The organism is Phaeospirillum tilakii (genome assembly GCF_042683125.1).
GTDB lineage: Bacteria > Pseudomonadota > Alphaproteobacteria > Rhodospirillales > Magnetospirillaceae > Phaeospirillum > Phaeospirillum tilakii.
In genome coordinates, this window is record NZ_JBHUIY010000003.1 from 1 (window position 1) to 56,598 (window position 56,598).

A 56,598-nucleotide genomic window follows, 5' to 3' on the forward strand; every position below is an offset into this window, starting at 1 on the left:
GAGGCGGCCCAGGCCGAGGCCGACCGTGCCGACCGCGCCGCCGAGCAGGCGCTGGCCGCCGCGCGCGAGGAGCGGGTGCGGCGCGAGGCGGCGGTGTCGGCCGCCGACCAGAGCTGCCGCGCCATCGCCGCCCGCATCGCCGAGCGGCTCGACCTCAGCCCCGAGCAGGTCGGCGCCCTGGTCGCCGCCGCCGACCCCGAGCCCGAGCCGGCCGATGCCGACACGCTGCGCCGCCGGCTTGACCGGCTCGAACGCGAGCGCGACCAGATCGGCCCGGTCAATCTGTGCGCCGAGCAGGAAGCGGCCGAGCAGGAGGCGCGCATCAATGCCCTTCAGGCCGAAAAGGACGATCTGGTGGCGGCGATCGCCCGGCTGCGGCAGGCGATCGGCGAACTCAACCGCGAGGCGCGGGAAAAGTTGCTGGCCTCGTTCGAGGCGGTCGATCGCGATTTCCGCGACCTGTTCACCCGCCTGTTCGGCGGCGGGCGCGCCCACCTCGCCTTGACCGAGTCACCGGACCCGCTCGATGCCGGGCTGGAGATCATGGCCAGCCCGCCCGGCAAACGGTTGCAGGCGCTGTCGCTGCTGTCGGGCGGCGAACAGGCGCTGACCGCGCTGGCCCTGCTGTTCGCGGTGTTCCTGACCAACCCGGCGCCGATCTGCGTGCTCGACGAGGTCGATGCCCCCCTCGACGACGCCAATGTCGATCGCTTCTGCGCCCTGGTCGAAACCATCGCCGCCACCACCCGCACCCGCTTCCTGGTGGTGACCCACCACCGCATGACGATGGCGCGGATGGACCGGCTCTACGGCGTCACCATGGCCGAACGCGGCGTGTCGCAACTGGTGTCGGTCGATCTCGGTCAGGCCGAGGCGCTGAGCGAACCGGCGGGGGCCTGACCCCGGCGGGGCTTCCGCCCCGCACCCCGACCGGGGCGATGCCCCGGACCCCCTTATATTTTATGGGTTCCAAGGGCCTTGCGGCCCTTGGCGGGGGCGGGCGGAGCCCGCGCTTACACCGCGCGGGCCTTGACGTAGCTGCCGGGGGCCGGCTCGATCCCCTCGGCCGGGGTGCGGGCCGGGACCTGCGGGCCGGCGAACTTCTCGACCCATTTGTCCCAGTCGGTCCACCACGAGCCGTCGGTCTGGGTCGCCCCGGCCAGCCAGCTTTCCGGGGTCTTGGCCTTGCGGGCGTTGGTCCAATAGCAATATTTGTTGGCGGCCGGCGGGTTGACCACCCCGGCGATGTGGCCCGAGGCCGACAGCACGAACCGCACCGGCCCCGACACCAGCCGGGTCAGCGAGAAGGTGCTGGCCCAGGGAGCGATGTGGTCCTCGCGGGTCGACAGCATGTAGATCGGGGTGCGGATGGTGGTCAGGTCGATCGGCACCTCGCCGACGGTGATCCCGCCCGGCTCGATCAGCTTGTTCTCCTGATACATCTTGCGCAGGTAGAAGCTGTGCATCGCCGCCGGCATCCGGGTCGAATCCGAATTCCAGTACAGCAGGTCGAACGGGAACGGGTCCTTGCCCAGCAGGTAATTGTTGACCACGAACGACCAGATCAGGTCGTTGGCCCGCAGCATGTTGAAGGTGGTGGCCATGTCGCGGCCGTCGAGATAGCCGTGTTCGGCCATCCGCGCCTCGAGGCTGCCCAATTGTTCCTCGTCGATGAAGATGCCGAGCTCGCCCGGATCCTTGAAATCGGTCATCGAGGTGAACAGGGTGGCCGACAGCACCCGGTCATCGCCCTTGGCCGCCATCCAAGCCAGGGTACAGGCGGTCAGCGTGCCGCCGAGACAATAGCCGATCAGGTTGGCCTGACGCTCGCCGGTGGCCCGCTCGATCGCGTCGAGCGCCGCCAGCGGCCCCTCGGTCATGTAATCGGTGAAGGTCTTGCCGGCGAGGCGCTCGTCGGGATTGACCCACGAGATCATGAACACGGTGTGGCCCTGATCGACCGCCCATTTGACGAAGGAATTCTTCGGGCGCAGATCGAGGATGTAATATTTGTTGATCCACGGCGGCACGATCAGCAGCGGCGCCCGGTGCACCGTCGGGGTGGACGGGTCGTACTGGATCAACTGCATCAGGTCGTTCTCGAACACCACCCGGCCGGGGGTGACCGCGATGTTCTCGCCGACGCGGAAGGCGTCGTAATCGGTCATCCGGATCGCGAGGTTGCCCTTGCCGCGCTCAAGGTCGGCCAGCAGATTGTCGAGCCCCTTCAGCAGGTTCTCGCCGCCGCTCTCCATCGTCGCCCGCAGCACCTCGGGGTTGGTCAGGACGAAGTTGCTGGGCGCCATCGCATCGACGAACTGGCGGGTGTAGAACTCGACCTTCTTGGCCGAGGCCTCGTCGAGCCCCTCGACCCCGCGCACCACGTTCTGGATCCAGCGCGCCGACAGCAGGTAGGATTGCTTGATGTAGTCGAACACCTCGTTGTCCTGCCACATCTGGTCCTTGAACCGGCGGTCGCCGGCCTCGGGCGCCACCACCGGCTCGGCCGGCTGGCCCATCATCCGCTTGGCGGTGTTCTGCCACAGCGCCATGTAATCCTGCCACAGCGACATCTGCGCCTCGACCATCCGCGCCGGATCGCTGATCAGCCGGGTGGTCATCTCGAAGAAGGCGTTGCCGATGTTGAGCGGATCGAGCGAGGGCGCGGCCGGCTCGGTCGCCTGACGGGACAGGAAATCGGCGACCAGACGCTGGCTGCGCTCGGCGATGCTGGTCATCGCCTGCGAAATCTCGGCCGGATCGATCCGCCTGCTTTCCGCGACCTTCTGTTCGGCCATCCTGCCCTCCCTGGGTTTGCTGATTGACGGGAAAGAACGCTGGTCGTGCGCGGCCCTGGCCGGACCGGAAAGGCGGGTGGCCCGCCCCCTTCGGCCGACGCCACACTGTCTATATACTTTCGTTCGAGCGCCTGTTAAACGTGAACTTGCAGTAACCTGTGCCCGCCTTGTGGCCGGTCGTTCCGAAGGGAATGGGAATCCCATCATGTCCGAGCGCTTCGCTGTCCTCCGCCGTGGCCGGCGTCGGCTTGCCGCCGGCGGTAGCGTCCTTGCCGTGACGGCTCTCCTGACAGGCTGCTCCTGGGTGCCCGATTCCCTCAATCCGGTGTCATGGTACCACGATTTGACCGGCGGTGACGAGCCGCCGCCGGAGATCGCCACCCCGCGCCGCGCCGACGGCAGCGCCGTCGCCACCCCCCAGGGGACCGAGTCCGGCGCCGGCCTGCCGGCCGACCGTTCCCATGCCCGCTATGCCGAGACGGTGCGGCGCGAGCCGGCCCCGACCAAGCGGCTGGTGCGCCGGGTCGAGCCGGCGGCGGCGCCGCAGGTCGCCGACGCCACCGTCGCCCCGCCGCCGGCCCCGGCGGCGATCCAGGCTGCGCCGCTGCCGGTGCCGCCCGGCGCCCAGTCGGCCAGCGTCGGCGCCGCCAGCGAGCGTCCCTCGCTCGACCGGCCGATGCGCACCGCGCGCGAGGACGGGCCGACCGCCCCGACCCAGATCGCCGGCGGCCCGCCCGACCGGCCCAACGTCCCCGACAGCGTGCCGACCCGGCGCAACACCCTGACCGACACCTATCAGCAGCGTCTGCGCGAATCCGCCGCCGCCACCAGCCGGGCCGGCGATCTCGACACCCCGCCGTCGGCGCGGAGCGAGCGCGCCGCCGCCCCGGCCTATGCCGCGGCCTATGCCCAGCCGGCCACGGTGATCATCGGCGGTGGCGGCAGCGCCGCCCTGCCCGCCCCGACCCGGGTCGCCGCCCGGTCGGCGGCGCCGCCGACCGTGATCATCGGCGGCGACGACGACGCCGCCACGGTGCGGCTGACCCCGCCGCGCGGCCTGCGTGGCGCGCGCGGCGTGGTGGTGCCGCCCGGACCGGCCGCCAGCTTCGAGGTGGCGCTGTTCCAGCCCGGCCGGCTGGGCGAGGCCGAATTCGCCCGGCTGCGCGAGGTCGCCGCCCTGCAACGCCGCTCGGGCGGGACCATCCATCTCGAGGGCGCCGCCGATCCCGAACTGGCCCACCGCTTCGCCGCGATGCTGGGCGAGATGGGGGTGCCGGCCCGCAAGATCCGCGTCGCCACCAGCGGCCGCGCCGGAGCCGGCCTGCGGGTGCTGATGGAGTACTGAGCGCCGCCCCGGCAGCGACGGGCGGGGTAGAAAGGGGTCGATTCTTGACCCGCCCCGCGCTAAAGATGGCCTCTTCCCCCGGGGCCGTCCGCGCCCCGTTCCCGTCCCTCACCCCGCAGGTTCGGCCATGAGCATCGAGCAGGATTTCCATCGGATCAAACGTCTTCCGCCCTATGTCTTCGCGGAAGTGAATGCGATGAAGGCCCGCGCCCGAGCCGCCGGCGAGGACATCATCGATTTCGGGATGGGCAATCCCGACCAGCCGACCCCCGCCCATATCGTCGAGAAGCTGGTCGAGGCGGCGCGCAACCCGCGCGCCCACCGCTATTCGATGAGCCGGGGCATCCCCGGGCTGCGCAAGGCGCTCGCCGGCTATTACCAGCGCCGCTTCGGCGTCGAGATCGACCCCGAGCGCGAGGCGATCGTCACCCTCGGCTCGAAGGAAGGCCTCGCCAACCTCGCCAACGCCATCACCAGCCCGGGCGACATCGTGCTGGTGCCCAATCCGTCCTATCCAATCCATCCCTACGGCTTCATCATCGCCGGCGGCTCGTGCCGCTACGTCCCGGTGACGCCGGATGCCGATTTCCTCAAGGCGCTCGATCGCGCCGTGCGCCATTCGGTGCCGAAGCCGATCGCCCTGGTGCTCAATTACCCGAGCAACCCGACCGCGCTGCTGGCCGACCTCGATTTCTACGGGCAGGTGGTTGATTTCTGTCGCCACCACAAGATCTGGATCCTGTCCGATCTGGCCTATTCCGAGATCTATTTCGACGTGGCCCCGCCGCCCTCGATCCTCCAGGTGCCGGGCGCCAAGGACATCGCGGTCGAGTTCACCTCGATGAGCAAGACCTACAACATGCCGGGCTGGCGGATCGGCTTCGCCGCCGGCAACACCACCCTGATCGCCGCCCTGGCCCGGATCAAATCCTACCTCGATTACGGCGCCTTCACCCCGATCCAGGTCGCCGCCTCGGCCGCCCTCAACGGGCCGCAGGATTGCGTTGACGAGATCCGGGCGATGTACAAGGACCGCCGCGACGTGCTGATCGAGGGCCTCGCCGCCGCCGGCTGGGAGGTGCCCAGCCCGCAGGCGACGATGTTCGCCTGGGCGCCGATCCCGCCGGCCTTCGCGCCGCTCGGCTCGCTCGAATTCTCCAAGCTGCTGATGAGCCACGCCCAGGTCGCGGTCGCGCCCGGCATCGGCTTCGGCGAATATGGCGACGGCTTCGTCCGCATCGGGCTGGTCGAAAACCGTCACCGCACCCGTCAGGCGGTGCGCAACATCAAGACCTTCCTCGCCAACACCGATCAGGTGTTGGAGACCTCGGAAAAACAGCGCGCGGAATCCGGCCGATGAGCTCCTCTCCCCTCAAGATCGCGATCGCCGGCCTCGGCACGGTCGGCGGCGGCACCGTCGAACTGCTCGCCGGCCATGCCGACCTGCTGGCGGCCCGCACCGGCCGCCGGCTCGAACTGGTCGCCGCCGCCGCGCTGGAACGCCCGGCCGGCCTGCCGCTCGACGGCGTGCCGTTCTACACCGACGCCCGCGAGATGACCCGCGACGCTGATTACGACGTGCTGATCGAACTGATCGGCGGCGCCAACGGCATCGCCCTCGACGTGGTCCGCGCCGCGCTGGAACGCGGCAAGCACGTCGTCACCGCCAACAAGGCGATGATCGCCCATCACGGTGTCGAGCTGGCCCGGCTGGCCGAGCTGACCGGCGCCAACATCGGCTTCGAGGCCTCGGTCGGCGGCGGCATCCCGGTGATCAAGGCGCTGCGCGAGGGGCTCGCCGCCAACCGCGTCACCAAGGTGATGGGCATCCTCAACGGCACCTGCAACTTCATCCTCAGCACGATGCAGGAGACCGGGCGCGAGTTCGCCGACGTGCTGGCCGAGGCCCAGGCGCTCGGCTATGCCGAGGCCGATCCGACCTTCGACATCGACGGCATCGACACCGCCCACAAGCTGGCGATCCTGGCCAGCCTCGCCTTCGGCATGCCGGTGTCGATCGACGCCGTCACCTGCGAGGGCATCCGCCATGTCAGCGCGCTCGACATCCGCTACGCCGCCGAACTCGGCTACCGGATCAAGCTGCTCGGCGTCGCCAGCCTCAGCGAGATCAACGGCGAGCTGGCGACCGATTGCCGGGTCTATCCGGCGATGGTGCCGCTCGGCTTCCCGCTCGCCCATGTCGACGGCCCGTTCAACGCGGTGGTGACCGAGGGCGATTTCGTCGGCCGCACCGTGCTGGAAGGCCGCGGCGCCGGGGCCCATCCCACCGCCTCGGCGGTGGTGGCCGACCTGATCGACCTCGCCTGCGGCCGGGTCGGCCCGGCCTTCGGCCTGCCGGTCGACCGGCTGGAACCGCGCCCGACCGCGCCGCGCGGCGCCGGCCGCGCCGCCTGGTACATCCGCCTGATGGTGCGCGACGAGCCCGGCGTGTTCGCCGACATCGCCGCCGCGCTGCGCGACGAGAAGGTGTCGATGGAGCAGGTGATCCAGCGCGGCCGCGCCCCCAACCAGACCGTGCCGGTGGTGATGACGGTGCACGAGACCGACGAGGCGGCGATGCTGCGGGCGGTGGCCCGCATCAACGGCATCGCCTCGGTGGCCGAGCCGCCCCGCCTGATCCGGATCGAGCCGCTCTGATCCCTCCCGCCGCCGTCCCTGCGTAAAGGCCCGTCCGTCATGTCCGTCCACACCCAGATTGCCCCGGTGCTGGACCGCAACCTCGCCCTCGAGGTGGTCCGCGTCACCGAAGCCAGCGCCCTTGCCGCCGCCCGCCGCACCGGGCGCGGCGACGAGAAGGCCGCCGACGAGGCCGCCTGTCAGGCGATGCGCTCCGCCCTCAACGGGGTGGCGATGAGCGGCGTGATCGTCAATGGCGAGGGCGACGACCCGACCCAGCCGCTGCATACCGGCGAGAAGGTCGGCACCGGCAAGGGCCCGACCATCGACATCGTGCTGACCGCGCTCGAGGGCCGCTCGATCTGCGCGCGCGGCGCCAACAACGCCTTGTCGGTGGTGGCGATGACCGAGGAAGGCTCGTTCCTCAAGGTGCCGCAGCATTCCTACATGGAAAAGCTGGTGGTCGGCCCCGGCCTGCCCCCCGGGGTGATCGACCTTGACGCCACCCCCGAGGACAACCTCGCCCGCATCGCCGCCGCGCGCGGCGTCCGCGTCGCCGACCTCACCGTCAGCATCCTCGACCGGCCGCGCCACCTCGACCTGATCGACCGGGTGCTGGCTGCCGGGGCGCGGGTGATGCTGTTCGACGACGGCGACGTCTCGGGCGCGCTGGCGACCGGGCTGCCCGACACCGGGATCGACGTCTACATGGGCTCGGGCGGCGCCGCCCAGGGCGTGCTGGCCGCCGCCGGCCTCAAATGCCTGGGCGGGCAGATGCAGGGCCGGCTGGTGCTGCGCTCCGACCAGGACCGCGCCGCCGCCGCCCGCGCCGGAATCCAGGATCCCGGCCGCAAGTGGGACATCGACGACATGGTCAAGGGCGAGGTGATGTTCGCCGCCACCGGCATCACCGACGGCCATGTGCTGAAGGGCGCCCGCCTGCTGCCCGGCAACCGCGCCGTCAGCCATTCGCTGGTGATGCGCTCGCTGTCCGGCACCATCCGCTATCTCACCGTCCAGCACGACCTGACCCGGGGCCTGCTGGCGCTATGAGCGTCCCGGCGACGGGGGCCTTTCTCGGCATCGAGCGTTCCCTCACCGGCCGGCGCTGGCAGGCCCGCCCGGGCGAGGACCGGCTGGCGCTGGCGCTGTCGCAGCGGTTCGGCCTGCCCGAACTGGTCGGCAGGGTGCTGGCCAGCCGGGGCATCGGCCTCGATGCCGCCGAATCCCACCTCAACCCGACCCTCAAGCAGGCGCTGCCCGACCCGTCGCATCTGCGCGACCTCGATTGCGCCGCCGCCCGGCTCGCCCAGGCGGTCCAGGCCGGCGAGACCGTCGCCATCTTCGGCGATTACGACGTTGACGGCGCCACCTCGACCGCGCTGCTGACGCTTTATCTCGAGGCGGCCGGGGCGCGGGTGCTGACCCACATCCCCGACCGCGTCGCCGAGGGCTACGGCCCCAATGCCGCCGCGCTGGCCCGGCTCCAGGCCGCCGGGGCCAAGCTGGTGGTCACCGTCGATTGCGGCACCACCGCCTTCGCCGCGCTGGAGGCCGCCGCCGCCGCCGGCCAGGAGGTGATCGTGGTCGATCACCACGCCGCCGAGGCCCATCTGCCCCCGGCGCTGGCGGTGGTCAATCCCAACCGCCTCGACGAGGACAGCCCACACCGCCACCTCGCCGCCGTCGGCGTCGCCTTCCTGCTGGCGGTCGGGCTCAACCGGGTCCTGCGCGCGGCCGGCTGGTTCCAGGATCGGCGCGAGCCGGACCTGATGCGCTGGCTCGATCTGGTCGCGCTCGGCACGGTGTGCGACGTGGTGCCGCTGGTCGGCGTCAACCGCGCTTTGGTCGCCCAGGGGCTGAAGGTGATGGCGAAGCGGGGCAATCCCGGCCTCGCCGCGCTGGCCGACGTCGCCGGGCTCAAGGAGCGGCCGGATTCGACCCATCTCGGCTTCCTGCTCGGCCCCCGGGTCAATGCCGGCGGCCGGGTCGGCGAGGCCGGACTGGGCGCCCGGCTGATGACCACCCCCGACCCCGAGGAGGCGGCGGCGATCGCCCGCCGGCTCGACGATTACAACCGCGACCGCCAGGAAATCGAGGCGGCGGTGCTGGCCGAGGCGATCGAACAGGTCGAGAGCCGGGGCGATGACGGCCTGCCGCTGCTGCTGGCCGCCGGCGAGGGCTGGCACCAGGGGGTGATCGGCATCGTCGCCGGCCGGCTCAAGGAACGCTATGGCCGCCCGACCTGCGTCGTCGCCCTCGATGGCGGCACCGGCAAAGGCTCGGGCCGCTCGGTGATCGGGCTCGATCTCGGCGCGGCGGTGATCGCCGCCCGGCAGGCCGGGCTGCTGCTGGCCGGCGGCGGCCACGCGATGGCCGCCGGCTTCACCGTCGCCGCCGACCGGGTCGAGGATCTGCGCCTGTTCCTGGCCGAACGGCTGGAGGCGCAGAAGACCGGCGAGCTGATCCCGCTGCTCGACCTCGACGGCGCGCTCGATGCCGGCGCCGCCTCGGTCGAGCTGATCGAGACCCTGGCCGCGCTGGGGCCGTTCGGCGCCGGCAACCCCGAGCCGGTGTTCGCCGTCACCGGCGCCCGCATCGCCCGCGCCAGCGTGGTCGGCTCGGGCCATGTCCGGCTCGACCTGACCGGCGGCGGCGGGCGCCGGCTCAAGGCGATCGCCTTCCGCGCCGCCGATTCCGAGATGGGGATGACCCTGCTGGCCTCGGCCGGCGCCTCGGTCCACCTCGCCGGCACCCTGCGGGTCGATCGCTGGCAGGGCAACGCCACCCCGCAATTGCTGGTCGAGGACGCGGCGATCGCCCGCTGAGCGGCGCTCTTCGCGGGCTCCGCCCGCACCCGCCAAGGGCCGAGGGCCCTTGGAACCCTTGCCCTGCCCTTCGCGCGGCCCCCCCCCCGCGCCCAAGCTGAAAGACCGGTCCGCGCCCGACCATCAATGGGTTCCAAGGGCCTTGCGGCCCTTGGCGGGCGTGGGCGGAGCCCACATCCCCTCGAAAACACTATCCGGGTTTGCCGGAGAGACGGCGCGGCCCCGGCCCGGCCTCCCCCAATTCATCATTGGGATTGCGCAGGGGACATTCGTCGAGCGACAGGCAGCCGCAGCCGATGCAACTGGTGATCTGGTCGCGCAGTTGGGCCAGACGGTCGATCCGCCGGTCCAGCATGTCGCGCCAGGCGCTGGCGAACCGGACCCAGTCGGCGTCGGTCGGCACCCGGTCGTGCGGCAGATCGACCAGGGCGTCGCGGATGGCCGCGAGGGTGATCCCGGTCAACTGGGCGACGCGGATGATGGCGATGCGGCGCAGCACCGACCGGTGATAGCGCCGCTGGTTGCCCTCGCTGCGCCAACCCTGGATCAGCCCTTTGGCCTCGTAAAAATGAATGGTCGAAACCGCGACCCCGCTGCGCCGGGCCACTTCGCCGACGGTCAGGGCGGTTTTGAGGGGGGAAGTCTCCATGGCTAGCCTTCGGCCCCGGTGGCGGTATAGCCGGCAATCCGCCGCGCCAGCGAAGACGGCGGGGCGGCGGCGCCATCCGGGTCACGGGCCGACAGGCCGGACGGTTCGGGGCGGTGGTCGCGGGCGATGAGGCTGTAGAAGGTCGGCAGCACGAACAGGGTGAACAGGGTGCCGATCAGCATCCCCATCACCACGACGATGCCGATGGCGAAGCGGCTGGCGGCGCCCGCCCCCCCGGCGAACAGCAGCGGCACCAGCCCGGCCACCATCGCCGCCGTGGTCATCAGCACCGGGCGCATCCGCACCTTGGCCGATTTGACGATCGCGGCGCGGCGGTCGAGCCCCTCGGCATGCTGGATCTGGTTGGCGAAGGCCACCATCAGGATGCCGTGCTTGGAAATCAATCCGATCAAGGTGACCAGTCCGATCTGGGTGTAGATGTTGAGGGTGGTAAAGCCGAGATAAAGTGGCAGCAACGCGCCGCAAACCGCCAGCGGGACCGTCACCAGGATCACCAGCGGATCGCGAAAGCTCTCGTACTGCGCCGCCAGCACCAGGAAGATGACGATCAGGGCGAAACCGAACGAGACGGTCAGGCGGGAGCCCTCCTGGACATACTGGCGGCTGTCGCCCAGCCAGTCCACGGTGATGCCGGGCCCGCGCGGCACGGCCTCCATCGCCGCCACCGCCTGCCCCATCGTCACGCCGGGACGCAGCACGCCCGAGAGGGTTGCCGCGTTCATCTGGTTGAACTGGGGCAGCCGGTTGGCCTGGGGCACGACATCGACCTTGATCAGGGTGGCGAGCGGAATCATCGCCCCCGATTGGGCGTGCAGGTAGAAACGCCCCAGCGTCTCGGGGCTCAGCCGGTCCTGCTCGGCCACCTGGGGAATCACGTCATAGGACCGGTCATGGAAATTGAAGCGGTTGACGTAATTCTCCCCGACCAGGGTCGCCAGGGTATCGGCGATTTCCCGCATGGTGATGCCGAGCATCCCGGCCTTGGCGGCGTCGATCGAAACCCGGGCGGACGGGCTGTCGAAGGCGAGATCGCTGTCGACGAAGACGAACAGGCCGCTGCGCCAGGCCGCCGCCTTCAGGGCCTCCATGTCCCGATAGAGCAGGTCGAAATCGGCGGCGGAGCGCAGCACCATCTGGAACGGCAGGCCCCCGCTCGACGCCGGCAGGGCCATCGGCTGGAACGGCGTCACCGCGGCGCCGTGGACGCTGGCGGTCTTGCCGTACAGCAGCCTCTGGATGTCGGTGGAACTGCGGGTCCGCTCGCTCCATTCGGTGAGGACCACCCCGCCGAACGCCCGGTTCTGGCCATCGGTCCCATCGACGAACCAGCTGCTGGAGAATTCGGGCAGGGCCATGAAGATCCGGTCGATCTCGCGGGTCGCCGCCGAGGTGTAGTCGATGCTGGCATATTGGGGGGCGCGAACCGAGGTGAAGACGTAGCCCTGGTCCTCCTGCGGGGCAAGCTCGCGTCTGGCGCCGAGGAACAGCACGACGATCGCCCCCAGCATCGACACGGCCACCAGCAGCACCACCGGCCGCATCGACAGGGTCCAGTCGAGGATGCGGCCGTAGCCGGAAGCCAGCCGCTCGAAACGGTGCTCGACCGCCTTGGACAGCCGGCCTTCGGCAACCTTGCGGCTCAGCAATTGCGAACTCATCATCGGCGACAGGGTGAGGGCGATCACCCCCGACACCACCACCGAGCCGGCCAGGGTGAAGGCGAACTCGCGGAACAGGCTGCCGGTCAGCCCCCCCATCAGGCCGATCGGCGCATAGACGGCGGCCAGGGTGATCGTCATCGCGATCACCGCCCCGACGATTTCCCGGGCGCCGACCAGTGACGCCTCGACCGGGGTCAGTCCCGCCTCGATATGGCGGTGGATGTTCTCGACCACGACGATGGCGTCATCCACCACCAGCCCGATCGCCAGCACCATGGCGAGCAGGGTCAGCAGGTTCAGGGAAAAGCCGAACACCAGCATCAGCGCCGCCGAGCCGATCAGCGACAGCGGGATGGTGATCACCGGAATCACCACCGCGCGCGGCGAGCCCAGGAACAGGAAGATGACGACGACGACGATCACCACCGCCGCGACCAGGGTTTCCTGGACCTCGTCGATCGAGGCGTTGACGAAGTGGGCGACATCGAAGGTGCTGGCCACCACCAGCCCCGGCGGCGCCGATTTCTGGATCTGCGGGATCAGCGAGGTGGCCGCCCGGACGATTTCGAGCGGGTTGCCGTCCGGCGTCGGCGTCAGGGCGATGAACACCGCCTTGCGCCCCGAGGCGCGGGCGCCGCTGTTGTAGTTCTGGCCGCCCAGTTCCAGCGTCGCGACGTCGCCCAGCCGGACCAAGCCATCGGCCCCGGTCTTGATCACCATCGTCCGGAACGCCTCGATGTCGGTGATGTCGGTCGAGGCGGTGATGTTGGTGACGGTGGCGCCGTCCTTTAGCTGGCCGGGGGCGGCCTGGACATTGTTGGCGCGGAGCGCCGCGGCGACATCGCCGGCCGACAGCCCGCGGGCGGCGAGGCGAACCGGGTCGAGCCAGACCCGCATCGCCAGGGTCTGCCCGCCCACGATCTCGGCCGAGGCGACGCCCCTGACCGAGGTGAACAGCGGCTGGGCGACCCGGGTGGCAAAATCGGTGATCTGGGGAATGGTCAGGCTGTCGCCGGTGAACGAGATGTACTGCACCGCCGAGGCGCCGTCGGTGACCTTGTCGATCACCGGGTCGTAGGCCCCCTCGGGCAGGCGGTACTTGACCTGCTGCACCTTGGCCAGGATCTCGGTCATCGCCCGGTCGGCATCGGCGTTGATCACCAGCTTGGCCTTGACCTGGCTCCGCCCCATCGTCGAGGTCGAGGTCAGGTACTCGATCCCGCTGGCGGTGGCGATCGACTGGGCGATCGGGGTGGTGACGAACCCCTGCATCACGTCCTGGGTCGCGCCGGGAAAGCTGGTGGTGACCGAGATCGTGGCGCTTTGCAGGTTGGGATATTGCCGCACCGGCAGGGAGAACAGCGCGCTGGCCCCGGCCAGCAGGATGAGCAGGCTGACCACCACCGAGAGGATCGGCCGGCGGATGAACAGGTCGGTGAACCGCATGATGATCCTCTCAGGGCGACGGGCCGGCGGCGACCTTGGCCGGGACGACCCGGACCGGCGCCCCCGGCTGGACGCGCAATTGACCGCTGGTGATGACGCTGTCGCCGGGATTGAGTCCGGTCTCGACCACGATCCGGTCGCCCAGCCGCGCCCCGGTGGTTACCGGCACCAGCTCGGCCCGGTCCTGGCGGACCACCAGGACGCTGTCGCCCGAGGCGCTGGTCTGGATCGCGGTGGCCGGCACCACGATCGTCGCCGGCCGCGCCGGCTGGACGATCGCGGCGGTGACGTACAGGCCGGGACGCAGGATCTGGTCCGGATTGGCCAGCGTCGCCTGGACGCTGACATTGCGGGTATCCGACCCGACCCGGGGCTCGATCGCGTTGATCCGGGCGGGGAACTCCCGTCCCGGATAGGCATCGGTGCGCACCATGACGGCGCCGCCCAGGCGCAGTCTGGCCAGATCCTGCTGCGGCACGGTGACGTTGACGTAGAGCTGATCGAGCGCGGTCAAGGTCGCCAGCGGATCGCCGGCATTGACATACTGGCCCAGATTGACCCGGCGGATGCCGATCAGGCCGGCGAAGGGAGCCCGGATCGTCTTTTGCGCGATCCGGGCATCGATGCCCTGGACCGCGGCAACCGTCTGGGCCAGCTCGGCCTCGTGCTGCTGCAACAGCTGCTTCGGTTCGGCCCCGATCGGCGCGAGGCTGAGCGAACGTTCATGCTGCAACCGGGCGAACTGGACGCGCGACAGCGCCTCGGCCCGGTCGGCTCGTTCCGGCGCGTCGTAAAGCTGGACCAGCGCCGCCCCGGCCGCCACCGACGATCCCGCCTCGAAGTGGATCGCCACCACCCGGCCGGCCACCTCCGGGGCAAGCGTCACCTCGCGCACCGCCTGCAACGCCCCGGTGGCCTCCAGCGATTGCGGCACTGTTTCCGGCGCGACGGTGACGGCCGAGACTTCCACCGGCGGCGGGGCATGGGCGACGGCCCCGGCCGCGCGGCGGGCCTCCCGCCAGAGGAAGATCCCGGTGAAGATCCCGCCCAGGATCAGAAGGGCGAGGACGAACGGCAGGAGGGAGCGCGCTCGTGCGGGTAGTCGGCGAGAGGTGTCGTCCATGTCGGTCCCCCATCGGAAAATGGCCGCCGTCCGCCCCGCGAACCGGCCCATCACGACGGGAGGGTCGGCAGGGAACGGGGGGATTGGCCCCATGGGCCGACTCCACTCATACAACCTCAATATTAGTTGAGGTCAAGCTGGATCATGCGTCCGATGGATGGGGGCGGCCGCGGGCCGGGAGGGGGGGAACGGGCCGGCCCGTCGCCCTTTCCACCCGGCGTCATCCGCGTGGAAAGGGCTCGCGCGGCGGAAGGGATCAGGGCTGGAGGCGGCGGCTGGTCCAGCCGTCGCCGTCGCGGTCGTAGCGCAGCCGCTCATGCAGCCTTTCGGTGCCGTTGCTCCAGAATTCGAGCGAGGTCAGGGCGATTTCGAACACGGCATAGCCCGCCGGACGCGGGAGCGGCCCCTCGACCTGGGCCAGGCGACGCGCCTTCAGCCGCAGGGCCTCGACGTCGAGCAGATCCTCGCTCTGCCGGGCCGCGACCGACATCGGATGGGCCTCGAAGGGACGGGCCAGCCACAGGGCGTCGGCCTTGTCGTCGGGCAGGCGGCGGGCCCGGCCGGCAAGAACGATCTGCTGGCAGGTCTCCCGCCAATAGAGCACCCCCGAGCAAACCGGGTTGAGCGCGAGATCGCGGCCCTTCTGGCTGCCGGCATGGGTGGAGAACAGCACCCCGGTGTCGGAAATCTCGTTGATGACGACGATCCGGCTCGAAGGCTGGTGGCGGTCATCGACCGTCGCCAGGGCCAGCGCCCGCGGCTCGCGCACATACTGCTCGGCTTTGTCCATCCAGCCGCGCAGCAGCGCGATCGGATCGTCGGGCGGCGCCAGATATTCGGGGAAGGGAAGCTCGATCGTCCCGGTCAGCGTTTCCGATAAATTCACACCCATGGCGAATCTCCTGCTGCGGCAGTGATGAGAGCGGATCTGGTCCTGATCGAAGGGGGCTGAAGCCTGACGCCGCTCCAAAATCAAGGGACGCGCCTTAAACGAAGGCGGTGCATTCGGCGAACAGGGCGCCGTGGCCGGACACCTCGACCTCGGTCACCCGGTCGCCCTCGTAGCCGATGCGGGCGAGCATCAGCGAGGGGCGGCCGATCTCGACGCCCTGCCGGATCTCGATCTCCTCGCCGAACGGCGCCAGACCGTGGCGGGCGAAATGGATCGCGAGCGGGCCGGCGGCCGAGCCGGTGGCGGCGTCCTCGACCACGCCATAGGCCGGCGAGAACATCCGGTTGCGCCAGGACCGCCCGGCTCCGGCATAGCAATTGACCGCCATGTCGGGAAAATCGGACAAGGCGCGGTGATCGGGGCGGAGGGCGGAAAGCGCCGCGACGCTCTCCAGCCCGACCAGCACATGGCGGGGGCCGTTATGGTAGATTTCGACCGGCAGGGTCGAGGCCGCGATCCCCAGCGCGGCCAGGAGGTCCGGGGTCCGGTCGAACAAGGCCCAGGTCGGGATCGGCTGGCGCATGCTGCACGCCACCACCCGGCCCTCCTGGCGGCGAAGCTGGAACGGCACCGTTCCCATCCTGGTTTCGAGGCGCAGCTCGGCCTGCTCGGTCCGGGAACCGAGGGCGATCGCGGTGCCGAGCAGCGGATGCCCGGCGAACGGCAGCTCGTTGACCGGGGTGAAGATGCGGATCCGCCAATCGCCGCCGGCCTGCGGCCGGAGAACGAAGGTGGTTTCCGACAGGTTCAGCTCACGGGCGATCGCCTGCATGCTTTCGGACGAAAGGTCATCGCTGTCGAAAAACACCGCCACCGGGTTGCCCCGCAGCGGCTCGGCGGAAAAGGCATCAATCAGTGTATATTTGTGCATCGACGTTCCCTTCCGCGCGATTTGACCGGCTGGTCAGGGCGTGACGCAGCATCCCGGCGATGATCCGGGGCCCGCCCTGGGTCAGCACCGATTCGGGATGAAACTGCATCGAGGCGAAGCCCGGACCGCGCAGGGCATGCACCTCCCCGCTGCCGGGGTCGCGACTGACATCCACCACGCCGAACGCGTCCCCCTCCAGGAAGTCCCGGCGGCTGCGGGCGGAGAAGGTGTTGTAGAAGCCGACGCTTTCCCGGGAGCCGAACAGATCGATCTCCTTCTGGACGCCCTGGTTGGGCACGGCGCGGCGCTCAAGGTCGAGCCCCAGGCGCAGGCTGAGCACCTGATGGCTGAGGCAAACCGCCAGAAACGGGCGGCGCTCCGCCAGCAGCGAGCGGATCGTCGCGTGCAGAAAGCCGATCTTCGGTTGCCCGACATCGGCGGGATCGCCCGGTCCCGGCCCCATGATCACCAGATCATGGCCGGCGAAGGAGATCGGCTCGCGAAAGCCGCGAACCTCGACCCGCAGCCCCAGCGCCTGCAACTGGTGGGCAAACATCATCGTGAAGGAATCCTCGGCATCGACGATCACGGCCGAGCGGCCGTGCAGGTCGCGCTCGATCTGCCGGCGTTCGTCGGGACCGCTCAGCCAGAAGCCGGAAATCGGCTCGTTGCGGCTGGCCAGGGCGGACAGGACCTGGGGATGCGAGGAAAAGCGCCCGCCGCCCTGGCGCCGCAAGGCGGTGACCAACCCCATCGCCTTGGCCCGGGTTTCGGCGGCTTCGCCGAGCGGATCGGAATCGCGCACGATGGTCGATCCCACCGCGATCCGCATCTGTCCGTCGGCGCTGATCTCGGCGGTGCGGATCAGGATCACCGAATCAAGCGACCGTCCGCCCGAGCGGTCGCGTCCGATCAGCGCCGCCACCCCGCTGTAATAGGCCCGGCCCTGCGGCTCGTGGCGGCGGATCACCCGGCAGGCGCTTTCGATCGGGCTGCCGGTGACGGTGGGCGCGAACATCGTTTCGCGCAGGATCTCGCGCACGTCCCGGTCGGTCATCCCTTCGATGAAGTACTCGGTATGGGCCAGATGGGCCATTTCCTTGAGATGGGGGCCGAGAACCCGGCCGCCATCGTCGCAAAGGCGGGACATCATTTTGAGCTCTTCATCGACGACCATATAAAGTTCGTTCGATTCCTTCTGATTGTTGAGGAAGTCGATCACCTCGTTCAGATCGGGGCCGGAGGGGGGATAGCGATAGGTCCCGCTGATCGGGTTCATCACCGCCAGATTGTCGCGCACGCTGATATGCCGCTCCGGGGAGGCCCCGACGAAGGTCCGCGTGCCGGTATGGATCAGAAAGGTCCAATAGGCGCCCTTTTCGGCCTGAAGCAGGCAGCGGAAGAACGACAGCGGGCTTGAGAGGGAATAATGATCGATTTCGGCGATGAAAGTGCGCTTGATGACGAAATTCGAGCCTTCGCCCGCCCCGATCTCCTCCGCGATCACCTTCGTGACGATCGCGGCATAGGTCTCGTCGTCAAGATCGAACTCCCCGCCGGTGATCCTGATCTTTTCGTTGGGCAGCAGCGCCAGGACACGGTCGAGCCCGACCTCGCCCTGCTCGGTGACCTCGAGCGCCAGCAGGGGCGCGCCATCATCGACCGCCTCGAACCCGCGCTCGACGATCTGCCGGAAGGGGATCAGGACCAGCAGTTCATGCCCGCCCGCCCCGGCCGGCGCTGTTTCCGGCACCGGCAGGGCGTCGAGCCCGGACGGCTCGATCATCCCGCCGACGATCACATCGACCATCCCGCCCGAATTGCCCTCGGCCCGGTGCAGCAGGGCAAAGGGCGGAGGATTGGGGGAGAGAACCCGCCGCAGCAGGGCTTCGGCCGCGCCGTTCATCACTGCACCTCGTCGGTGGTGAGCAGCATGGCGCAACTCCTGGCCGCGTATTCGAGCGCCATCCAATGGTCGCGGCGGCTGAAATCGGCGATGGAATCCGCCACCAGGAACGGCTTGATATCGTTCGAATAGGCATCGACGGTCGAGATCAGCACCCCGATATGGGCATAGACCCCGCACAGGATGAGCTGGTCGCGGCCGCTCGCGCGCATCCGCGCCAGCAGATCGGAATTGAAGAAGGCGCTGTAGCGCCATTTGGTCAGCAACCAGTCGGACGGCCCCGGCCGCAGCTCGTCGACGATCTCACGATCCTCGGCGCTGGCCTGCATCCCCGGCCCCCAGAAATCCTGCAACAGCCCGCGCTGTTGACTGGTCATGCTGCCGGGCTGGGCGGTATAGGCGATCTGGACGCCGCGACGGACGCAAGCCTGCCGCAAGCGGGCGGCATTGGCGATCAGCGCGGCCCGCAGGCTGTCCGGCAGCGGCCGCAGGAAGTACTTCTGCATATCATGGACAAGCAGAACGGAACGCTCCGGGTCCGGAACCCATTTGACCCGATTGGCCGGTAATTCATCGTATCTGGGCAGCGCATACGCTTCGATCGATGGGATGGCATTCATGACATCGGTCTCCGGTCAATGGATTGAACGAGAAAACCTCCCTCGAGAGACAAGACAGGACACCGCCGACGGGACGGGTGATGGCGATGACCTCCCGCCGATCTCCGTCGTCTCGTCCTGTCAGACCGCCCGGCCCGTGACCTGACCGGTGGGGTCAGGTCCGGCCGGGACGGGGACGCCGCGCGGGCGGGCCGGCCGCCGAACGGATCAGGTCAAAAGGCGGCCGGGACACACCCTGCCGGTTCGTTTCGGATCAGGTGGGGATGCCCTCGCGCCGGATGACCGGCACCGGGATGCCGAGCGCGCGCAATTGCTGGCAAACGTTCATGAATTCCCGATTGCGCACGATCTTGCCGTTATCGAGTTCGAATGAATGCAGGAAATGATTTTCGTAATAGCCCTCGGGATAGCCGGGAAAAATGATTTTCCCATGACCATCGCATTCAACCCAAAAATGGTTCGGGTTGTCCGTCTCGAATATTTTAATGTTGTACCATTCCCAGTCGGGGAAGCATTTCAGGGACCATACGGCATGTTCCGCCAGCTTGGCTTTCCCCTGAATGACGATCGGCAGCCCGCTGTCAGTGGTCCACAAGCCGCCACTGCCGTCCTCGACGAACAGTTCATGCCGTTTGAGACGGTCGCTCCCCTTGGTGTTCATGTAGGTCTCGACCGTGACCCGATTGATTTTTCTGAGGGCCTCGGCCTCCGGATCGTTCCAGGTTTTCTTTTCATAGCTCATCGTGAGGTCTCCGCTGCGTGAAGGAACCGTTGCCAAAACCGGAGAGAACGGACGATTGATCAGAGGAAAAGAGAGGCCGATCGACCTGATTTTCTGACAGATATCGGGAAATTCCCGAACGAGCCTGATTTTGCCAAAATCCATTTCAAACGAATGAATGTAATGAATGTCGCAATAATGTTCGGAATAGCCCGGCATCCTGGCCATTCCCCGACCATCACTTTCGACCCAGAACTGATTGGGGTCCCGCGTCTCATACAACCTTAAATTGAACCAAGCCCAATCCGGAAAATACGACTCAAGCCAGGCCGCGAGTTTGGCGAGGTTGTCACGGCCCGCAATGACAAGAGGACGTCCCGTTTCCGTCGTACAATTGATGCAACGGCCATTTTCCGTAAAATATTCGTGGCGGCGCAAACGATCACGCCCCGTGGACTTCATATATCCTTCAATGGTTCTTCGATTGATCGTTCGGCAATCCTGATCAGACCATCGCGTCATGGGGGCGTCGTGTCCTCCCATCGATCCTCCCTGCCACACCATGCCTCGATGGAGGCCTTATTCCCCGGCGGTTCCGGACAGGGCAGTCTCGATGGATCATCCCGGCACCGGACCCAACACCACTATAGATACCTTTTCTCCGACATGATTGCACGCGGAAAAGCATCTTATGCGAGTCATTGCTCGCATAGATGTTAATATGAGCATTCACGATTTCTTAACGTTGCCGCGACCGGGCGTTGCCGATAGTTCGGACATCTCGGTCCGCCGCCCAGATCCGGGACGACCGCCGCCAGACCTCGATCACCAGATGAGGGGGGGACGGGACACGGGGCGGCACCCCCGCCGGCCGGCGTCAGAGGGCGATGAATTCCCCGGCGAGACAATATTCGGCGCCGTTCATGCCGCGCTTGAAGGCGGCGACGCCGGGAGTCAGCCGGTCGTCGATGCCGCCGAGATCGAGCGCGGTGACGCCACGCCCGGCCAGTTCGCCCACCGCCCGCCACAGCAGGAAATTGGTGGCCTTGGTCTTGCGCCCGGCCTCGCCGCTCCAGCCGATCAGGTAGGTGGCGCAGGTGCCATGACGGGCCAACAGAATCCCGGCCACCGCCTCGTCCCCGGCGCGGGCGCGCAGCACCAGCAGATCGTCGGGACGATCGGCGTGGGCGGCCAGCGCCTCGATCTGCTCGGGCGGGGTGGCGGCGAAGCCACGCTCGGCCAGCAGGGCGCGGTAATTGTCGAGCAGCCAGGGCAGCAGATCCGGTCCGGCTTCGAGGGTCAACCCGGCGCGTTCGGCGGCGTTCAGCATGTTGCGCCATTTGCCGTCGAGCCGCTTGCGCAGGGTCTCGGCCGGCTCGGTCAGGTCGAGCCAGGCCGAGCGCCACGGGTCGGCGGCGCGGCGGCGGGCCAGCGGCAGGGCGGTGCCGGCCGGCAGTTCCGGCGCCAGCGCCAAAGCGGCGCCGCGCCACAGCCGCCAGCGGCGGCGGACCAAGGCGACGGCGGCAAGGCGCAAGGCGGGATCCTCGGCCCCGGCCAGCCACACCGGGCCGCGATTGAGCCGGGCGAGGCGGACCGGGCCGAGCCGCTTTTCCAGCACCTGGGCCAGCGCGACCGGGTGTCCGTCGCGGGCGATCACGGCGCGGCGGGGAGTCCAGCCGGCGGCGCGCTTGACCTCACCCCAGGCCCAGCCCTGGACCAGGGTCGAGCGCGGGGCGGTGGCGAACAGATCTTCCCAGGCGGCGCGGTCGAGCCGGTCCCAGGCCAGGGTCAGCCCCATCGCAGCGCCTGACGGTAGGTCGCGGCGGTTTCGTCGGGATCGAGCGCGCCATGCACCGGCAGCAGCAGCACGGTATTGCGCAGCAGCACCGCGCCCCGGCTGTGGATCGGATCGGCCACCACCCGGGGCGGCAGATCGGGCCAGCTCTCGACCGGCAGGCGGGCGCGGCGCAGCGCGTCGTAATGCTTGGCCGCCGCCTGGGGCGAGGCGGCGCGCAAGGCGAGGCGGTAGGGGGCGGCGCTCATTCCCGGGAACAGCGGCTTGAGGTCGGGCAGGCGGGCCAGCGCCTTCAGCAGCGCCTCGGCATTGTCGCGGCGGCGGCGGGCCTCGGCGGCGACGTCGGCGGCGCCGAGCAGACGGCGGGCGAGGTCGGACGGCGCCACCGGCTCGGCCGGCTCGGCCGGGGCGGGGTCGCTGTCGAAGCGGGGCTGGCCGCGCTGGGGCAGCACCAGCCGCAGCAGATCGGGGGCGTTGGCCTGGAACTGGCGGCGATTGAGCCAGTCGCGGTCGTCGGGGGCCATCGGCGGCTGGCCGAGGGCGCGGTCGAACGGCGCCGCCCAGGCGGTTGCGCCGGGGGCGAAGCTGACCACCGCTCCTTCCGGCAGCGGCAGCAGCTTGTGCGGGCTGTAGCAGGTGACGTCGCTGCCGTCGGCGATGCCGGGGATCGGCGCCAGCACATGGGCGGCGTCCTCGACCAGCAGGCAGCCATGGCGGGCACGCAGCCGCCGCGCCGGTTCGAGATCGACCGGCTGGCCGAAGGTGTGGACCACGATCAGGATGTCGAACCCGCCCATCGCCTCGGCCGCCGCCCAGTCGATCGTGCCGTCGCGTCCCGACACCGGCAGATAGGTCAGCCCGGCCCCGGTGCGGCGCAGCGGTTCCAGCGCCTGCGAGCAGATCCAGGCCGGCAGGCCGACCCGGGGGGGCGTGCCGGTGCGCTCGGCCACGGCGCGGGCCAGCGCGGCGAGGCCGTGGGCGGTGCGGTCGATCAGGCGGGCCTCGTCGCCGGGGCGGCGCCACGGCCGGATCAGCGAGGAATCGGTGAAGGCGGGGAGACGGGCACGCTCGAGCATCGCCCGGTCGGGCAGCGGGGCCTGGGTGATGATCATCGGCAAAGTCCTTCATGCCAGCAATCGAGAACCAGCAGCGCCCACACCGGCAGCGACAGATCGCGCCGGCCGGCGCGGTGTTCGGCCAGCAGCGGCGCCACCCCGGCCCAGTCGAGGCCGAGCCGGGCCATCCGCTCCGGCACCAGCCGCTCGGCCACCAGCGGCGCCAGTTCCTGGCGCAGCCAGCGGGCCATCGGCGGGTTGAAGCCGCGCTTGGGGCGGTCGATCAGCGCCGCCGGCAGCAGGCGCCGCCCGGCGGCGCGCAGCAGGGTCTTGGGGCCGGCGGCGAAACGGGTGGCAGCGGACAGGTCGCCCACCGCCTCGATCAGGCGGTGATCGAGCAGCGGCAGCCGCAGTTCCAGCGCATGCATCATGCTCATCGCGTCGCCATAGGCCAGCAGATTGCCGGGCAGGAACGACAGCAGATCGGTTTCCTGCATCGCGTCGAGGGCATGGCGGTGGCCGGTGGCGCGCAGCAGGTCGGCGATCGGCCGGGGCGGCAGCGCCCCGCCGAGCAGGGCCTGGCGCTGCGCCGGGGTGAAATATTCGACCCAGCCGGCATACATCTCGGCGGTGTCCTGGCCGGCCCCGGCGACGAATTCGCGCAGCCGGCGCAGGGTGTGGCGGCCGGACTGGCTTTCCGGCAGCAAGGCGACCGCCGGCTCGATCAGCCCCCGGCGCAGGAAGCGGGGGATCCGCCGCCAGCGCGCCGCCCACAGCCCGCCGCGATAGCGCGGATAGCCGGCGAACAATTCGTCGCCGCCATCGCCGACCAACGCCACGGTGACATGCTGGCGGGCGAGGCGGGACAGCTCGCCGATCAGCAGCGCGGTCGGGTTGCCGAACGGCTCGCCGAACGCCGCCACCATCCGCTCGAGCCCGCCGGCGAGGTCGGCCGAGGCCGGCAGTTCGGTGTGGACGGTTTCCAGCTCGGTGGCGACGGCGCGGGCCTCGGCCCGCTCGTCATAGGCCGGCTCGGTGAAGGTCATGGTGAAGCTGGCGACCCGGCCGCGCCCCTGGGCCTCGGTCATCAGCGCCGCCACCACCGCCGAATCGACCCCGCCCGACAGGAAGCAGCCGACCGGCACGTCGGCGACGAGGCAGGAGCGCACCGCCGCGCGCAGCCGGGGCATCAGCTCCTCGACCGCCGCGTCGGTGGACAGACGCCGGCCGCCGCCGAAGCGCGGCGCCCACCAGCGGCCGATCTCGGCGCTGCGCTGGCGCGGGTTCCAGCGCAGCCAGTGGCCGGGCGGCAGCTTGCGGATGCCGGCATGGATGGTGCGCGGCGCCGGGACGTAGAGGCAGGCGAGGAAGTCCGACAGCGCGACCGGGTCGAGGGCGAGATCGACCCCGAGCACGGTGGCGAGGGCGCGGATCTCGGAGGCGAAGGCCAGCCCGCCACCCGGCAGCGGCGCCCACACCAGCGGCTTGATGCCGACCCGGTCGCGCGCCAGCAGGATCTCGCCGCTGTCGCGGTCGAGCAGGGCGAAGGCGAACATCCCGACCAGCTTGTCGAGCGCCGCCACCCCCTGCTCGGCCAGCAGGGTCAGCAGCACCTCGGTATCGGAACCGCCGCGAAAGGCGTGGCCGCGCCGGGCGAGGTCGGCGCGCAGCTCGGCGTGATTGTAGATCTCGCCGTTGAAGACGATCGCCCAGCGGCCGCAGGGCGACAGCATCGGCTGGCGGCCGGCATCGGTCAGCTCGATCACGGCCAAGCGGGTATGGGCGAGGCCGACCCCGGTGCGGTCGCACAGGAACCGCCCCTGGCCGTCGGGGCCGCGATGGCGCAGCAGGCCGCGCATGCGGTCGAGGGTTTCCGGGGTGGCCCCGGTCAGTCCGGCTATCCCGCACATAGCGGCACCTCGACGCAATCGGGATGGGGGCAAGCGAGGAAGTCCGGCCGCTCGCCGCGCGCGAACGGCAGCGCGGCGAGCAACCCGGCCAGCCGGAACGGGAAGCGCAGCCCTTCCAGCGCGGCACGGCCCCATTGGCGCCGGGCGCGATAGGCCTGGATCGCCTCGTAATGGATGATCACCGCCCGCAGCACGACGAGGCGCAGCACCGGGCCGGGGCGGCGGCGCAGGATCCCCATGTGCCGGCGCAGGATCGCCAGCGAGCAGGCGACCTTGCGGTCGATCCGGCTGGTGATGCCGTCGGGGGCCAGGGTGTAGCGCAGCAGCGGGTCGCCGAAGGTGCGGAAGCGGTCGCCGGCCCCGGCCAGCACCGCCAGCCACATCTCGTAATCCTGGGCCGAGCGCAGGGTCTCGTCGAACCCGCCGGCGGCGACCAGGGCGTCGCGCCGCACCAGCACGGTCGAGGAGGAGATGAAACCGCGCAGGAACAGGGTGCGGTAGGGATCGGCCGGATCGCGCCGCCAGCGGGCGCGGCTGTCGTTGTAGCTCTCGGTGCCGTCGGGGGCGACGTTGATCAGATTGTGCGAACTCATCACCAACCCGTCGCTTTCGGCCAGCGACCGCGCCAGCTTGGTCGGCAGCCATTGATCATCGGCGTCGAGGAAGGCCAGCCATGCCCCCTCCGCCACCGCCACCGCCCGGTTGCGCGCCGCCCCGGCCCCCTGGTTGGGCTGGGTGAACAGGCGCAGCCGCACCGGCCCCATCCGCCCGGCCATCGCCTTGACCACGGCGACGGTGTCATCGTCCGAGCCGTCATCGACCACGATCACCTCGCGCGGGGGAACGGTTTGCCCGGCGATTGAGGCCAAAGCACGGCCGATGGTGGCGGCGTTGCGATAGGCCGGCATCACCACGCTGACATCGGCGGGCGCGGTCATGATCTGCGGGCTCCGCCCGTGCCCTGACCCTCACGCGACAGCCAACGGGTTCCAAGGGCCCTCGGCCCTTGGCGGGTGCGGGCGGAGCCCGCGACTTGCGGCTCAGGCGGCATCGGCGATCTCGGCGAGGGTGGCGTCGGGCGGGGCCGACAGCGGGGTTTCGACCTGGAGGCGAATGGTCAGTTCCAGCATCAGCAGGGCATAGAGGCGGAAGGCGTGGCGGCCGGGATCGGCCAGCAGGCGGCGGATGCCCTCGGCGCTCCACCAGCCGCGCGCCAAAGCGGCCGGGCGGGTCAGCAGCCGTTCGGTCGGGCCGGCCAGCCCACCGGTCAGGAACCAGGCCGGCACCGGCGAGGCGAAGCCCTGCTTGGGGGCGGTCAGCACCGAGTCGGGCAGGAACGGGGCGGCGATCGCCCGCTCCAGGGCCTTCTGCCGGCCGCCGGGGGCGCGGATCTCCGGCGGCACCGCCAGCGCCGCCTCGACCAGCCGGTGATCAAGCAGCGGCACCCGCCCCTCGACCGAATGGGCCATGCTGGTGCGGTCGAGCAGGGTCAGCAGATCCTCGGGCAGGTAGGTGTTGAGTTCGGCGAACAAAGCGCCGCTGTCGGCCGGGCCGGCGAAGCGGGCGAACCATTCGGCCTGGGCCGGCGCCACCGGCGGCAACCGGCAGCCGAGCCGGCGCAGCAGCGGCGGCGGGAACTGGGTCGAATGGTCGTGCAGATAGCCGCCCCGGTCGGTGTCGAACTTGTCGGCGCGGGCCAGCTTCCAGGCCAGCAGCGGATCGAGCCGGCGCAACACCGCCAGCGCGGCGCGGCGCACGGGCGCGGGCAGGCGCAACCAACGCGCCTCGACCGGCAGGCGGAAATAGCGGCCATAGCCGGCGAACAATTCGTCGCCGCCGGTGCCGTTGAGCACCACCCGGGTCTCGGCGCCGATCACCTGATTGATCAGATGGTTGGGCAGCAGGCTGGCATCGGCCAGCGGGGCATCGGCATACCAGGCCAGCCGGGGCAGCAGATCGGCGGCGCGGTCGGTGGCGAGGTCGAACACGGTGTGGTCGGTGCCGTAGCGCGCCGCCACCGCCGCCGCCAGCGGGGTTTCATCGACCGCCGCCCCGGCGAAGCGGACGGTGTAGGTCTTGAGCGGGCGGTCGAGCCGGCGCGCCGCCAGCGCCACCAGCAGGCCGGAATCGATCCCGCCCGACAGCATCGCTCCCACCGGCACGTCGGCGCGCAATTGCAGCCCGACCGCGTCGTCGAGCAGTTCGGTCAGGGCGGCGCCGATCGCGGCGGGGTCGGTGGGCAGGTCGGCGGCAGGGCGGGCCTGCCAGTAGCGTTCGACCGTCACCGTGCCGTCGGCGCGGGCCAGCAGGCGGCAGCCGGGCGGCAGGCTCATCACCCCGCGATAGAGGGTGGCCGGGGCCGGGACATAGCCATGGGCCAGCCACGCCGCCACCGCCGTTTCGTCCACCGCCGGGGTCAGCAGGCCGGAGGCGAACAGCGCCTTGATCTCGGAGGCGAACAGGATCCCGCCGCCGGCCAGCCGGGCCCAGTGGAGCGGCTTGATCCCGAGCCGGTCGCGGATCAGCCGCAACGCGCCGTCGCGCCGGTCGTGGATCGCCAGGGCGAACATGCCGTTGAGGCGCTCGACGAAGGCGTCGCCCTCGGCGCGGTAGGCCTCCAGCGCCGGTTCCATGTCGCCCCGGGTCTGGAACGTCACGCCGCGCGCCTCCAGCCCGGCGCGCAGTTCGCGGTAATTGTAGATCTCGCCATTGCCGAGCAGCACCAGATCGCCGTCGTCACGCACCAGCGGCTGGTCGGCGCCCGCGCGGTCGATGATGGCGAGGCGGGTGAAGCCGGCCTGGAAGCGGCGGTCGGCCGAGAGGTGGCAACGGCTGCCGTCGGGGCCGCGATGACGCATCACCGCCAGCATCGCCGCCAGATCGGCCGCGGCGGCGGGCGCCCCCGCGGGCAGGAACAGGCCGGCCAGACCGCACATCGCTACAAGACCTCGATCGTCAGCAGGCCGGTCCAGGGCAGGCGGGCGAACAAGGTCACCTCCAGCCGGGTGGCGGGGGCCGGTTCGCCATAGGCCTGCCAGCTCTGCTCCGCCACCACCAGGACCGGGGCGTCGCCGGCGGCAAGGTGGAAACGCCGGCCGCGCGGGGTGGTCAGGATCACCCCGCGCTCGGCCCGCTCGACCGCGCAGGGGGTGTGCAGCCGGCGGGTGATCTCGTGGCGGCTGTGGCCGTCGAGCCGGTCGCGCAGTTCCAGCCGCTGCGGGGTGAAGCGCCAGTGGCGTTCGGCGATGCCGACCCCGGGCAGGCGGGCGAAACCGTGATGGGCCAGCGCCACCCCGTCCTCGGCCCGGGCCAGCACCGCCGGGCCGGCGACGGCGCGGCGGAAGGCCGGGGCGTAATAGGGCCGGTTGGGCGGATAGGGCTCGGCCCGATCGACGGTCAGGCCGTTATGGGCGATCGCGGCGACGTCGGGATCGGCCTCGCCGGCAACGGCATAGGAACCCCGGCCCCGGTCGATCAGCAGCTTCTCGCCGTCATGATGCAGTTCGAACCCGCCGCAATCCTGGTGGCCGTGGCCGGGCATCATGCTCCAGCCCTCGGGCTCGGCGTGCCACAGCCCGGCCCAGGCGCCGAAATCGGCCCGCAGCCAGCCATCGGCGGCCGGATCCGCCCCCGCCGCGACCCCGTCGAGCAGGGCGGTCAAAGCGGCGCGGTCGGCGTCGTCGAGCAGCGCCAGCCAGCCGGAGGCGCGGTCGCCGCCCGGCAGCAGCCCGGCGAGATGCGACGGCGGGCAATCGGGCGAGATGTCGCCGATCAGCGGCAGCCCGCCCGGCAAAGCCAGCACCGGCAGTTGGGCGGCGGCGGCGCGCAGGCTGGCCTCGAGCGGCACCGCCTCGGGCCGGCCGTGACGGCGGGCGGCCAGCCACAGGCTGGCCAGCGAGCGGGTCAGCAGCAGGTGATAGTGGCTCGACCCCTCGCGCAGCAGGCCGGAGGGGCGGAAGATCCGCTCGGCCTCGCTCAGCACCAGGGCGAAGCCGAGATCGGCGCAGGCCGGCAGCCCCAGCGCCAGCCCAAGCAGAGCGAGGCCGCGCCCGTTGTTGAACAGGTGGTTCGAGGTGTGATGCGGGCCGAAATATTCCAGCCGCGCCGCGATCGCCGGGCCGTGCACCGCCAGCAAAGCGAGGCTGTCGCCCACCGGTTCGGGCAGACCGTGGCGGGCGGCGAAGGTCAGCAGGTTGATCGCCCGCTCGGCGGCGGTATAGGGGTGCCACGCCCAGGATTCGAGGTCGGGAACGCCATGGCGGGCCCGCCACGCCGCCCACAGCGCCCCAACCCAGCGCGGATCGTCGTCGGCCGCCATCAGCGGCACCCAGGCGAAGCGGAACAGGCCGAGCCGGGCTTCGAGATCGGGCAGCGGGCGATCGAACAGGCCGGCTTCCTCGCCGGGGGCGAGGTTGAGCACCGCCCCGGGCAGGCGCAGCCGGATCGGCCGGGCCGGCGGGCCGGGCGGCAGCGGCGCGAAGACGGCGCACGGCGGTTCGGGGGCGAGGCCGCTCCAACCCTCGCCCAGCACCGGCGGACGATGCGGGGTGAAGGCGGGGGCGCCGGGGGTCCGCCGCAGCAGGCGCGCGCGCAACCAGCGCCGCAGCACCGGATCGGCGGCGAACTGACCGGCCTTGCGAAGGAAAGCGGATGACATGGCTTTGACTTTTAGCCGAGACCGCCGCGACTTACCAGCCTGCAACAGGTCACGGACACCCGGTCTCCGCCGATTGGCCGACGGCCGGACCCGGGCCACGCCCGGGGAAAAACCCCGGCGGCGCGAGGCCGCCGGGCCAGGAGGGTCACTTCTTGGGCGCCGCCGCCTTGGTGAAGGCTTCGCGGGCCTCGTCGAGGCTCTGGCTGAAGCGCTTGTTGAGCAGGTCGAAGGCGTCGGAATTGGCCTTGGTGATCAGCTCGGTCAGCTCGCGGGCGTTGACCAGGGCGCGCTCGAACGCATCCTTGGTCAGTTCGGCCTGCCGGGCCGCCTTTTCGTGCGGCGAACCGGGCTCGGCGAAATCCTTGGACAGCTGGGCCACCTCGTCGATCGCCTGGCGCAGGATCTCGACCTGACGCTTGACCACGTTCTGCAACCCCTCGAAGGCCAGCTTGTTGGCCTGGGTCAGCGCCTCAATGTTCTTGCGCTGGCTGGCGACGATGGTCTCGACATCGACACCGGGCACCTTGAAATCGCCGAGATACTTGCTGATGTCAAAATCGAACAACGGTTCGGACTGTTTGGCGGCCATGCTGTCACCTCTCCATCGCAGCGAGATGTTGCGGTGCAGCGAAGAGTGCCAAACCTGCCCGACAAAGTCAACATCAGTTCCCCACCGGAGCGGGGAAGCGTTACCCTTGTGAAATCAATACGAGCAATCCGGGCGCCCCGCCGGGGCGCCCGGGGACCGCGTCAGCCGGCCAGTTCGCGGCTGCGGATCTCGGCGGCGGCGATCGCCCGCTCCAGCAGCGGACCGAAGCCGGTGGTTTCGTCCATCAGCACCGCCAGCGCGGCGGCGGTGGTGCCGCCCGGGCTGGTGACGGCGCGGCGCAGGCTGGCGGCGTCGTCGGCCGACTGGCGCAGCAATTCGCCCGAGCCCGCCACGGTGGCGCGGGCCAGCCGCATCGCCAGTTCGGGATCGAGCCCGAGCCGGACCCCGGCGGCGGCCATCGCCTCGACCAGCAGGAAGACATAGGCCGGCCCCGAGCCGGACAAGGCGGTGACGGCGTCGATCTGGGCCTCGTCCTCGACCCAGCCGACCTCGCCCACCGCGCTCAGCAGCTCGGCGGCCAGGCTGCGCTGGGCGGCGGTGACGCCGGGACCGGCGCAGCCGACGGTGATGCCGCGCCCGACCGCGGCCGGGGTGTTGGGCATGGCGCGGACGATCGCCGCCCCCTCGCCCAAAGCGGCGCGGAACGAGGCGATCGGCTTGCCGGCGGCGATGGTCAGCACCAAGGCGTGGCCGGCGAAGCGGCGATAGGGCGGCAGCACGCCGGCCATCACCTGCGGCTTGACCGCCAGCACCACCACGTCGGGGGCGAAGGCGGCGGGAATCTCCGCCGCGTCGGCCACCACCGTCACCCCGGCGAAGGCGGGGCGGGCCGGCTCGACCACCACCACATCGGCGGGGGCGACGCCCCGGCCGAGCCATCCGGTCAGCAAAGCGGAGCCCATCCGGCCGCAGCCGACCAGCAGAATTTTCGTCATCGTTTTCGTGCCTTCAGGAAAAAAGCCTTACGCCTCGCCGGCGGTTTCCAGCAGCGAGGCCGCCACCGCGTCGCGGGCGCTCTTGCCGCCCCAGATCACGAACTGGAAGGCGGGATAGAACCGTTCACACTCGCTGACGGCGATATCGACCAGATCCTCGACCTGTTCCGGCGACAGGCCGGTGCCGCCGCGCAGCAGCGAGGTGTGGCGGAACATCGGCACGGATTCTTCGTCCCACAGGCCGAAATGACCCAGCCACAGCTTTTCATTGACGATGGCGAGCAGATCGCAGATCGGCGAACGCTTGCCGTCGGGCACCTTCATGTCGAAGGCGCAGGTGAAGTGGATCGCCCCCATGTCCTCGCGCCAGGCGAAGTAGAGCGAATAATTACACCATTTCCCGGGAACCTCGGCGGCCAGTTCCTCGTCGCTGCGCCGGTCGAAGGCCCAGTCGTTGGCGGCGACGAATTGTTCAACGAGATCAACCGGGTTGGCCTGGTGCTCGTCTTCTTGACGAGCGGCGGTCAAGGTCATGCCTGTGTCCTCCTTGGCATGGCACCCGTGCGGCAGGGCGGCGGAATCAAATAGTTGTATTCCGCCGGCCCTACCCCGACAAAAGCTAGCCTACGCACGCGCCCTGCCACGCGGCAAGCGCTTCCTCGGCCCACGTCCATGAATTTTTGTGGATAAGCGCCGGGATCAGGAGCGGGACTGGGTCAGCTCGGCCAGCCGGGTCTCGAGGATCCGGACGCGCTCTTCCAGCGCTTCCTGCTCGGCGCGGGCACGGCGGGCCAGCGCGCTGACGATTTCGAATTCCTCGCGGGTCACCATGTCGAGGCTGCCGACGAGGCGTTCGACATGCTGACGGACGCGGGCCTCGATCTCCCCGCGCAGGCCGGACAGGGCCCCGAGCGCGCCATTGGCGACCCGGCCGAAATCGTCGATCAGCGGATTATTGAGTGGCATGATGGTCCCTGGGATCAGAAGTAAGGCGACAGTATGACCGGAGTGGCGCGCCAATGCCAGTCCGGTGTCAAGTTATTTTTTTGACGGCCGCGCCGCCCGGCGGCGGCGCGGGAAACCGGGGCGTCAGCCCTTGTCGCTGACCCCGGCCTCGTCGAAGGTGGCCATCCCGGTGTGGCAGGCCACCGCCGCCTTGACCAGACCGGCGGCCAGCGCCGCGCCCGAGCCCTCGCCCAGGCGCAGGCCGAAATCGAGCAGCGGGGCCTTGCCCAGCGCCCCGACCAGCCGGCGATGGCCCGGCTCGGCCGAGACATGGCCGACCTGGCAATGGTCGAGCGCGCCCGGCCGCGCCGCCTCGAGCGGGGCCACCGCGGCGGTGACGACATAGCCGTCGAGCAGCACCGGCACCCGGCGCAGCCGCGCCGCCACCGTCGCCCCGGCCAGCGCCACCAGTTCGCGCCCGCCCAGGGCGCGCAGGATTTCGAGCGGCGGCAGGCCGCGATGGCGCGCCACCCCGGCGGCGACCACCTCGATCTTGCGGGCCAGCGCGCCGCCGACGACGCCGGTGCCGCGCCCGGTCCAGTCGGCCGCCTCGCCGCCGAACAGGGCGCAGGCGATCGCCGCCGCCGGGGTGGTGTTGCCGATCCCCATCTCGCCCAGCACCAGCAGGTCGGCGCCGTCCGGCACCGAATCGAGCCCGGCCTGGAAGGCGGCGAGGAACCCGGCCTCGTCGAGCGCCGGCCCTTGGGTGAAATCGGCGGTGGGGTGGTCGAGGTCGAGCGCGACCACGTCGAGGGCGATGCCGAAGGTGCGGCACAGCTGGTTGATCGCGGCGCCGCCGTGCTGGAAATTGGCGACCATCTGCACGGTGACCTCGGGCGGGAAGGCCGAGACGCCGAGGGCGGCGACGCCGTGATTGCCAGCGAACACCCGCGCCACCGGGCGCTCGAAGCGGGGCGGATGGGCCCCCTGCCAGGTGGCGAGCCAGGCCGACAGCTCCTCGAGCCGGCCGAGCGAGCCGGCCGGCTTGGTCAGACGGGGCTCGCGCGCGGCGGCGGCGGCGGCGGCGGCGGCCTCGCCCTCGGGCAGCGCGGCCAGCAGCGCGGAAACGTCGGCAAGCGAAGATACGGTCAGGGTCACGGCCCTTCCCCCCAGCATGGTGAGACGGAAAACGGCCGGATCTATAGCCGACCCGGCCCGGTCGAGTCACCCGTCATCGCCGTCCGGCTCAGGCGGAGGCGGCGAACCGGACCTGGGGGCGGCGGAACAGCGGCGCCGGACCGGGCGGCGGCTCGTGGCGGCCGATATGGGCGATCCAGCGCCGGCCCAGCTCCAGCAGGGCGCGGTGATCGAGCCGCTGGCGCTGCCCGAGTCCCCAGGCCTGCTGCAACTGGCGGACCCGGCCGAGGATGCGGTCATGCTCGCCCGGCGGATGCGGCTCGGCCGAACGGGCGAAATGGCGGGCGACGGCCCGGCCGAGGGCGTCGAGCGCCATCTCGACCACCGCGAACGGCGCCCCCACCGCGAGGGCGACGTCGAGTTCGTTGAGCAGATCCACCACCAGCCGGTGTTCGGCGTCGAGGATGCCGTCTCCGACCGACAGGCTGCTGTCCCAGATCGCGATCATCGCCCCCTCCCTGGCAACTGGACGGATCCTCGACCCGTTATACCCGACTCGGCAGGGGGAGGGGAGGAAAGACCGGGCCATTCCTGGCGGTCCGGCCTGTTCTTTCGGATAGGTCTAAACGCGGCGCGGGTCCGACCGGGCACCGGTTCCCGCCGTGGCCGAAGCGCGCGCCGCCACAAGCCGGCGGCGGCGGGAGCGGCGGCGGGGACCTCCCCAACCGGTGGCGGCGGCGCGGAACGGGCGACGGGGATCAGACCCGCCCGGCCGCCTCGGCGATCAGCGGCCGCACCCGGAAGCTGCCCTGGTCGGGCGCCAGCACCCCGGCCAGCCAGGGCAGCAGCTCGGCCAGCGCCGGGGCCAGCCCCCAGGGCGGGTTGACCACCAGCAGCCCGCTGCCGTTGAGGCGGAACGGGTCGGTGGCCGGGCGCAGCAGCAGTTCGACCGCCACCGTTTCCGGCCCGCCGGCGGCGGCGACCGCGTCGAGGAAGGCATCGACCGGCTCGGCCGCCTTGATCGGGTACCACACCAGCACGATCGCCTGCGGCCAGCGGCGATGGATCCGGCCGAGCGCGGTCAGCAGCCGCTCGAACTCGTCGGTGCGCTCGAACGGCGGATCGATCAGCACCAGCCCGCGCCGCTCGGGCGGCGGCAGCAGCGCCTTGACCGTCTGGTAGCCGTCGAGATGGTGGATGCCGACCCGGCGGTCGCCGGCGAAGGTCCGGCGCAGGGCGACCACGTCCTCGGGATGCAGCTCGGCCAGCGCCAGCCGGTCCTGCGGCCGCATCAGGCCGCGCACCAGCGCGGGCGAACCGGGATAATGGTCGAGCCCGCCGCCCGGATTGGCCGCCGCCAGCGCGGCGAGATAGGGGGCGAGCGCCGGCGGGGCGTCGCCGGCCCGCTCCAGCACCCGGGCGATGCCGGTCTTGAACTCGCCGGTCTTCTGCGCCGCCTCGGCCGACAGGCGGTAGGCGCCGCAGCCGGCATGGGTGTCGAGGACGAAGAACGGGGTCTCCTTGCGGGTCAGCGCGGTGACCGCCTGGGCCAGCACCGCGTGCTTGATCACGTCGGCGAAATTCCCGGCATGGTAGGCGTGACGGTAATTCATGGGCGTTCGCGAAATCCTGCCTTTTTTCTGCGCGGAAGTCATAGACCCGGGGCGGGTGGGTCGTATACAGTAAATAGGAGTTTGGTACGCAGCAGCCGCCCTTTTCGGCTTATCCCCCGTCATCCCCCCGTTTTCGACGAGAAAGCGATATGTCCCAGCAGGCTGTTCACCTGTCAGGCGTCGAAAGAACCTTCGACCGCGACCAGATCATCGTCAGCAAGACCGACCTCAAGGGCCGGATCATCTACGCCAACGAAGTGTTCATCTCGCTGGCCGGCTACAGCGAGCGGGAATTGCTCGGTCAGCCGCACAGCATCATCCGCCATCCCGACATGCCGCGTTGCGTGTTCAAGCTGCTGTGGGACACAATCGAGGCTGGGCGGGAGATCTTCGCCTACGTCAAAAATCGGTCACAGAACGGTGATCATTACTGGGTGCTGGCCCATGTGACCCCGACGTTCGATTCGGCGGGGCGGATCGTCAGCTATCATTCCAATCGGCGGTCCCCCCGGCGCGAGGCGGTGGCCAAGATCGAGGCACTCTACCAAGAGCTGCTGGCAATCGAACGGGCCGCCCCCGACCGCAAGGAGGGGATGGAGCGCGCCTTCGCGGCGCTGGTCGGCAAACTTCAAGCGGCGGGGCTGCCCTATGAAGAATTTGTGTTCACTCTCTAGCGCCCGTCTCGCCCTGCTGCTGGCCGCCCTGGTGGCGGTCGGGCAGGCGGGTCTCGCCGCCGCCAACGCCCGGCCGGTCGAGGCCGCCCTGGCGCTGGTCGGGCTCGTCGCGCTGGGCGCCGGCCTGCTGTGGCTGGGCCGGACCCGCCGCTTCATCGAACGCGCCACCGGGGTGCTGGGCGACGCCGCCGCCGGCCGGCTCGACGCCCGCCTGACCGGCCTCAGCGAGGGCGGCACGATCGGCACGCTCGAAATCTCGATCAACCGCCTGCTCGACCTGACCGAGGTGTTCACCAAGGAAGCCGACGCGGCGATGGCGATGACCGCCGAGGGGCGCTATTTCCGCCAGATCCTGACCGAGGGGATGGTCGGCGAGTTCGGCGACCATGCCCGGCTGATCAACCGCGCCCTGGCCGAGATGGAGCGGCGCTCGCACGATTTCACCCGCGAAGCGACCTCGGTCGGCGACAGCATCAAGCAGGTCACCAACGTGGTGGCGGCGACCGCGACCCAGCTTGAGGCCACCGCTCGGCAGATGAGCCAGATCGCCACCCGCACCAGCGAGCAGTCGAGCACGGTGTCGGGCGCCGCCAACAACGCCTCGCGCCATGTCGAGGAGGTCGCCGCCGCCGCCGAGCAGGTCTCGGCCGCGATCCGCGACGTCTCGCTCCGGATCCAGCATTCCGCCCGCACCGCCCAGGAGACGATGCAGGTCGCCGGCACCACCGACGCCGCGATCAACGGTCTGGCCGAGGCGGCGCAGAAGATCGGCGAGGTGGTCGATCTGATCAACGACATCGCGGCGCAAACCAACCTGCTGGCGTTGAACGCCACGATCGAGGCGGCGCGGGCCGGCGAGGCCGGCAAAGGCTTCGCGGTGGTCGCCAACGAGGTCAAGCATCTCGCCAACCAGACCGCGCGGGCCACCGAGGAGATTTCCGGCCAGATCGGCGGGATGCGCGACGCCACCCGGCAGGCGGTCGAAGCGGTGCGGGCGATCGCCGGCAAGATCCACGACATCAACGAGGAATCGACCGGCATCGCCGCCTCGACCGAGCAGCAGAGCGCGGCGGTGGCGACGATGAGCGGCTCGATCCGCACCGTCGCCAGCGACGTCCAGACCGTCGCCTCGACCATCGCCGAGGTCGCCGACACCGCCGGGGTCGCCACCGACGCCGCCGGACAGGTGCTGGCGGCGGCGGGCGACCTCGCCGCCCGCACCGTCGGGATGAACCAGGACATCGACGCCTTCGTCACCCGGGTCTGCTCCGGCCTGCGCCGGAGCTGACGCCCGGAACCGAACCGACGGCGGCCTCACGGCGCAGTGGTGCCGTCCGGGCGGGCTGTGGCATGGTGCGGGCCCCGCTGCCCCCGATCCGGTGTGACGCCATGGTCACGGCCCGTGCCGTTCTTTTCCGCCGCTTGCCGCGATGAAGCTTCAGCTCGCCACCCGGCACGCCTTGTTCGCCATCCTCGAACTGGCCGCCGTCCCGGACCAGCAGACCACGGCGACCGCCATCGCCGACAAATACGGTCTGTCGTCCCACCACCTCGCCAAGGTGCTGCGCACCCTCGGCCGCCACGGCATGGTCGAGGCCTCGCGCGGGATCGGCGGCGGCTATCGTTTCGCCGGCAATGCCCGCCGGCTGACCCTGCTCGACATCATCGCGATCTTCGAGCCGGTCGGCGCGGCGAGCACCGCCGGCGAACCGGGCGAACATACCCGCGAGGGGCAGGCGCTGCGGCTGGTGTTCGGCGAAATCGACGACGCCGCCCGCGCCACCCTCGCCTCGATCACCGTCGAGACCATGCTGAAGCTGATCAGACGCGCGGGCACCGCCCGCTGACCCGCCCTTCCCGCTTGGGCGAGGGTGTATCCCGCGCGAAGACCAAGGAACGGGTTCCAAGGGCCTTCGGCCCTTGGCGGGTGCGGGCAGAGCCCGCGAAAAGTACCTTTCTCAATGAAAATCGCGGGACACCGGGATGAAAGCCGGGCCGTCGCGGGCGAGGCGGTCGAGGTCGGCCGACAGGTCGGTCAGCGACTCGGCGATCAGGTGGGTGACGCCCTCCTCGCTCTGCACCCGGCCGCGCACGGCGAGGCAGCGGGCGGACAGCACCAGCGGACGCGCCGCCTCGAACAGGGCCGGCCACACCACGATGTTGGCGAAGGCGGTTTCGTCCTCCAGGGTCAGGAACACCACCCCTGCGGCGGTGCCGGGGCGCTGGCGGGTCAGCACCAGCCCGGCCACCGTCGCCCGGCCGCGCCGGCCGGGCAGCGCGGCGGCGGGGATCAGGCCGGGCAGCGTCAGCGCCGGGCGCAGCAGGGCCAGCGGGTGGCAGCGCAGCGACAGGCTCAGGCTGGCGTAATCGGCCGCCACCTCCTCGCCGGGGGCGGCCTCGGGCAAGCGGACGGGCGGCTCGGCCGGCTCCAGCCCGGCCAGCAAGGGCGGCGGGGCGGCGCAGGCGGCGCGCACCGCCCACAACGCCGCCCGCCGCGACAGGCCGAGCGAGGCGAAGGCGTCGGCCCGGGCCAGGGCTTCCAGCGGCTCGGGGCCGAGGGCGGCGCGTTCGGCCAGCGCCTGCGGCGAGGCATAGCCCCCGGCGCGGTGGCGGAGCAGGCGGCGGGCGGCGGCCTCGCTCAAACCGTGGATCTGGCGCAGGCCGAGCCGCAGCGCCGGGCCGGGCGGCTCCAGGGTGCAGTCCCAGGCGCTGGCATTGATGTCGGCGGGAAGGATCGCCACCCCGTGGGCGGCGGCGTCGCGGACGATCTGGGCCGGGGCGTGGAAGCCCATCGGCTGGCTGTTGAGCAGGGCGCAGGCGAACGCCGCCGGGTAATGGCATTTCAGCCAGGCCGAGACATAGGCGAGCTGGGCGAAGGCGGCGGCGTGGCTTTCCGGGAAGCCGTATTCGGCGAAGCCCTCGATCTGGCGGAACACCCGCTCGGCGAAATCGGCGGCATAGCCGCGTGCCACCATCCCGGCCACCAGCTTGTCGCGGAACGCCGCCACCTGCCCGGTGCGGCGGAAGCTGGCCATCGAGCGGCGCAGCCGGTCGGCCTCGGCCGGGGTGAAGCCGGCGGCGACGATGGCGATCCGCATCACCTGTTCCTGGAACAGCGGCACCCCCAGGGTGCGGTGCAGCACGGCGCGCAGTTCGGGCGAGGGATAGTCCACCGCCTCCCTGCCGGCGCGGCGGCGCAGATAGGGATGGACCATCTCGCCCTGGATCGGGCCGGGGCGGACGATCGCCACCTCGATCACCAGATCGTAGAAGCAGGCCGGGCGCAGCCGGGGCAGCATCGCCATCTGCGCCCGGCTTTCGACCTGGAACACCCCGATCGCATCGGCCCGGCCCAGCATGCGGTAGACCGCCGGATCCTCGGCCGGCACCGTCGCCAGGGTCACCTTCCGGCGGTGATGGGTCTCCAGCAGGGCGAAGGCGCGGCGGACGCAGCTCAGCATGCCGAGCGCCAGCACATCGACCTTCATCAGGCCGAGGGCGTCGATGTCGTCCTTGTCCCATTCGATCACGGTGCGGTCGGCCATCCGCGCGTTCTCGATCGGCACCAGCTCGTCGAGGCGGTCGCGGCAGATCACGAAGCCGCCGACATGCTGCGACAGATGGCGGGGAAAGCCGATCAGCTCGGCGGCCAGGGCCAGGGTGCGGGCCAGCAGCGGCTGGTCGGGATCGAGCCCGAGCGCCCGCACCTGCGCCGGATCGGGAACCTCGCGGCCCGAGCCCCAACGGGCACGGGCCAGGGCGCCGACCACGTCGTCGGACAGGCCGAGCGCCTTGCCGACATCGCGCAGCGCCGAACGGGCGCGGGTGCGGATCACCGTCGCGGTCAGCGCGGCATGGTCGCGGCCATAGCGGGCATAGAGGTACTGGATCACCTCCTCGCGCCGCTCATGCTCGAAATCGACGTCGATGTCGGGCGGCTCGTCGCGGGCGTCGGAGATGAAGCGGGCGAACAGCAGGTCGAACCTGGCCGGATCGACATGGGTGATGAACAGGCAGAAGCACACCGCCGAATTGGCCGCCGAGCCCCGCCCCTGGCACAGGATGCCGTGGCGGCGGGCGAAGCCGACCAGATCGTGGACGGTGAGGAAATAGGGGGCGTAATCCTTGCGCCCGATCAGATCGAGTTCGTCGGCCAGCGCCGCCGCCACCTTGGCCGGCACCCCGTCGGGATAGCGTCGCGCCGCCCCCGCGCCCACCAGCCGCTCCAGCCGCTGGTGCGGGGTCAGCCCGTCGCCGCACTCCTCGGCCGGATAGGCGTAACGCAGCTCGTCGAGCGAAAACCGGCTGCGCGCGACGATGACGAGGCTGTTGGCCAGCGCCTCGGGCCAGGGAGCGAACAGCCGGGCCATCTCCGCCGGGGATTTGAGATGGCGCTCGGCATTGGCCTCCAGCCGCCAGCCGGCCTCGTCCACCCGGCAGCCCAGCCGCAGCGCGGTCAGCACGTCCTGCAACGGCCGGCGGGCGGGATGGTGGTAGAGCACGTCGTTGACCGCGACCAGCGGCGTGCCGCAGACCCGGGCCAGGTCGGCCAGCCGGCCGATCCGGCGCCGGTCGTCGCCGTCGAGCCGGGCCCGCGCCGCCAGGAACACCCGCCCCGGCGCCCGCGCCGCCCAGTCGGCCGCCTCGGCGGCGAAGGCGGCGTCGGGCCGCTCCGGCGGCAGCAGGATCAGACTCTGCCCCTCGGACGCGGCGAGCAGATCGGCCCGCGTCAGCCGACAGGATCCCTTGCCGGCGCGGCGGCGGCCGAGGGTCAGCAGCCGGGTCAGCCGGGCATAGGCGGCACGGTCAGTGGGATAGCACAGCAGCGCCGCCCCATCGGCGGGATCGAGCCGCGCCCCCACCACCAGCCGGAGCCCGGCCTGCCGCGCCGCGACATGGGCGCGGACGATGCCGGCCAGCGAGGCGTGATCGGCCAGCCCCAGCGCGGCGAGGCCGAGCGAAGCCGCCTGAAGCACCAGTTCCTCGGGATCCGACGCGCCGTGGCGGAAGCTGAAATTGCTGACCGCCTGAAGCTCGGCATAGGCGGGCGCCGCCCGCACCCGGCCGGGGCAAGGCCCCGGCCCCCCTTCCTTTCGATCAGGGGTGGGTCCGGGAGGCTCCGCCTCCCGCTCGGGGCGCGGGGCGGACGCCCCGCTCATGGGAACAGCCCGTGCAGATACCAGCCGCGCTCCCCGGCCTGGAACAGCCAGAACCGGGCGCCGCCTTCGTCCTCGACCAGATAATAATCCCGCGCCGGACCGGGCCGGCGCCACCATTCGTCGGCGATGCGCTCGACCCCCTCGGCCCGCGCCAGCCGATGGGTGCGCCGCCGCCAGCGGAACGCGGCGGGAGGAGAGCCGACCACCTCGACCGGCTCGGGCCGCGCCAGCAGCCGCACCGGCCGGCGGCCGGACGGCCAGCCCCCGGCCACGGCGGCGGCCGGCGCCACCGCCGCCACCGCCCGTTCCGGCAAATGGCTCGGCCGGGGCGCCGGCCGGGCGATGCGGTCGAAGCCGAAGCGGTTGCCGAGGGCATCGACCAGCCGGCCGAGGGCGTCGGTACAGGTCTCCTCGGGCGGACGGTCGAGCGCGCTCTGGGCCGGATCGAGCGGGGCCAGCCCGTCCGGGGTCAGGATCACCGCCTCGATGCCGAACCCCGGATCGAGCCGGGGCAGGGCTTCGGCCAGCAGGCGCCGCAGCGGCCCCGGGGCGCGCGTCGGCCGGCCGGTGCCGACCGCCACCGCCGGACGGGTTCCGTCCACCCGCCACGCCGTCACCGTCAGCTGGCGCAGGCCGAGCCCGTCCGCCTCCAGCCGGCGGCACAGCCGTTCAAGCAGCCGCCGCACCGCCTCGGCCAGGTCCTCGGGCCGGCCGAGCGGCTCGGCGAAACGGGCGCCGACCCGGCGGTCGGGCGCGGCCCGGCGCGGCGACAGCGGCTCGGGCAGGGACCCGAAGGCCTGATCGAGCCGCCGGACCGGCTCGGGGCCGAACCGCGCCACCAGCCCGGCGCGCGGCAACGCGACGAGATCGCCGATCCGGCGCAGGCCGAGCCGGGCCAGGGCGGCGACGGTGTCGGGATCGAGCCGCAGCGCCGCCAGCGGCAGCGGCGCCAGCGCGGCGCGCTGGCCGCCGGGCGGCAGGCAGGGCGCGGCCGGATCGCCGAAGCGGGCCCAGGCCCAGGCGGCGCCGGGGGTGTCGGCCAGGGCGGCGCGGGCGCTGTAGCCCTCGGCCGCCAGCCCGGCGACCAAAGCGGCCAGCAATTCCGCCTCGCCGCCGAACAGATCGGCGCAGCCGCTGACGTCGAGCCACAGCCCGTCCCCCGGCGGGGTCGGATCGGGCGCGGCCCACGGGGTGAAGGAATCGCACCAGCCGGCGAGGCGGTCGCGCTCGGCGGCATCGGCGGCCGGATCGGCCGGGGCGAGACGCAGCCCCGGCAGCATCGCCCGGGCATCGGCAACCACCAGACCGGGCCGCAGCCCCGCCCGCGCCGCCGCCGCGCCGACCGCACTCAGCGCGCGGCGCGGGCCGGCGGCGACCAGGGCGAACGGCACCTCATCCGGCGGCGCGGCCCCGGCCCGGCGCAGCCGTTCGACCGGCAGCCGGGGCAGCCAGACGGAGACCACCCGTTTCATCGACCCACTCCAGCTCCCAGCTTGCGATGGTGCCGTCGGCCTCGGCCGCCAGCCCGCGACAGCACCGCAGGGTCACCCGCCAGCGCCAGCTTTCGATGCACGCGCCCGGATTGGCCGCCGCCGTCACCCGCCAGCGGCTTTCGGCGACGCCGCCCCGCTCGCCTTCGCCCAGCAGCAGGGCGGTCACCCCCGAGGCGCGGGCGGCGAGATGCAGCCGCCGCGCCGCGATCGGGGCGATGCCGCCGCTTTCGACCAGCACGGCGGCCAGATCGCGGCAGCGCAGCCCTTCCTCGGCCGCCCACAGCGCCGCGTCCCCCCGCAGCGGCCGGGCCAGCAGCAGCCGGGCCGGCGTCAGCCCCAGCCCGGCCAGCCCGGGCGGATAGAGATCGGCATCGGCGCCGATCCACAGCACCGGCTTGGCGCAGTGCGCCGCCAGCCGCCCCAGCAGCATTGCGGCGAAGGCGGTCGCCGCCCCGTCGCCCGCCGCGCCGGCAAGATCATGCAGCCCGCCGAGGGTCAGGCCGCCGCGCGGCAGCCGGCGATCGATCGCCGCCACCCCGAGCGGCAGCACCCCGGCCGGCGCCGCCCCGCCCCCACCTTCCAGGGCGGCGATGCGGGCGCGCAGGGCGGCAAGGGCGGGAGCGGCCGACACCGGGAACCTCCTGGATGTTCCCGGAACGTTCGCAGAACAAAATCAGGAAGTCAAGCGCGGGCTCTGCCCGCACCCGCCAAGGGCCGAAGGCCCCTGGCCCCCTGCGATGGTCGGGCACGGCAAACGGAAAAGGAATGGGATCCAAGGGCCTTGCGGCCCTTGGCGGGTGCGGGCAGCGCCCGCGTTTTCGCCTCAGCGGGAAACCAGTTCGGCGTCGAAGCCACCGGCGGCGCGCACCGCCTGAAGGATGGCGATGCGGTCGAGCACCGGCACCCCGGCGGCATCGAGGGCGGCGAGCAGATCGCCGACGGTGCCGCCGCGCGGGGTGGCGATCACCTGCCCGTTCTGGCTGATCTCGATCTCGCTGCGCGGCACCACCACGGTGCGGCCGCCGGAGGAGAACGGCGCCGGCTGCGACACCTGCGGCGCCTCGCTGATCCGCACCGTCAGCGGACCGTGGCCGATCGCCACCGGGGCGAGCGGGATGTCGAGCCCGGCCACCACCGTGCCGCTGCGCGGATCGACCACCACCTGATGGCTGGCGCGGTCGGGGGTCAGCGGGGCGGATTCGATGCTGGCGATCAGGTTGGCCGGGCCGTCGGGGAAATCGGGCGGCACCGTCACCCCCACCGCCGCATTGTCGAGCGGCCGGGCCAGCTTGCGGCCGAGGGCGGCGTTGATCGCGTCGGCCACCCGCCGCGCGGTGGTGAAATCGGGACGGTTGAGCAGCACCTGGACCTGACCGCCCGGCCCCAGCGCCAGCGGCAAATCGCGTTCGATCACCGCGCCGCCGGCGATCCCGCCGGTGGTCGGGCTGCCCCGGGTGACGCTGGCGGCCATCCCCACCGCCGAGAAGCCGCCGGCATTGATCGGACCTTCGGCGATGGCGTAGGTCTGGCGGTCGTTGCCCTCCAGCTCGGTCGGGGTCAGCACGCCCCCGGCCAGCGAGCGGGCGTCGCCCAGCGCGGCGACGGTGACGTCGCCCCGGCCGCCGGCGCGCAGGCCGGGGGCCAGCCGGGCGGTGACCATCACCACCGCGCTGTCGCGGCCAAAGCGCAGGCCGGGGGGCAGGTTGACCCCGGCCGGCGGACGGCTGTCGCCGGTGCCGGGCAGGCCGACCACCAGACCGAGCGCGCTGAAGCTGGCCTCGCCCATCCCGCCGATGCGGGCGACGTCCTTGACCCGCACCGTCTGCGCCGTGGCACCGCCGGCCAGGGCCGCCAGCAGGCCGAGCGCCAGGGCCAAAGCCAGGATTGCGTTCCGTTTCATGCCGGTTCCTCCCGCAAGTGCCGGACACGCGCGCCTCGGCGCGACGGCCCTTGAGGATTAAGTCAGGCTTCACGGCCGGCGGGTCAATATCGCCGTGACGATTCCGGCCGGGCGCAAGCGGGAGCGAGGGTTGACGGCGGCCGGCGCTTCCCCGACAGTGGCCGCCATGTCCCTGCCGCTCGATACCCTGCTCGACGGAGACTGCGTCGAGACGATGGCCCGCCTGCCGGCGGGGTCGGTCGATCTGGTGTTCGCCGATCCGCCCTACAACCTCCAGCTCGGCGGCGACCTGCTGCGGCCCAACGCCAGCCGGGTCGCCGGGGTCGAGGAGGAATGGGACCGCTTCGCCGATTTCGCCGCCTACGATGCCTTCACCCGCGCCTGGGCCGAGGCGGCGCGGCGGGTGCTGAAGCCGGACGGGGCGCTGTGGGTGATCGGCAGCTACCACAACATCCACCGCGTCGGCGCGATCCTCCAGGATCTCGGCTTCTGGCTGCTCAACGACATCGTCTGGCGCAAGACCAACCCGATGCCGAACTTCAAGGGCACCCGCTTCACCAACGCCCACGAGACCCTGCTGTGGTGCGCCCGTTCGGCCGAGTCCCGCCCGACCTTCAATTACGCGGCGATGAAGACCCTCAACGACGATCTCCAGATGCGCAGCGACTGGATGCTGCCGCTGTGCGTCGGGCCGGAGCGGCTGAAGACCGACGGGCGCAAGACCCACCCGACCCAGAAGCCGGAATCCCTGCTCTACCGGGTGATCCTCGCCACCACCCGCCCCGGCGAGGTGATCCTCGACCCGTTCTTCGGCACCGGCACCACCGGCGCCGCCGCGATCCGGCTCGGCCGTCATTACATCGGCTGCGAGCGCGACCCCGATTACATCGCCGCCGCCCGCGCCCGCCTCGCCGGGGTGACCCCGGTCGAGGATCCGGCGCTGCTGATCACCCCCTCGCGCCGCAGCGAGCCGCGCATCCCGTTCGGCGCGGTGCTGGAGGCCGGGCTGCTGCGGCCGGGCGACACCCTGCATGGCGGCCGGCGCGGCGCGATCGAGGCCACCATCGCCGCCGACGGCAGCCTGTGCCACGGCGACCAGCGCGGCTCGATCCACAAGATCGGCGCGGCGGCCCAGGGGGTGGCGTCCTGCAACGGCTGGACCTTCTGGCATTACCGCGACGAGGCCGGCCAGTGGCAGCCGATCGACGCCCTGCGCGAACGGATCCGCGCCACCGCCAAGGGGCGGGACTGAGCGCCGCCGGCAACGCCCGGCGGGCGCGGGGAGGATCTGCGCTTTTCTACCCGAGGGAGTGACAGCGGCGGCGATCCGGGCTAAGAGACTTTCAGCCCCCCCGCGGGGCTGCCGCCCAGGCCCCGCCTGGAGGCTCGCGCCTCCAGACCTCCTCTGTTTTCGAAAAAAAGGGGGTCCGGGGCATCGCCCCGGTTGGGTTTGGGCGAAAGCCCAACAAGGGAGCGGTCAAGCCCAACCGCCGCTGGTATAAGACCGTGCCACCAGCCGTGAGGGGAAAGACAAGGCGATGAAGCAGGTGATCCAGAGCGCCCGGTCGGGCAAATTGTCGCTGCGCGAGGTGCCGCCGCCGCGGGTGCGGGCCGGGCATCTGCTGGTGGCGACCCGGGCCTCGGTGATCAGCGCCGGCACCGAGCGGATGGTGATCGATTTCGCCCGCAAGAGCCTCGCCGCCAAGGCCCGCTCGCGCCCCGATCTGGTGCGCAAGGTGCTGGACAAGGCCCGCCGCGACGGCGTCGCCGCGACGATCAAGGCGGTGATGGCCCGGCTCGACGAGCCGTTGCCGCTCGGCTATTCCGCCGCCGGGCGGGTGGTGGCGGTCGGGGCCGGGCTCGAAGGCGCCTTCCAGGTCGGCCAGCGGGTGGCGGTGGCCGGGGCCGGGCTCGCCAACCATGCCGAACTCAACGTGGTGCCGGCGGCGCTGGCCGCCCCGGTGCCCGACGACGTCAGCGACGAGGAAGCCGCGTTCGGCACCGTCGCCGCGATCGCCATGGCCGGGATGCGCTCGCTTGAAGCCCAGTTGGGCGACGTGGTGGCGGTGATCGGGGTCGGGCTGATCGGCCAGCTCGCGGTCGGGCTGCTGGCGTTGCAGGGGGCGCGGGTGGTGGCGTTCGACACCAACCCGGCCCGGCTGGCCCTGGCCCGCCGGATGGGGGCCGAGCTGACCCTCGACCCCACCGCCGAGGGGATCGACAGCGCGGTGGCGGCGCTGTCGGGCGGGATCGGCTGCGATTCGGTGCTGATCGCCGCCGCCACCGAGTCGTCCGAGCCGCTGGCGCTGGCGGCTTCGCTGGCGCGCGACCGCGCCCGGGTGGTGATGGTCGGCAAGGTCGGCACCGAGTTCGACTATGCCGCCTTCATGAAGAAGGAACTGAGCCTCAGCGTGTCGCGCTCCTACGGCCCCGGCCGCTACGATCCCGACTTCGAGGGGGCCGGAATCAAATATCCGGTCGGCTGGGTGCGCTGGACCGAGACCGAAAACCTGCGCGAGGCGGTGCGGCTGATGGGGCGCGGCCGGCCGGGCCGGCTCGATGTCGGCGCGCTGATCACCCACCGCTTCCCCTTCGCCGCCGCCGAGGCCGCCTACACCCTGGTCACCGAGGGGGGCGAGCCGCATCTCGGCGTGGTGCTGACCTATGACGAGGCGGGCGCCTCGCTCCCGGCGGCGCCCGCCTTCCCTGCCCCCGCCGCCGCCCCGGCCGGGCGCTGCGTGCTGGGGATGATCGGGGCCGGCGCCTTCGCCCGCACCGTGCTGCTGCCCGAACTGGTCCGCCTGCCCGGGGTCGAGCTGCGCACCCTGTGCACCCAGCGCGGCGCCAGCGCCGAGCACGGCCAGCAGACCTTCGGCTTCGCCCACGCCACCACCGACCTTGACGCGGTGCTGGGTGATCCCGCCATCAACGCGGTGCTGATCGCCACCCGCCACGGCAGCCACGCCGAGCTGACCGCCCGCGCCCTCGCCGCCGGCAAGGCGGTGCTGGTCGAAAAGCCGCTGGCGATGGATCAGGCCCAGCTTGAGCGGGTGATCGCGGCGCGACAGGCCTCCGCCGCCTTCTTCCTGGTCGGCTTCAACCGCCGCTTCGCCCCGCTGGTGGGGTCGATGCAGGCCCATCTCGCCCGCCATGCCGGACCGCGCCTGATCCAGATCCGGGTCAATGCCGGCGCGGTGCCGCCCGAGTCCTGGGTCAACGCCGCCGACGAGGGCGGCGGGCGGATCCTCGGCGAATTGTGCCATTTCGTCGATCTCGCCCGCGCTTTGGCCGGGGCGCCGATCGTCACCGTCGCGGCCGAGGCGGTCGCCGCCGGGCCGGGACCGTGCGACGACGTCGCCACCACCCTGACCTTCGCCGACGGCTCGCTCGCCACCCTGCTCTACACCGCGCGCGGCGACACCGCCTCGGGCAAGGAGCGGATCGAGCTGTTCGCCGGTGGCAGCGTCGCCGTGCTCGACAATTTCCGCAGCCTCGCCCTGACCAGCGGCGGCCGCACCCGCACCGAAAAGAGTCTGGCCCAGGACAAGGGCCACCGCGCCGAACTGGCCGCCTTCGTCCAGGCGGTGGCGGCGGGCGGCCCGGCCCCGGTCGATGAGGCCGAACTGATCGAAAGCAGCCGCGCCACCCTGGCGGTGCTCGATTCCCTGCGCGAGGGGCGCCGGATCGACCTGCGCGCCCCGGCGGAGAACGAGAGCGAGGTGGAGACGGAGACGGCGGTCGAGGACGGGGCCGAGGCGGAGAGCGGGGCCGAGGCATGAACGACGCCGCCGATCCCGCCACCCTGACGGTGCTGGCCGGGCTGATCGCCTTCGCCTTTTCCGCCCTCGGCACCCGGGTGGTGCTCGACTGGCTGCGCGACCGCCAGATCCTCGACCATCCCAACCAGCGCTCCAGCCACAGCCTGCCGGTGCCGCGCGGCGGCGGGCTGGCGGTGACCCCGGCGGTGACGCTGGTGTGGATCGGGCTGGCCAGCGTCACCGGGGCAATCGGGCCGCTGGCGCTGGCGCTCGGCGCGCTCGGGCTGATGGCGCTGTCCTGGCTCGACGACCGCGCCGGCCTGCCCCCCCTGCCCCGCTTCACCGCCCAGGCGGTGCTGGTCGGCGCCGGGCTGGCTTTGCTCGACCCGGCGGCGCTGGTGTTCCAGGGGGCGCTGCCGCTGTGGGCCGACCGGCTGCTGGCCGGGCTGGGCTGGCTGTGGTTCCTCAACCTCTACAATTTCATGGACGGGATCGACGGCATCACCGGCAGCGAGACCGCCTGTCTCGGCGCCGGCATCATCGTGGTGGCGATCCTGGCCGGGCTGGGCGCCGGGATGATGCCGTTCGCCGCCGCCCTGGCCGCCGCCGGGCTCGGCTTCCTGCTGTGGAACTGGCCGCCGGCCAAGCTGTTCCTGGGCGATTGCGGCTCGATTCCGCTCGGCTTCCTGCTCGGCGGGCTGCTGATCGGCCTCGCCATCGAAGGGCAACTGGTCGCGGCGCTGATCCTGCCCGGGGCCTATCTCGCCGACGCCACCCTCACCCTGGTCTGGCGGCTGATCGACGGCGAGAAGGTGTGGCAGCCCCACCGCCGCCACTTCTACCAGCGCGCGGTGCGCGGCGGCCGCTCGCATCGCGCCGTGGTGCTGGCGATCATCGCCGCCAACCTGCTGCTGATCGGCTGGGCCGGGCTGGCCGCGACCGGATCGCCGCTGCCGGCCGGACTGGGCGCGGTGGTGACGGTGGCCGGGCTGCTGGCGCTGCTGACCCGCTGGTCGAACGGGGTGCGGCGATGAGCCGGGTGCTGGTCACCGGCGCCAACGGCTTCGTCGGCCGGCCGCTGTGCCGCGCCCTGCCCGCCGCCGGCTTCGGGCTGGTGGCGGCGGTGCGGCCACAGGCGGCGCTGGACGCCGGGATCGAGCGCCGCCCGGTCGGACCGCTGGCCGCCGACAGCGATTGGCGCGGCGCGCTCGACGGCATCGACGCGGTGGTCCATCTCGCCGCCCGGGTCCATGTGATGCACGACACCAGCGCCGACCCGCTGGCCGAATTCCGTGCCGCCAACGTCGCCGCCACCCGGGCGCTGGCCGAACAGGCGGTGGCGGCCGGCGCCGGCCATCTGCTGTTCCTCAGTTCGATCAAGGTCAATGGCGAGGCCAGCGGCACCGCCCCCTTCACCCCCGACGCCGCCGCCCCGGCCGATCCCTACGGCCAGTCGAAATGGGAGGCGGAGCAGGCGCTGGCGGACATCGCCCGCGCGCGCGGGCTGGCGGTGACGATCCTGCGGCCGCCGCTGGTGCATGGGCCGGGGGTCAAGGGCAACCTGCGCCGGCTGCTCGGCGCAATCGAGCGCGGCCTGCCGCTGCCGCTGGGGCGGATCGACAATCGCCGCGCTTTGATCGGGGTGGACAATCTGTGTGCGGCGGTGGTCGCCGCGCTGCGCCAGCCCCCCGCCGCCGGACAGGTGCGGACCTATACCCTGTGCGACGCCGAGACCGTCTCGACCGCGACGCTGGTCCGCCGCCTCGCCCGGGCGCTGGGGCGGCCGGCGCGGCTGCTGCCGGTGCCCGAATCCTGGCTGCGGCTGGCCGGACGGCTGACCGGCAAGGGCGAGACGATCCGCCGCCTGACCGACAGCCTGGAAATCGACGACCGGCGGATCCGGGCCGAACTGGGCTGGGCGCCGCCGCTGACGCTTGACGCCGGCCTCGCCGCGATGACGGCGGCATGGCGCGACCGAGGAGAACACCAAGAATGACGGCTCCGGTTCCGGTGATCCTGTCGGGCGGCGCGGGGACGCGGCTGTGGCCGCTGTCGCGCGAACTGATGCCCAAGCAATTGCTGCGCCTTGCCGGTGGCGACCAGACCCTGTTGCAGGAAACCGCGCTCCGGCTGGGCACGCCGCCGGTGGTGGTGTGCAACCACGAACACCGCTTCATCGTCGCCGAGCAATTGCGCGAGGCCGGGCTTGAGGCCCGCGCGGTGCTGATCGAGCCGGTCGGGCGCAACACCGCCCCGGCGGCGGCGGCGGCGGCGCTGGTGCTGGCCGAGCAGGACCCGGACGCGCTGCTGCTGCTGATGCCGTCCGACCATCTGGTCCGCGACGTCGCCGCCTTCCGCGCGGCGGTGGCGGCGGCCGAGCCGCTGGCCCGCGACGGCTGGATGGTGACCTTCGGCATCCGCCCGACCGAGCCCAACACCGGCTATGGCTATATCCGCGCCGGCCGGCCGCTCGGCGCCGGCTTCGTGGTCGAGCGTTTCGTCGAGAAGCCCGACCTCGCCACCGCCGAGGGCTTCGTCGCCTCGGGCGATTATTCGTGGAACGCCGGCATCTTCCTGCTGCCGGCCCGCACCTTCCTGGCCGAGCTGGAGCGGTTCGACCCGGCGATCCTGGCCGGCTGCCGCGCCGCTTTGGCCGCCGGGCACAGCGACCTGTTCTTCTTCCGGCTCGACCCCGAGGCGTTCGGCGCGCTGGCGGGCCGCTCGATCGACCATGCGGTGATGGAGCCATCCGACCGCGTCGCGGTGGTGCCGGTCGAGATGGGCTGGTCGGATGTCGGCTCGTGGTCGGCGCTGGCGCGGGAAAGCGTCGCCGACGAGGCCGGCAACGTGGTGCGCGGCGACGTGCTGGCGCTCGATTCGGAGAATTGCTACCTGCGCGGCGAAGGCCCGCTGGTGGCGGCGGTCGGGCTGCGCGATCTGGTGGTGGTGGCGACCGACGACGCGGTGCTGGTGGCCGACAAGGCCGCCGACCAGCAGGTCAAGGCGGTGGTCGAGCGCCTCAAGGCCGCCGGCCGCGACGAGGCGACCCGGGGCCGGCGTGGCTGGCGGCCGTGGGGCTGGTTCCAGAGCATCGATCGCGGCGAGCGCCATCAGGTCAAGCTGATCCATGTCGAGCCCGGGGCCAAGCTGTCGCTACAGAAGCACTGGCACCGCTCGGAACATTGGGTGGTGGTGCGCGGGGTCGCCCAGGTCCATTGCGACGGCCGCGACTTCGTGCTGCGGGTCAACGAATCGACCTTCATCCCCGCCGGCACCGTCCATCGGCTGGAAAATCCCGGCCGGCTGCCGCTGGAACTGATCGAGGTGCAGTCGGGCGATTATGTCGGCGAGGACGACATCGTCCGGATCGAGGACGATTACGGCCGCTGACGCGCGGATGTGGGCTCCGCCCACCCCCGCCAAGGGCCGCAAGGCCCTTGGATCCCATTGATGGTCGGGCGCGGAGCGGCCTTTCAGCTTGGGCGCGGGTGCTTGCCGCGCGAAGGGCAAGGAAAGGGATCCAAGGGCCTTCGGCCCTTGGCGGGGGCGGGCAGAGCCCGCGAATCGTCTCCCACCATCCGGAAAGAGTTCACCCCCGGGCGGCAGCCCCGATCCGGCGGCGGATCAGATATTCGATCCCGGCGGTGATCCCCAGCAGCAGATAGCTGACCAGCCCATTATAGAGCGCCCACAGCGCCGGATCGCCCACCAGCACGGTGACCGCCGACAACAGGCCGTTGACGGTCAGCACCAGTGCCCAGGCCAGCGTCACCTTGCGCAGATAGGGCCCGGCCTCGGGCGGCGGCGGCACGGCGGCCAGGGCGGCGAACCGCGCGGCGAGACAGGGCCCGCGCCACAGTGAGGCGGCGAAGGCCAGCGCCATCGCGAGGCTCATCAGCACCGGATAGGCCAAGGCGGCGCGTTCGGCCCCGGCCAGGGCCAGCAGCGCGGTGGCGAGCGCCACCAGCGCCAGCGGCGGCACCAGCGCGGCGGCGAGCGGCCCGCCCCGCGCCAGCAGCCCGAGCCGGGCGGCGACCAGAGCGAGCGCCACCAGCACCAGCGCCCCGGCCGGCACCCGGCCGAGCGCGGCATAGACCAGCAGGGGATAAAGCAGCCCGAGGGCGGCGAGAACGACCGGGGCGGCGCGGCGCCTAGGCGGGTTCGAACAGGTCATGGACGCGCTCGACCACGTCGGCGACCGTGCGCACCGTCTTGAACTGCTCGGGCGAGATCTTGCGGCCGGTCAGCTCCTGGAGGCGGACCACCAGATCGACCGCGTCGATGCTGTCGAGGTCGAGATCCTCGCCCAGCCGGGCCTCCAGGCTGATGCGGTCGGCCGGGATCTCGAACATTTCCTCGAGATAGCCCGACAAGGCGGTGAAGATTTCCTCGCGGGTCATGCCGGTTCTCCCTGCTGCGCCCGAATGAAGGAAGCCAGGGCGCGCACGCTGGCGAAATGGCCGCGCACCTCGTCCGACACCGTCTCGATGCGCAGGCCATAGGCCTTGCGCAACGCCACCCCGAGTTCGAGCGCGTCAATCGAATCGAGCCCCAGCCCGGCCGCGCCGAACAGCGGCTCGCTGGCGTCGATTTCCTCGGGGACGACGTCCTCGAGCTTCAGGGCGGTAACGATCAGGCGTTTCAGGTCGGCTTCCAGGGTATCCATGCGGACTCGGCGGCGGGAGGAGAAAGAAGGGCGGTCGAAACCACCGCGGAGAGCGATACCCCAGGATGGCGGGACTGTCGAGTCAGGCCGGCACCGTCAGGCGACACTTGTCGAATGCGCGCATCGGGCGCTGAATGGCGCCCCACGCATCGGCGGGAACGATCATGGTCGGAGAAATGACGGAGGCGCCGGTCCGTATCGCCGTCGCCGCCTGCGCCGCCGCGCCGGCCGGGCGGACGGCGCGGCGGCGCTGGCAGTCGGACGCGGCGCGACGGCTGGCGCTCGGGCTGCTGCCGCCGGGGACGTGGCAGATCGCCGCCGATCCCGACGGCCGCCCCCGGCTCGCGGACGGCGCCGGCCGGCCGGGGCCGGACCTGTCGCTCAGCCATCGCGACGGCTGGGTGGCGGCGGCGGTGGCGGCGCGGGGCCGGGTCGGGATCGACCTGGAGACCCCGCGCCCCGGCCGCGATCCCCTCGCCTTCGCCCACGCCTGGCTGTCACCGCCGGAAATCGCCCTGGTCGCCGCCGAGGGCGAACCGGCGCTGCTGGCGCTGTGGACGATGCGCGAGGCGCTGGCCAAGGCCGGCGGCGGCGGGCTGGCCGCCGCGCTGGCGGCCGACGGCGCCGCCCTGATCGCCGGCCGCGACGGGCTGTGCCGGCTGGGGCGCTGGCGGGTCGGCCACCGCGCGCTGGGCGCCGCCCATCTCGCTTTGGCCTGGGGTCCGGACTGAGCCATGGCCGGGGCCGGGTTTCTCGGCTACAACAGGCCCATGTCGCTGTTCCGCTCCGTTGCCACCGTCGGTGGCCTGACCCTGCTGTCGCGCGTCACCGGGCTGGCCCGCGAGATGATGATCGCCCATTACCTTGGCGCCGGGGCGATCGCCGACGCCTTCTTCGTCGCCTTCCGCTTTCCCAACCTGTTCCGCTCGCTGTTCGCCGAGGGCGCCTTCAACGCCGCCTTCGTCCCGCTGTTCACCGGGCGGCTGAGCGAGGAGGGGCCGGCCGCCGCCCGCGCCTTCGCCGAGCGCGCCTTCGCGGTGATGACCCTGATCCTGACCCTGTTCGTGGTGGCGATGGAGCTGGCGATGCCGTGGGCGATGCAGGGGCTGGCCCCCGGCTTCGCCGAAACGCCGGAGAAGATGGACCTCGCCGTCACCTTCTCGCGGATCTGCTTCCCCTATCTGCTGTTCATCTCGCTGGTGTCGCTCCAGGCCGGGGTGCTCAACGCCCTCGGCCGTTTCGCCGCCGCCGCCGGCACCCCGGTGCTGCTGAACCTGACCTCGATGGCCGGGCTGTGGGCGCTGGCACCCCACACCCCCACCGCCGGCCACGCCATGGCCTGGGGCACCTTCGCCGCCGGGGTAGTGCAGTTCCTCTGGCTGGTGTTCAGTCTCAAGCGGGCCGGGATGCTGCTGCGGCCGGCCCGGCCCCGCCTGACCCCCGAGGTGCGGCTGCTGTTCCGCCGCATCGTCCCCGGCGCGGTCGGGGCCGGGGTCTATCAGATCAATCTGGTGATCAACACCATGATCGCCTCGACCGTCGCCGACGGCGCGGTCAGCTATCTCAACTACGCCGACCGGGTCAACCAGCTGCCGCTCGGCGTGGTGGGGATCGCGATCGGCACCGCCCTGCTGCCGCTGCTGTCGCGCCAGTTGCGCGCGGGCGAGACCGAGGCGGCGCTCGACAGCCAGAACCGGGCGATGGAACTGGGGCTGTTCCTGACCCTGCCGGCGGCGGCGGCGCTGATGGTGATCGCCCAGCCGGTGATCCGGGTGCTGTTCGAGCGCGGCAGCTTCGGCCCGGCCGAGACCGCCGCCACCGCCGCCGCCCTGGTCGCCTTCGCCATCGGCCTGCCCGCCTATGTCCTGGTCAAGGCGCTGACCCCCGGCTTCTTCGCCCGCGAGGACACCGCGACCCCGGTGCGGATCGCCGGGATCTGCATGCTGCTCAATGTCGGGCTCAACCTCGCTCTGGTCGGGCCGCTGGCCCATGTCGGCATGGCGCTGGCCACCGCGCTGGCCGCCTGGGTCAACGTCGCCCTGCTGGCCTGGCTGCTGCACCGGCGCGGCTTCTTCCGCCTCGATGCCCGGCTGCGCCGGCGCGGCCCCCGCCTGCTCGCCGCCGCTTTGGCGATGGCGGCGGCGCTGTGGGGCCTGCGCGAGGCGCTGCTGCCCTTCGCCACCGGGCCGTGGCAGGCCGGGGGCGTGCTGGCGCTGCTGGTGCTGGGCGGCGGGCTGGCCTATGGCGGGGCGGTGCTGCTGTTCGGGGCGGCGAAACCGTCCGATATCAAGGGGATGATCCGGCGCCGGGCGCGCTGAGGCCGGCCGAGCGTCCTTGACGTCCTCCCGCGCCGGGGTATACGTGAGAATCTTGCTTCCCACCGGAGTGTCAGGGGCCATGCAGCGCATTTTTTCCGGCGTCCAGCCGACCGGAAACCTCCATCTCGGCAATTATCTCGGGGCGATCCGCAACTGGGTCCGCCTCCAGCATGATTATGAGTGCATCTTCTGTATGGTCGACATGCACGCGATCACCCTGTGGCAGGATCCCAAGGATCTGCTCCACAACACCCGCGAGGTCGCGGCCGGGATGATCGCCGCCGGGGTCGATTCCGAGAAGCACGTCCTGTTCAATCAGTCGATGGTGCCGGCGCATGCCCAGCTCGCCTGGGTGTTCAATTGCGTCGCCCGGATCGGCTGGCTCAACCGGATGACCCAGTTCAAGGACAAGGCCGGCAAGCACAAGGAAAACGCCTCGGTCGGCCTCTACGCCTATCCCAACCTGATGAGCGCCGACATCCTGGTCTACAAGGCCACCCACGTCCCGGTCGGCGAGGATCAGAAGCAGCATCTCGAACTGGCCCGCGACACCGCGCAGAAGTTCAACAGCGATTACGGCGTCGAGTTCTTCCCCCTGCCCGAGCCGATCATCCCCGGCGCGGCGCGGCGGGTGATGAGCCTGCGCGACGGCACCAAGAAGATGTCGAAGTCGGACGAGTCCGATTATTCGCGCATCAACATGACCGACGACGCCGACACCATCGCCCTCAAGATCCGCAAGGCCAAGACCGATCCCCATCCGCTGCCCGAGACCGTCGGCGCGCTGGAGGAACGGCCCGAGGCCGACAATCTGGTCGGCATCTTCGCGGCTTTGTCCGACCTCGAAAAGGCGGCGGTGCTGGAGCGTTTCGCCGGCCAGCCCTTCTCCCAGTTCAAGCAGGAGCTGACCGACCTCGCCGTCAGCGTGCTGGGGCCGATCAACGCCGAGATGAAGCGGCTGATGGCCGAGCCCGACCACATCGACGCGGTGCTGCGCCGCGGCGCCGAGCGCGCCGATGCCATCGCCGCGCCGATCCTGCGCGAGGTCTACGACATCGTCGGGTTCCTGCGTCCGTGAGCCGCGCCGCCGCCCTCGCCCAAGCCCTGTCGGTCCTCGGCCGGCTCGCCCGCGCCGGGGCGGACCGGCTGCGGCGGCTGCCGCGCCGCCGCTGGCCGCTGGCGGCGGCGGGGGCGGCCGGCCTGATCATCCTGCTGGTGTTCCCGGTGTCGATGGTGGCGATCAGCCGGATCGACGACAACCCGGACTTCGTCGCCCCCCATCCCCTGCCCGGCCGGCTGCACGCCCCGGCGGTGGTGGCGGCGCTGATCACCCGCGAGCTTGAGGTCAATCACTGGCGGGCCAACGATCCGCTGTTCCTCCCCGGCGGCTGGCTGCGCGACATGCCGGCGTTCCAGCTGGGGCTGGTCGGCGCGCTGGCCCGCTTCACCGGGGCGCTGGTGGTCGAGAACGGCGCCGGCTGGACCGCCAACGGGCCGGACGTCGCCCTCAACCACGCCGCCGGGCTGCTGAAATATCCCGGCACGGTGTGGAAGTTCGACACCCGCACCTCGTGGCTGCCGACCGCCTCGGCCGAGAAGCAGTACCGCAACGCCCAGCGCTCGATCGACGTGTTCAATCTGAACTTCGCCGAGGGCACCGTGCCGTTCGAGCGCAACGCGGCCACCCTGGTTCCGGTGGTCGAGGGGCTGATCCGCGATCTCGACGACAGCCTCGACGCGATCGACCATCACCTCGCCGAGGAACGGCCGGTGCTGCTCGATTTCGCCATCAACGGGGTGTTCTACCGCAACAAGGGCCGGCTCTACGCCGATTCGATCGTGATGCGCGAGGTCGCCACCGATTTCGAGACGGTGCTGGCCCAGCGTCATCTCGGCCCGGGCTGGACCAGGATGGTGGCGGCGCTGGCTGCGGCGGCCCGGCCCAAGCCGACCCTGCTGTGGGGGGCGCCGGCCGAATCCAGCCTGCTGCCCAACCATCTGCTGGCCCAGGGCTATTATGCCGCCCAGGCCCGCTTCCAGGCGATGGCGATCCTCGCGGCGCTGAAGGCGGCTGAATAAAAAACATAAGATAAAGACGTGGGCGCTGCCCACGCCCGCCAGGAACCTGAGGTTCCTGGACCTCCCCGGGGGGAGGCGGGATAACGGGAAGCAGGGAGAGGGCGGGTGCAGGTCTACCTTCCCATCGCCGAAATGTCGGTCGACGTCTTCGTCATCCTCGGCGTCGGCGGCGGCATCGGCTTCCTGTCCGGGTTGTTCGGCGCGGGGGGCGGCTTTCTGCTGACCCCGCTGCTGATCTTTCTCGGCGTGCCCCCGGCGGTGGCGGTCGGCACCGGCACCAACCAGATCGTCGCCTCGTCGGTGTCGGGCGCCCTGG

47 protein-coding genes and 1 pseudogene (1 of these 48 only partly in view) are annotated in these 56,598 nt (G+C 71.4%); 19 read left to right on the top strand and 29 right to left on the bottom strand.

Annotation, left to right across the window (positions count from 1 at the left end; genetic code table 11):
* Positions 1-900: pseudogene (locus tag ACFSNB_RS02080) on the top strand (chromosome partitioning protein ParA); the annotation flags it as partial.
* Between the two features lie 113 nt (positions 901-1,013).
* Here the strand turns inward: ACFSNB_RS02080 and ACFSNB_RS02085 are convergent.
* The gene (locus tag ACFSNB_RS02085; RefSeq protein WP_377314030.1) at positions 1,014-2,798 is read right to left on the bottom strand and encodes a PHA/PHB synthase family protein; all 1,785 of its coding nucleotides are present in this window, start codon (positions 2,796-2,798) and stop codon (positions 1,014-1,016) included.
* A gap of 304 nt (positions 2,799-3,102) precedes the next feature.
* Between ACFSNB_RS02085 and ACFSNB_RS02090 the strand changes: the two genes are divergently transcribed.
* The 5 genes from ACFSNB_RS02090 (at position 3,103) to recJ (ending at position 9,608) form a co-directional block, all read left to right on the top strand.
* A complete protein-coding gene (locus ACFSNB_RS02090) occupies positions 3,103-4,143 on the top strand; it encodes a hypothetical protein (RefSeq protein WP_377314032.1) in 1,041 nt (346 codons plus the stop codon).
* A 127-nt stretch (positions 4,144-4,270) separates the two neighbouring features.
* The gene (locus tag ACFSNB_RS02095; RefSeq protein ID WP_377314034.1) at positions 4,271-5,503 is read left to right on the top strand and encodes an LL-diaminopimelate aminotransferase; all 1,233 of its coding nucleotides are present in this window, start codon (positions 4,271-4,273) and stop codon (positions 5,501-5,503) included.
* Positions 5,500-6,801, top strand: coding sequence for a homoserine dehydrogenase (locus ACFSNB_RS02100; RefSeq protein WP_377314036.1), 1,302 nt, complete (start codon positions 5,500-5,502; stop codon positions 6,799-6,801). Before ACFSNB_RS02095 ends, ACFSNB_RS02100 begins: the two co-directional genes overlap by 4 nt.
* Positions 6,802-6,840: 39 nt before the next feature.
* Entirely contained in the window at positions 6,841-7,833 is a 993-nt protein-coding gene (glpX, locus tag ACFSNB_RS02105) for a class II fructose-bisphosphatase (protein ID WP_377314038.1), read from the top strand.
* Positions 7,830-9,608, top strand: a complete 1,779-nt coding sequence (recJ, locus tag ACFSNB_RS02110; protein WP_377314040.1) for a single-stranded-DNA-specific exonuclease RecJ — start codon at positions 7,830-7,832, stop codon at positions 9,606-9,608. The genes glpX and recJ overlap by 4 nt, the downstream gene beginning before the upstream one ends.
* 190 nt (positions 9,609-9,798) lie before the next feature.
* Here the strand turns inward: recJ and soxR are convergent, their stop codons facing one another.
* From soxR to ACFSNB_RS02215, 21 genes are all read right to left on the bottom strand, one after another.
* The gene (soxR, locus tag ACFSNB_RS02115) at positions 9,799-10,257 is read right to left on the bottom strand and encodes a redox-sensitive transcriptional activator SoxR (protein WP_377314042.1); all 459 of its coding nucleotides are present in this window, start codon (positions 10,255-10,257) and stop codon (positions 9,799-9,801) included.
* A 2-nt stretch (positions 10,258-10,259) separates the two neighbouring features.
* Positions 10,260-13,385, bottom strand: a complete 3,126-nt coding sequence (locus ACFSNB_RS02120) for an efflux RND transporter permease subunit (protein WP_377314044.1) — start codon at positions 13,383-13,385, stop codon at positions 10,260-10,262.
* A gap of 10 nt (positions 13,386-13,395) precedes the next feature.
* Positions 13,396-14,508, bottom strand: a complete 1,113-nt coding sequence (locus ACFSNB_RS02125) for an efflux RND transporter periplasmic adaptor subunit (RefSeq protein ID WP_377314046.1) — start codon at positions 14,506-14,508, stop codon at positions 13,396-13,398.
* Between the two features lie 256 nt (positions 14,509-14,764).
* Positions 14,765-15,400, bottom strand: coding sequence for a phenazine biosynthesis FMN-dependent oxidase PhzG (gene phzG, locus ACFSNB_RS02130; RefSeq protein ID WP_377314048.1), 636 nt, complete (start codon positions 15,398-15,400; stop codon positions 14,765-14,767).
* A gap of 94 nt (positions 15,401-15,494) precedes the next feature.
* Positions 15,495-16,331: a PhzF family phenazine biosynthesis protein gene (locus tag ACFSNB_RS02135; protein WP_377314050.1), complete on the bottom strand. Its 837-nt coding sequence runs from the start codon at positions 16,329-16,331 to the stop codon at positions 15,495-15,497.
* Positions 16,309-18,237 (bottom strand): anthranilate synthase family protein, encoded by a 1,929-nt coding sequence (locus tag ACFSNB_RS02140; RefSeq protein WP_377314052.1) that lies wholly within the window; start codon positions 18,235-18,237, stop codon positions 16,309-16,311. The genes ACFSNB_RS02135 and ACFSNB_RS02140 overlap by 23 nt, the downstream gene beginning before the upstream one ends.
* Positions 18,237-18,857, bottom strand: coding sequence for an isochorismatase family protein (locus ACFSNB_RS02145; protein WP_377314054.1), 621 nt, complete (start codon positions 18,855-18,857; stop codon positions 18,237-18,239). Before ACFSNB_RS02145 ends, ACFSNB_RS02140 begins: the two co-directional genes overlap by 1 nt.
* Before the next feature lie 253 nt (positions 18,858-19,110).
* The gene (locus ACFSNB_RS02150) at positions 19,111-20,121 is read right to left on the bottom strand and encodes a PhzA/PhzB family protein (RefSeq protein ID WP_377314056.1); all 1,011 of its coding nucleotides are present in this window, start codon (positions 20,119-20,121) and stop codon (positions 19,111-19,113) included.
* A gap of 334 nt (positions 20,122-20,455) precedes the next feature.
* Positions 20,456-21,376, bottom strand: coding sequence for a lipid II:glycine glycyltransferase FemX (locus ACFSNB_RS02155; protein ID WP_377314058.1), 921 nt, complete (start codon positions 21,374-21,376; stop codon positions 20,456-20,458).
* A complete protein-coding gene (locus ACFSNB_RS02160; protein ID WP_377314059.1) occupies positions 21,367-22,485 on the bottom strand; it encodes a DegT/DnrJ/EryC1/StrS family aminotransferase in 1,119 nt (372 codons plus the stop codon). Before ACFSNB_RS02160 ends, ACFSNB_RS02155 begins: the two co-directional genes overlap by 10 nt.
* Positions 22,482-24,338: an asparagine synthase (glutamine-hydrolyzing) gene (gene asnB / locus ACFSNB_RS02165; RefSeq protein WP_377314061.1), complete on the bottom strand. Its 1,857-nt coding sequence runs from the start codon at positions 24,336-24,338 to the stop codon at positions 22,482-22,484. Before asnB (ACFSNB_RS02165) ends, ACFSNB_RS02160 begins: the two co-directional genes overlap by 4 nt.
* Positions 24,326-25,276, bottom strand: a complete 951-nt coding sequence (locus ACFSNB_RS02170) for a glycosyltransferase family 2 protein (RefSeq protein ID WP_377314063.1) — start codon at positions 25,274-25,276, stop codon at positions 24,326-24,328. Before ACFSNB_RS02170 ends, asnB (ACFSNB_RS02165) begins: the two co-directional genes overlap by 13 nt.
* Before the next feature lie 102 nt (positions 25,277-25,378).
* Positions 25,379-27,274, bottom strand: coding sequence for an asparagine synthase (glutamine-hydrolyzing) (gene asnB / locus ACFSNB_RS02175; RefSeq protein WP_377314065.1), 1,896 nt, complete (start codon positions 27,272-27,274; stop codon positions 25,379-25,381).
* Between the two features lie 2 nt (positions 27,275-27,276).
* Positions 27,277-28,995 carry a heparinase II/III domain-containing protein gene (locus tag ACFSNB_RS02180; RefSeq protein WP_377314067.1) on the bottom strand — a complete coding sequence of 573 codons (1,719 nt, stop codon included), beginning with the start codon at positions 28,993-28,995 and terminating at the stop codon, positions 27,277-27,279.
* A gap of 145 nt (positions 28,996-29,140) precedes the next feature.
* Positions 29,141-29,584 (bottom strand): phasin family protein, encoded by a 444-nt coding sequence (locus ACFSNB_RS02185; protein WP_377314069.1) that lies wholly within the window; start codon positions 29,582-29,584, stop codon positions 29,141-29,143.
* A 161-nt stretch (positions 29,585-29,745) separates the two neighbouring features.
* A complete protein-coding gene (proC, locus tag ACFSNB_RS02190) occupies positions 29,746-30,540 on the bottom strand; it encodes a pyrroline-5-carboxylate reductase (protein ID WP_377314071.1) in 795 nt (264 codons plus the stop codon).
* A gap of 27 nt (positions 30,541-30,567) precedes the next feature.
* Positions 30,568-31,074, bottom strand: a complete 507-nt coding sequence (locus ACFSNB_RS02195; protein ID WP_377314073.1) for a type III secretion system chaperone family protein — start codon at positions 31,072-31,074, stop codon at positions 30,568-30,570.
* A gap of 165 nt (positions 31,075-31,239) precedes the next feature.
* On the bottom strand, positions 31,240-31,506 hold the full coding sequence (locus ACFSNB_RS02200; protein WP_377314075.1) for an accessory factor UbiK family protein: 267 nt from the start codon (positions 31,504-31,506) through the stop codon (positions 31,240-31,242).
* A 123-nt stretch (positions 31,507-31,629) separates the two neighbouring features.
* The gene (gene cobT, locus ACFSNB_RS02205) at positions 31,630-32,661 is read right to left on the bottom strand and encodes a nicotinate-nucleotide--dimethylbenzimidazole phosphoribosyltransferase (protein ID WP_377314077.1); all 1,032 of its coding nucleotides are present in this window, start codon (positions 32,659-32,661) and stop codon (positions 31,630-31,632) included.
* Between the two features lie 70 nt (positions 32,662-32,731).
* Positions 32,732-33,130, bottom strand: coding sequence for a bacteriohemerythrin (locus ACFSNB_RS02210; protein WP_377314079.1), 399 nt, complete (start codon positions 33,128-33,130; stop codon positions 32,732-32,734).
* Between the two features lie 250 nt (positions 33,131-33,380).
* Positions 33,381-34,235: a 23S rRNA (adenine(2030)-N(6))-methyltransferase RlmJ gene (locus ACFSNB_RS02215; protein ID WP_377314081.1), complete on the bottom strand. Its 855-nt coding sequence runs from the start codon at positions 34,233-34,235 to the stop codon at positions 33,381-33,383.
* 149 nt (positions 34,236-34,384) lie between these two features.
* Between ACFSNB_RS02215 and ACFSNB_RS02220 the strand changes: the two genes are divergently transcribed.
* From ACFSNB_RS02220 to ACFSNB_RS02230, 3 genes are all read left to right on the top strand, one after another.
* On the top strand, positions 34,385-34,909 hold the full coding sequence (locus tag ACFSNB_RS02220) for a PAS domain-containing protein (protein WP_377314083.1): 525 nt from the start codon (positions 34,385-34,387) through the stop codon (positions 34,907-34,909).
* Positions 34,884-36,197, top strand: coding sequence for a methyl-accepting chemotaxis protein (locus ACFSNB_RS02225; RefSeq protein WP_377314085.1), 1,314 nt, complete (start codon positions 34,884-34,886; stop codon positions 36,195-36,197). The genes ACFSNB_RS02220 and ACFSNB_RS02225 overlap by 26 nt, the downstream gene beginning before the upstream one ends.
* Before the next feature lie 142 nt (positions 36,198-36,339).
* Positions 36,340-36,756, top strand: coding sequence for an Rrf2 family transcriptional regulator (locus ACFSNB_RS02230; RefSeq protein WP_377314087.1), 417 nt, complete (start codon positions 36,340-36,342; stop codon positions 36,754-36,756).
* 111 nt (positions 36,757-36,867) lie between these two features.
* On the opposite strand, the gene ACFSNB_RS02235 is transcribed toward ACFSNB_RS02230, so the two are convergent.
* From ACFSNB_RS02235 to ACFSNB_RS02250, 4 genes are all read right to left on the bottom strand, one after another.
* Positions 36,868-39,969 (bottom strand): error-prone DNA polymerase, encoded by a 3,102-nt coding sequence (locus ACFSNB_RS02235; protein ID WP_377314089.1) that lies wholly within the window; start codon positions 39,967-39,969, stop codon positions 36,868-36,870.
* 95 nt (positions 39,970-40,064) lie between these two features.
* On the bottom strand, positions 40,065-41,540 hold the full coding sequence (locus tag ACFSNB_RS02240; protein ID WP_377314091.1) for a Y-family DNA polymerase: 1,476 nt from the start codon (positions 41,538-41,540) through the stop codon (positions 40,065-40,067).
* Positions 41,461-42,192 carry an ImuA family protein gene (locus tag ACFSNB_RS02245; protein WP_377314093.1) on the bottom strand — a complete coding sequence of 244 codons (732 nt, stop codon included), beginning with the start codon at positions 42,190-42,192 and terminating at the stop codon, positions 41,461-41,463. The genes ACFSNB_RS02240 and ACFSNB_RS02245 overlap by 80 nt, the downstream gene beginning before the upstream one ends.
* 192 nt (positions 42,193-42,384) lie before the next feature.
* Positions 42,385-43,461, bottom strand: a complete 1,077-nt coding sequence (locus tag ACFSNB_RS02250; protein ID WP_377314095.1) for a flagellar basal body P-ring protein FlgI — start codon at positions 43,459-43,461, stop codon at positions 42,385-42,387.
* Between the two features lie 166 nt (positions 43,462-43,627).
* On the opposite strand from ACFSNB_RS02250, the gene ACFSNB_RS02255 reads away from it, so the two are divergent.
* The 5 genes from ACFSNB_RS02255 to ACFSNB_RS02275 all read left to right on the top strand — a co-directional run bounded on the left by ACFSNB_RS02255 (position 43,628) and on the right by ACFSNB_RS02275 (position 50,609).
* Positions 43,628-44,713 (top strand): site-specific DNA-methyltransferase, encoded by a 1,086-nt coding sequence (locus tag ACFSNB_RS02255; RefSeq protein WP_377314097.1) that lies wholly within the window; start codon positions 43,628-43,630, stop codon positions 44,711-44,713.
* Positions 44,714-44,999: 286 nt separating this feature from the next.
* Positions 45,000-47,240 (top strand): bi-domain-containing oxidoreductase, encoded by a 2,241-nt coding sequence (locus tag ACFSNB_RS02260; RefSeq protein WP_377314099.1) that lies wholly within the window; start codon positions 45,000-45,002, stop codon positions 47,238-47,240.
* Positions 47,237-48,253 carry an MraY family glycosyltransferase gene (locus ACFSNB_RS02265; protein WP_377314101.1) on the top strand — a complete coding sequence of 339 codons (1,017 nt, stop codon included), beginning with the start codon at positions 47,237-47,239 and terminating at the stop codon, positions 48,251-48,253. The genes ACFSNB_RS02260 and ACFSNB_RS02265 overlap by 4 nt, the downstream gene beginning before the upstream one ends.
* Entirely contained in the window at positions 48,250-49,215 is a 966-nt protein-coding gene (locus tag ACFSNB_RS02270) for an NAD-dependent epimerase/dehydratase family protein (protein WP_377314103.1), read from the top strand. Before ACFSNB_RS02265 ends, ACFSNB_RS02270 begins: the two co-directional genes overlap by 4 nt.
* Positions 49,212-50,609 (top strand): mannose-1-phosphate guanylyltransferase/mannose-6-phosphate isomerase, encoded by a 1,398-nt coding sequence (locus ACFSNB_RS02275; RefSeq protein WP_377314105.1) that lies wholly within the window; start codon positions 49,212-49,214, stop codon positions 50,607-50,609. The genes ACFSNB_RS02270 and ACFSNB_RS02275 overlap by 4 nt, the downstream gene beginning before the upstream one ends.
* A gap of 199 nt (positions 50,610-50,808) precedes the next feature.
* Here the strand turns inward: ACFSNB_RS02275 and ACFSNB_RS02280 are convergent, their stop codons facing one another.
* The 3 genes from ACFSNB_RS02280 to ACFSNB_RS02290 are packed head-to-tail and all read right to left on the bottom strand — an operon-like array spanning position 50,809 to position 51,885.
* Complete coding sequence (locus tag ACFSNB_RS02280; RefSeq protein WP_377314107.1) at positions 50,809-51,393, bottom strand: COG4648 family protein; 585 nt, start codon at positions 51,391-51,393, stop codon at positions 50,809-50,811.
* Positions 51,371-51,619: an acyl carrier protein gene (locus ACFSNB_RS02285; protein WP_377314109.1), complete on the bottom strand. Its 249-nt coding sequence runs from the start codon at positions 51,617-51,619 to the stop codon at positions 51,371-51,373. Before ACFSNB_RS02285 ends, ACFSNB_RS02280 begins: the two co-directional genes overlap by 23 nt.
* Positions 51,616-51,885: a phosphopantetheine-binding protein gene (locus tag ACFSNB_RS02290; RefSeq protein ID WP_377314111.1), complete on the bottom strand. Its 270-nt coding sequence runs from the start codon at positions 51,883-51,885 to the stop codon at positions 51,616-51,618. Before ACFSNB_RS02290 ends, ACFSNB_RS02285 begins: the two co-directional genes overlap by 4 nt.
* Positions 51,886-52,049: 164 nt before the next feature.
* On the opposite strand from ACFSNB_RS02290, the gene ACFSNB_RS02295 reads away from it, so the two are divergent.
* The 5 genes from ACFSNB_RS02295 to ACFSNB_RS02315 form a co-directional block, all read left to right on the top strand.
* The gene (locus ACFSNB_RS02295; protein WP_377314113.1) at positions 52,050-52,616 is read left to right on the top strand and encodes a 4'-phosphopantetheinyl transferase family protein; all 567 of its coding nucleotides are present in this window, start codon (positions 52,050-52,052) and stop codon (positions 52,614-52,616) included.
* A gap of 39 nt (positions 52,617-52,655) precedes the next feature.
* The gene (murJ, locus tag ACFSNB_RS02300; protein WP_377314371.1) at positions 52,656-54,203 is read left to right on the top strand and encodes a murein biosynthesis integral membrane protein MurJ; all 1,548 of its coding nucleotides are present in this window, start codon (positions 52,656-52,658) and stop codon (positions 54,201-54,203) included.
* A gap of 79 nt (positions 54,204-54,282) precedes the next feature.
* A complete protein-coding gene (gene trpS / locus ACFSNB_RS02305; RefSeq protein WP_377314115.1) occupies positions 54,283-55,281 on the top strand; it encodes a tryptophan--tRNA ligase in 999 nt (332 codons plus the stop codon).
* Positions 55,278-56,282 carry a DUF2333 domain-containing protein gene (locus tag ACFSNB_RS02310; RefSeq protein ID WP_377314117.1) on the top strand — a complete coding sequence of 335 codons (1,005 nt, stop codon included), beginning with the start codon at positions 55,278-55,280 and terminating at the stop codon, positions 56,280-56,282. The genes trpS and ACFSNB_RS02310 overlap by 4 nt, the downstream gene beginning before the upstream one ends.
* 105 nt (positions 56,283-56,387) lie before the next feature.
* A protein-coding gene (locus ACFSNB_RS02315) for a sulfite exporter TauE/SafE family protein (protein WP_377314119.1) crosses the window boundary here: on the top strand, positions 56,388-56,598 show its 5' portion. 722 nt of this gene lie beyond the right edge of the window; the window shows 211 of its 933 coding nt (coding positions 1-211); it begins with the start codon at positions 56,388-56,390; the stop codon falls past the right edge of the window.

Bases quoted from the DNA above. Each gene is read 5' to 3' on its own strand.
- cobT (WP_377314077.1), bottom strand. From the start codon at position 32,661: ATGCTGGGGGGAAGGGCCGTGACCCTGACCGTATCTTCGCTTGCCGAC.
- ACFSNB_RS02260 (WP_377314099.1), top strand. From the start codon at position 45,000: ATGAAGCAGGTGATCCAGAGCGCCCGGTCGGGCAAATTGTCGCTGCGC.
- ACFSNB_RS02295 (WP_377314113.1), top strand. From the start codon at position 52,050: ATGGTCGGAGAAATGACGGAGGCGCCGGTCCGTATCGCCGTCGCCGCC.
- ACFSNB_RS02095 (WP_377314034.1), top strand. From the start codon at position 4,271: ATGAGCATCGAGCAGGATTTCCATCGGATCAAACGTCTTCCGCCCTAT.
- ACFSNB_RS02220 (WP_377314083.1), top strand. From the start codon at position 34,385: ATGTCCCAGCAGGCTGTTCACCTGTCAGGCGTCGAAAGAACCTTCGAC.
- ACFSNB_RS02180 (WP_377314067.1), bottom strand. From the start codon at position 28,995: ATGTCATCCGCTTTCCTTCGCAAGGCCGGTCAGTTCGCCGCCGATCCG.
- ACFSNB_RS02215 (WP_377314081.1), bottom strand. From the start codon at position 34,235: ATGAATTACCGTCACGCCTACCATGCCGGGAATTTCGCCGACGTGATC.
- ACFSNB_RS02285 (WP_377314109.1), bottom strand. From the start codon at position 51,619: ATGACCCGCGAGGAAATCTTCACCGCCTTGTCGGGCTATCTCGAGGAA.
- ACFSNB_RS02230 (WP_377314087.1), top strand. From the start codon at position 36,340: ATGAAGCTTCAGCTCGCCACCCGGCACGCCTTGTTCGCCATCCTCGAA.
- ACFSNB_RS02135 (WP_377314050.1), bottom strand. From the start codon at position 16,331: ATGCACAAATATACACTGATTGATGCCTTTTCCGCCGAGCCGCTGCGG.
- glpX (WP_377314038.1), top strand. From the start codon at position 6,841: ATGTCCGTCCACACCCAGATTGCCCCGGTGCTGGACCGCAACCTCGCC.
- ACFSNB_RS02100 (WP_377314036.1), top strand. From the start codon at position 5,500: ATGAGCTCCTCTCCCCTCAAGATCGCGATCGCCGGCCTCGGCACGGTC.
- ACFSNB_RS02150 (WP_377314056.1), bottom strand. From the start codon at position 20,121: ATGGGAGGACACGACGCCCCCATGACGCGATGGTCTGATCAGGATTGC.
- ACFSNB_RS02120 (WP_377314044.1), bottom strand. From the start codon at position 13,385: ATGCGGTTCACCGACCTGTTCATCCGCCGGCCGATCCTCTCGGTGGTG.
- recJ (WP_377314040.1), top strand. From the start codon at position 7,830: ATGAGCGTCCCGGCGACGGGGGCCTTTCTCGGCATCGAGCGTTCCCTC.
- ACFSNB_RS02270 (WP_377314103.1), top strand. From the start codon at position 48,250: ATGAGCCGGGTGCTGGTCACCGGCGCCAACGGCTTCGTCGGCCGGCCG.
- ACFSNB_RS02170 (WP_377314063.1), bottom strand. From the start codon at position 25,276: ATGACCGCGCCCGCCGATGTCAGCGTGGTGATGCCGGCCTATCGCAAC.
- ACFSNB_RS02225 (WP_377314085.1), top strand. From the start codon at position 34,884: ATGAAGAATTTGTGTTCACTCTCTAGCGCCCGTCTCGCCCTGCTGCTG.
- phzG (WP_377314048.1), bottom strand. From the start codon at position 15,400: ATGGGTGTGAATTTATCGGAAACGCTGACCGGGACGATCGAGCTTCCC.
- ACFSNB_RS02275 (WP_377314105.1), top strand. From the start codon at position 49,212: ATGACGGCTCCGGTTCCGGTGATCCTGTCGGGCGGCGCGGGGACGCGG.
- ACFSNB_RS02155 (WP_377314058.1), bottom strand. From the start codon at position 21,376: ATGGGGCTGACCCTGGCCTGGGACCGGCTCGACCGCGCCGCCTGGGAA.
- ACFSNB_RS02265 (WP_377314101.1), top strand. From the start codon at position 47,237: ATGAACGACGCCGCCGATCCCGCCACCCTGACGGTGCTGGCCGGGCTG.
- ACFSNB_RS02185 (WP_377314069.1), bottom strand. From the start codon at position 29,584: ATGGCCGCCAAACAGTCCGAACCGTTGTTCGATTTTGACATCAGCAAG.
- asnB (WP_377314065.1), bottom strand. From the start codon at position 27,274: ATGTGCGGTCTGGCCGGCCTGTTCCTGCCCGCGGGGGCGCCCGCCGCC.
- asnB (WP_377314061.1), bottom strand. From the start codon at position 24,338: ATGTGCGGGATAGCCGGACTGACCGGGGCCACCCCGGAAACCCTCGAC.
- trpS (WP_377314115.1), top strand. From the start codon at position 54,283: ATGCAGCGCATTTTTTCCGGCGTCCAGCCGACCGGAAACCTCCATCTC.
- ACFSNB_RS02200 (WP_377314075.1), bottom strand. From the start codon at position 31,506: ATGCCACTCAATAATCCGCTGATCGACGATTTCGGCCGGGTCGCCAAT.
- ACFSNB_RS02210 (WP_377314079.1), bottom strand. From the start codon at position 33,130: ATGATCGCGATCTGGGACAGCAGCCTGTCGGTCGGAGACGGCATCCTC.
- ACFSNB_RS02085 (WP_377314030.1), bottom strand. From the start codon at position 2,798: ATGGCCGAACAGAAGGTCGCGGAAAGCAGGCGGATCGATCCGGCCGAG.
- ACFSNB_RS02140 (WP_377314052.1), bottom strand. From the start codon at position 18,237: ATGAACGGCGCGGCCGAAGCCCTGCTGCGGCGGGTTCTCTCCCCCAAT.
- ACFSNB_RS02145 (WP_377314054.1), bottom strand. From the start codon at position 18,857: ATGAATGCCATCCCATCGATCGAAGCGTATGCGCTGCCCAGATACGAT.
- soxR (WP_377314042.1), bottom strand. From the start codon at position 10,257: ATGGAGACTTCCCCCCTCAAAACCGCCCTGACCGTCGGCGAAGTGGCC.
- ACFSNB_RS02160 (WP_377314059.1), bottom strand. From the start codon at position 22,485: ATGATCATCACCCAGGCCCCGCTGCCCGACCGGGCGATGCTCGAGCGT.
- proC (WP_377314071.1), bottom strand. From the start codon at position 30,540: ATGACGAAAATTCTGCTGGTCGGCTGCGGCCGGATGGGCTCCGCTTTG.
- ACFSNB_RS02280 (WP_377314107.1), bottom strand. From the start codon at position 51,393: ATGACCTGTTCGAACCCGCCTAGGCGCCGCGCCGCCCCGGTCGTTCTC.
- ACFSNB_RS02125 (WP_377314046.1), bottom strand. From the start codon at position 14,508: ATGGACGACACCTCTCGCCGACTACCCGCACGAGCGCGCTCCCTCCTG.
- murJ (WP_377314371.1), top strand. From the start codon at position 52,656: ATGTCGCTGTTCCGCTCCGTTGCCACCGTCGGTGGCCTGACCCTGCTG.
- ACFSNB_RS02240 (WP_377314091.1), bottom strand. From the start codon at position 41,540: ATGAAACGGGTGGTCTCCGTCTGGCTGCCCCGGCTGCCGGTCGAACGG.
- ACFSNB_RS02250 (WP_377314095.1), bottom strand. From the start codon at position 43,461: ATGAAACGGAACGCAATCCTGGCTTTGGCCCTGGCGCTCGGCCTGCTG.
- ACFSNB_RS02195 (WP_377314073.1), bottom strand. From the start codon at position 31,074: ATGACCTTGACCGCCGCTCGTCAAGAAGACGAGCACCAGGCCAACCCG.
- ACFSNB_RS02290 (WP_377314111.1), bottom strand. From the start codon at position 51,885: ATGGATACCCTGGAAGCCGACCTGAAACGCCTGATCGTTACCGCCCTG.
- ACFSNB_RS02255 (WP_377314097.1), top strand. From the start codon at position 43,628: ATGTCCCTGCCGCTCGATACCCTGCTCGACGGAGACTGCGTCGAGACG.